Annotated in this window: 56 protein-coding genes; 34 read left to right on the plus strand and 22 right to left on the minus strand. The window is 73.4% G+C overall.

The genetic code is table 11. The features are described 5' to 3' along the window. Positions 1–170 precede the first annotated feature (170 nt). On the minus strand, positions 171–3,044 hold the full coding sequence (locus HCN51_RS35255) for an NACHT domain-containing protein (protein ID WP_168015699.1): 2,874 nt from the start codon (positions 3,042–3,044) through the stop codon (positions 171–173). Between the two features lie 96 nt (positions 3,045–3,140). Beyond that, on the minus strand, positions 3,141–5,006 hold the full coding sequence (locus HCN51_RS35260) for an AMP-binding protein (RefSeq protein ID WP_168015701.1): 1,866 nt from the start codon (positions 5,004–5,006) through the stop codon (positions 3,141–3,143). A 45-nt stretch (positions 5,007–5,051) separates the two neighbouring features. Between HCN51_RS35260 and HCN51_RS35265 the strand changes: the two genes are divergently transcribed. After that, positions 5,052–5,705 carry a nucleotidyltransferase domain-containing protein gene (locus tag HCN51_RS35265; protein WP_346433901.1) on the plus strand — a complete coding sequence of 218 codons (654 nt, stop codon included), beginning with the start codon at positions 5,052–5,054 and terminating at the stop codon, positions 5,703–5,705. Between the two features lie 240 nt (positions 5,706–5,945). Next, positions 5,946–6,137 carry a response regulator transcription factor gene (locus HCN51_RS58360; RefSeq protein WP_206068260.1) on the plus strand — a complete coding sequence of 64 codons (192 nt, stop codon included), beginning with the start codon at positions 5,946–5,948 and terminating at the stop codon, positions 6,135–6,137. A 6-nt stretch (positions 6,138–6,143) separates the two neighbouring features. On the opposite strand, the gene HCN51_RS35275 is transcribed toward HCN51_RS58360, so the two are convergent. Next, positions 6,144–6,908: an arylamine N-acetyltransferase family protein gene (locus HCN51_RS35275; RefSeq protein WP_168015707.1), complete on the minus strand. Its 765-nt coding sequence runs from the start codon at positions 6,906–6,908 to the stop codon at positions 6,144–6,146. 36 nt (positions 6,909–6,944) lie between these two features. Then, a complete protein-coding gene (locus HCN51_RS35280; RefSeq protein WP_168015708.1) occupies positions 6,945–7,889 on the minus strand; it encodes a GNAT family N-acetyltransferase in 945 nt (314 codons plus the stop codon). A gap of 132 nt (positions 7,890–8,021) precedes the next feature. Here HCN51_RS35280 and HCN51_RS35285 point away from each other — a divergent pair, with 132 nt between their 5' ends. Beyond that, positions 8,022–8,954, plus strand: coding sequence for a hypothetical protein (locus HCN51_RS35285; RefSeq protein ID WP_168015710.1), 933 nt, complete (start codon positions 8,022–8,024; stop codon positions 8,952–8,954). 173 nt (positions 8,955–9,127) lie between these two features. After that, positions 9,128–9,643, plus strand: a complete 516-nt coding sequence (locus HCN51_RS35290) for a hypothetical protein (protein WP_168015712.1) — start codon at positions 9,128–9,130, stop codon at positions 9,641–9,643. 195 nt (positions 9,644–9,838) lie between these two features. On the opposite strand, the gene HCN51_RS35295 is transcribed toward HCN51_RS35290, so the two are convergent. Then, entirely contained in the window at positions 9,839–10,654 is an 816-nt protein-coding gene (locus HCN51_RS35295; RefSeq protein WP_206068261.1) for a methyltransferase domain-containing protein, read from the minus strand. Between the two features lie 140 nt (positions 10,655–10,794). Between HCN51_RS35295 and def the strand changes: the two genes are divergently transcribed. The 5 genes from def (at position 10,795) to HCN51_RS35320 (ending at position 14,230) form a co-directional block, all read left to right on the plus strand. Further along, positions 10,795–11,331 carry a peptide deformylase gene (gene def / locus HCN51_RS35300; RefSeq protein WP_346433902.1) on the plus strand — a complete coding sequence of 179 codons (537 nt, stop codon included), beginning with the start codon at positions 10,795–10,797 and terminating at the stop codon, positions 11,329–11,331. A 7-nt stretch (positions 11,332–11,338) separates the two neighbouring features. Then, positions 11,339–11,959 carry a helix-turn-helix domain-containing protein gene (locus HCN51_RS35305; RefSeq protein ID WP_206068262.1) on the plus strand — a complete coding sequence of 207 codons (621 nt, stop codon included), beginning with the start codon at positions 11,339–11,341 and terminating at the stop codon, positions 11,957–11,959. After that, positions 11,952–13,367, plus strand: a complete 1,416-nt coding sequence (locus HCN51_RS35310; RefSeq protein WP_080040369.1) for a pyridoxal phosphate-dependent decarboxylase family protein — start codon at positions 11,952–11,954, stop codon at positions 13,365–13,367. The genes HCN51_RS35305 and HCN51_RS35310 overlap by 8 nt, the downstream gene beginning before the upstream one ends. 80 nt (positions 13,368–13,447) lie before the next feature. Continuing rightward, a complete protein-coding gene (locus HCN51_RS35315; RefSeq protein WP_080040370.1) occupies positions 13,448–13,864 on the plus strand; it encodes a CBS domain-containing protein in 417 nt (138 codons plus the stop codon). 12 nt (positions 13,865–13,876) lie between these two features. Next, entirely contained in the window at positions 13,877–14,230 is a 354-nt protein-coding gene (locus HCN51_RS35320) for an MmcQ/YjbR family DNA-binding protein (RefSeq protein ID WP_168015716.1), read from the plus strand. Here HCN51_RS35320 and HCN51_RS35325 read toward each other — a convergent pair. Genes HCN51_RS35325 through legP form a run of 4 tightly spaced genes read right to left on the minus strand, consistent with a single transcriptional unit; the run spans position 14,227 to position 16,241 of the window. Next, entirely contained in the window at positions 14,227–14,571 is a 345-nt protein-coding gene (locus HCN51_RS35325) for a hypothetical protein (RefSeq protein ID WP_168015718.1), read from the minus strand. The two genes, HCN51_RS35320 and HCN51_RS35325, sit on opposite strands and share 4 nt — an antisense overlap. 19 nt (positions 14,572–14,590) lie before the next feature. Then, a complete protein-coding gene (locus HCN51_RS35330) occupies positions 14,591–14,839 on the minus strand; it encodes a hypothetical protein (protein WP_206068263.1) in 249 nt (82 codons plus the stop codon). 8 nt (positions 14,840–14,847) lie between these two features. After that, on the minus strand, positions 14,848–15,132 hold the full coding sequence (locus HCN51_RS35335) for a hypothetical protein (RefSeq protein WP_168015720.1): 285 nt from the start codon (positions 15,130–15,132) through the stop codon (positions 14,848–14,850). Positions 15,133–15,158: 26 nt separating this feature from the next. Continuing rightward, entirely contained in the window at positions 15,159–16,241 is a 1,083-nt protein-coding gene (gene legP / locus HCN51_RS35340) for a Dot/Icm T4SS effector Zinc-dependent metalloprotease LegP (RefSeq protein WP_206068264.1), read from the minus strand. A 307-nt stretch (positions 16,242–16,548) separates the two neighbouring features. Between legP and HCN51_RS35345 the strand changes: the two genes are divergently transcribed. Further along, positions 16,549–17,160, plus strand: a complete 612-nt coding sequence (locus HCN51_RS35345) for a class I SAM-dependent methyltransferase (protein ID WP_168015722.1) — start codon at positions 16,549–16,551, stop codon at positions 17,158–17,160. An 18-nt stretch (positions 17,161–17,178) separates the two neighbouring features. On the opposite strand, the gene HCN51_RS35350 is transcribed toward HCN51_RS35345, so the two are convergent. After that, on the minus strand, positions 17,179–18,096 hold the full coding sequence (locus HCN51_RS35350) for a D-alanyl-D-alanine carboxypeptidase family protein (protein ID WP_168015838.1): 918 nt from the start codon (positions 18,094–18,096) through the stop codon (positions 17,179–17,181). A gap of 110 nt (positions 18,097–18,206) precedes the next feature. Here HCN51_RS35350 and HCN51_RS35355 point away from each other — a divergent pair, with 110 nt between their 5' ends. The 8 genes from HCN51_RS35355 to ptsP all read left to right on the plus strand — a co-directional run bounded on the left by HCN51_RS35355 (position 18,207) and on the right by ptsP (position 24,807). Then, a complete protein-coding gene (locus HCN51_RS35355; protein ID WP_168015724.1) occupies positions 18,207–18,968 on the plus strand; it encodes a DeoR/GlpR family DNA-binding transcription regulator in 762 nt (253 codons plus the stop codon). Continuing rightward, positions 18,965–19,933 carry a 1-phosphofructokinase gene (gene pfkB, locus HCN51_RS35360; protein ID WP_168015726.1) on the plus strand — a complete coding sequence of 323 codons (969 nt, stop codon included), beginning with the start codon at positions 18,965–18,967 and terminating at the stop codon, positions 19,931–19,933. The genes HCN51_RS35355 and pfkB overlap by 4 nt, the downstream gene beginning before the upstream one ends. Positions 19,934–19,997: 64 nt before the next feature. Further along, complete coding sequence (mtlA, locus tag HCN51_RS35365; protein ID WP_080040378.1) at positions 19,998–21,098, plus strand: mannitol-specific PTS transporter subunit IIC; 1,101 nt, start codon at positions 19,998–20,000, stop codon at positions 21,096–21,098. 3 nt (positions 21,099–21,101) lie between these two features. Continuing rightward, positions 21,102–21,410, plus strand: a complete 309-nt coding sequence (locus tag HCN51_RS35370) for a PTS sugar transporter subunit IIBC family protein (RefSeq protein ID WP_168015728.1) — start codon at positions 21,102–21,104, stop codon at positions 21,408–21,410. Then, positions 21,403–21,831, plus strand: coding sequence for a PTS mannitol transporter subunit IIA (locus tag HCN51_RS35375; protein WP_168015730.1), 429 nt, complete (start codon positions 21,403–21,405; stop codon positions 21,829–21,831). The genes HCN51_RS35370 and HCN51_RS35375 overlap by 8 nt, the downstream gene beginning before the upstream one ends. Next, entirely contained in the window at positions 21,828–22,832 is a 1,005-nt protein-coding gene (locus tag HCN51_RS35380) for a zinc-dependent dehydrogenase (RefSeq protein WP_168015732.1), read from the plus strand. Before HCN51_RS35375 ends, HCN51_RS35380 begins: the two co-directional genes overlap by 4 nt. Before the next feature lie 12 nt (positions 22,833–22,844). Beyond that, on the plus strand, positions 22,845–23,129 hold the full coding sequence (locus tag HCN51_RS35385; protein WP_168015734.1) for an HPr family phosphocarrier protein: 285 nt from the start codon (positions 22,845–22,847) through the stop codon (positions 23,127–23,129). 91 nt (positions 23,130–23,220) lie between these two features. Beyond that, positions 23,221–24,807, plus strand: coding sequence for a phosphoenolpyruvate--protein phosphotransferase (ptsP, locus tag HCN51_RS35390; RefSeq protein ID WP_240973579.1), 1,587 nt, complete (start codon positions 23,221–23,223; stop codon positions 24,805–24,807). Between the two features lie 24 nt (positions 24,808–24,831). Here the strand turns inward: ptsP and HCN51_RS35395 are convergent, their stop codons facing one another. Then, complete coding sequence (locus HCN51_RS35395) at positions 24,832–27,321, minus strand: ATP-dependent Clp protease ATP-binding subunit (RefSeq protein ID WP_168015737.1); 2,490 nt, start codon at positions 27,319–27,321, stop codon at positions 24,832–24,834. Between the two features lie 84 nt (positions 27,322–27,405). Further along, entirely contained in the window at positions 27,406–28,047 is a 642-nt protein-coding gene (locus HCN51_RS35400) for an SDR family oxidoreductase (protein WP_168015739.1), read from the minus strand. Positions 28,048–28,070: 23 nt separating this feature from the next. On the opposite strand from HCN51_RS35400, the gene HCN51_RS35405 reads away from it, so the two are divergent. Both HCN51_RS35405 and gndA read left to right on the plus strand, forming a co-directional pair. Then, a complete protein-coding gene (locus HCN51_RS35405) occupies positions 28,071–28,763 on the plus strand; it encodes an HAD family hydrolase (RefSeq protein WP_080040386.1) in 693 nt (230 codons plus the stop codon). A gap of 101 nt (positions 28,764–28,864) precedes the next feature. Continuing rightward, positions 28,865–30,289, plus strand: coding sequence for an NADP-dependent phosphogluconate dehydrogenase (gndA, locus tag HCN51_RS35410; RefSeq protein ID WP_206068265.1), 1,425 nt, complete (start codon positions 28,865–28,867; stop codon positions 30,287–30,289). 31 nt (positions 30,290–30,320) lie between these two features. On the opposite strand, the gene HCN51_RS35415 is transcribed toward gndA, so the two are convergent. Continuing rightward, positions 30,321–31,085 (minus strand): acyl-CoA thioesterase domain-containing protein, encoded by a 765-nt coding sequence (locus HCN51_RS35415; protein WP_346433903.1) that lies wholly within the window; start codon positions 31,083–31,085, stop codon positions 30,321–30,323. A 144-nt stretch (positions 31,086–31,229) separates the two neighbouring features. Next, complete coding sequence (locus tag HCN51_RS35420) at positions 31,230–32,168, minus strand: WYL domain-containing protein (RefSeq protein ID WP_168015743.1); 939 nt, start codon at positions 32,166–32,168, stop codon at positions 31,230–31,232. A gap of 51 nt (positions 32,169–32,219) precedes the next feature. Here HCN51_RS35420 and HCN51_RS35425 point away from each other — a divergent pair, with 51 nt between their 5' ends. The 4 genes from HCN51_RS35425 (at position 32,220) to HCN51_RS35440 (ending at position 35,155) form a co-directional block, all read left to right on the plus strand. Then, positions 32,220–33,299 (plus strand): epoxide hydrolase family protein, encoded by a 1,080-nt coding sequence (locus tag HCN51_RS35425; RefSeq protein WP_168015745.1) that lies wholly within the window; start codon positions 32,220–32,222, stop codon positions 33,297–33,299. A gap of 80 nt (positions 33,300–33,379) precedes the next feature. Continuing rightward, positions 33,380–33,811, plus strand: coding sequence for a type II toxin-antitoxin system PemK/MazF family toxin (locus HCN51_RS35430; protein WP_080040390.1), 432 nt, complete (start codon positions 33,380–33,382; stop codon positions 33,809–33,811). After that, positions 33,808–34,128: a hypothetical protein gene (locus tag HCN51_RS35435; RefSeq protein ID WP_168015747.1), complete on the plus strand. Its 321-nt coding sequence runs from the start codon at positions 33,808–33,810 to the stop codon at positions 34,126–34,128. The genes HCN51_RS35430 and HCN51_RS35435 overlap by 4 nt, the downstream gene beginning before the upstream one ends. A 52-nt stretch (positions 34,129–34,180) precedes the next feature. Further along, positions 34,181–35,155, plus strand: a complete 975-nt coding sequence (locus HCN51_RS35440) for an aminoglycoside phosphotransferase family protein (protein ID WP_168015749.1) — start codon at positions 34,181–34,183, stop codon at positions 35,153–35,155. Here HCN51_RS35440 and HCN51_RS35445 read toward each other — a convergent pair. After that, positions 35,073–36,140, minus strand: coding sequence for a hypothetical protein (locus HCN51_RS35445; protein WP_240973580.1), 1,068 nt, complete (start codon positions 36,138–36,140; stop codon positions 35,073–35,075). The two genes, HCN51_RS35440 and HCN51_RS35445, sit on opposite strands and share 83 nt — an antisense overlap. A 60-nt stretch (positions 36,141–36,200) precedes the next feature. On the opposite strand from HCN51_RS35445, the gene HCN51_RS35450 reads away from it, so the two are divergent. Further along, the gene (locus HCN51_RS35450) at positions 36,201–36,677 is read left to right on the plus strand and encodes a MarR family winged helix-turn-helix transcriptional regulator (RefSeq protein WP_168015751.1); all 477 of its coding nucleotides are present in this window, start codon (positions 36,201–36,203) and stop codon (positions 36,675–36,677) included. A gap of 55 nt (positions 36,678–36,732) precedes the next feature. Here the strand turns inward: HCN51_RS35450 and HCN51_RS35455 are convergent, their stop codons facing one another. After that, positions 36,733–38,073: a 6-phospho-beta-glucosidase gene (locus HCN51_RS35455; protein WP_168015753.1), complete on the minus strand. Its 1,341-nt coding sequence runs from the start codon at positions 38,071–38,073 to the stop codon at positions 36,733–36,735. Between the two features lie 23 nt (positions 38,074–38,096). Then, positions 38,097–38,855: a DeoR family transcriptional regulator gene (locus HCN51_RS35460; RefSeq protein ID WP_168015755.1), complete on the minus strand. Its 759-nt coding sequence runs from the start codon at positions 38,853–38,855 to the stop codon at positions 38,097–38,099. Positions 38,856–38,966: 111 nt separating this feature from the next. Between HCN51_RS35460 and HCN51_RS35465 the strand changes: the two genes are divergently transcribed. Genes HCN51_RS35465 through HCN51_RS35485 form a run of 5 tightly spaced genes read left to right on the plus strand, consistent with a single transcriptional unit; the run spans position 38,967 to position 46,218 of the window. Then, positions 38,967–40,202, plus strand: a complete 1,236-nt coding sequence (locus tag HCN51_RS35465; protein WP_080040395.1) for a carbohydrate kinase family protein — start codon at positions 38,967–38,969, stop codon at positions 40,200–40,202. A 4-nt stretch (positions 40,203–40,206) separates the two neighbouring features. Then, complete coding sequence (locus HCN51_RS35470; RefSeq protein ID WP_240973581.1) at positions 40,207–41,595, plus strand: extracellular solute-binding protein; 1,389 nt, start codon at positions 40,207–40,209, stop codon at positions 41,593–41,595. Positions 41,596–41,597: 2 nt separating this feature from the next. Then, entirely contained in the window at positions 41,598–42,476 is an 879-nt protein-coding gene (locus tag HCN51_RS35475; RefSeq protein WP_168015759.1) for a carbohydrate ABC transporter permease, read from the plus strand. A 13-nt stretch (positions 42,477–42,489) separates the two neighbouring features. Continuing rightward, entirely contained in the window at positions 42,490–43,290 is an 801-nt protein-coding gene (locus tag HCN51_RS35480; RefSeq protein ID WP_168015761.1) for an ABC transporter permease subunit, read from the plus strand. A gap of 15 nt (positions 43,291–43,305) precedes the next feature. Continuing rightward, positions 43,306–46,218 carry a sugar-binding protein gene (locus HCN51_RS35485; RefSeq protein ID WP_240973582.1) on the plus strand — a complete coding sequence of 971 codons (2,913 nt, stop codon included), beginning with the start codon at positions 43,306–43,308 and terminating at the stop codon, positions 46,216–46,218. A 435-nt stretch (positions 46,219–46,653) separates the two neighbouring features. On the opposite strand, the gene HCN51_RS35490 is transcribed toward HCN51_RS35485, so the two are convergent. From HCN51_RS35490 to HCN51_RS35505, 4 genes are all read right to left on the minus strand, one after another. Continuing rightward, positions 46,654–46,932 (minus strand): hypothetical protein, encoded by a 279-nt coding sequence (locus tag HCN51_RS35490; RefSeq protein ID WP_168015763.1) that lies wholly within the window; start codon positions 46,930–46,932, stop codon positions 46,654–46,656. A gap of 78 nt (positions 46,933–47,010) precedes the next feature. After that, a complete protein-coding gene (locus HCN51_RS35495; protein WP_168015765.1) occupies positions 47,011–47,295 on the minus strand; it encodes a hypothetical protein in 285 nt (94 codons plus the stop codon). Positions 47,296–47,640: 345 nt separating this feature from the next. Then, the gene (locus tag HCN51_RS35500; RefSeq protein WP_168015767.1) at positions 47,641–49,782 is read right to left on the minus strand and encodes a prolyl oligopeptidase family serine peptidase; all 2,142 of its coding nucleotides are present in this window, start codon (positions 49,780–49,782) and stop codon (positions 47,641–47,643) included. Positions 49,783–49,822: 40 nt separating this feature from the next. Then, positions 49,823–50,623, minus strand: a complete 801-nt coding sequence (locus HCN51_RS35505; RefSeq protein ID WP_168015769.1) for a MerR family transcriptional regulator — start codon at positions 50,621–50,623, stop codon at positions 49,823–49,825. A 167-nt stretch (positions 50,624–50,790) separates the two neighbouring features. Here HCN51_RS35505 and HCN51_RS35510 point away from each other — a divergent pair, with 167 nt between their 5' ends. From HCN51_RS35510 to HCN51_RS35520, 3 genes are all read left to right on the plus strand, one after another. Continuing rightward, a complete protein-coding gene (locus HCN51_RS35510) occupies positions 50,791–51,723 on the plus strand; it encodes a M43 family zinc metalloprotease (protein WP_206068267.1) in 933 nt (310 codons plus the stop codon). Between the two features lie 121 nt (positions 51,724–51,844). Further along, positions 51,845–52,732, plus strand: a complete 888-nt coding sequence (locus HCN51_RS35515) for an AfsR/SARP family transcriptional regulator (protein WP_168015771.1) — start codon at positions 51,845–51,847, stop codon at positions 52,730–52,732. A 101-nt stretch (positions 52,733–52,833) separates the two neighbouring features. Further along, complete coding sequence (locus HCN51_RS35520; RefSeq protein WP_168015773.1) at positions 52,834–53,259, plus strand: hypothetical protein; 426 nt, start codon at positions 52,834–52,836, stop codon at positions 53,257–53,259. A 13-nt stretch (positions 53,260–53,272) separates the two neighbouring features. Here the strand turns inward: HCN51_RS35520 and HCN51_RS35525 are convergent, their stop codons facing one another. Further along, entirely contained in the window at positions 53,273–54,184 is a 912-nt protein-coding gene (locus HCN51_RS35525) for a hypothetical protein (RefSeq protein WP_168015775.1), read from the minus strand. 148 nt (positions 54,185–54,332) lie between these two features. Here HCN51_RS35525 and HCN51_RS35530 point away from each other — a divergent pair, with 148 nt between their 5' ends. Further along, positions 54,333–55,577 carry an NAD(P)/FAD-dependent oxidoreductase gene (locus HCN51_RS35530; RefSeq protein ID WP_168015777.1) on the plus strand — a complete coding sequence of 415 codons (1,245 nt, stop codon included), beginning with the start codon at positions 54,333–54,335 and terminating at the stop codon, positions 55,575–55,577. The last annotated feature ends 36 nt before the right edge of the window (positions 55,578–55,613 follow it).

The raw sequence follows: 55,613 nt of genomic DNA on the forward strand, positions 1-55,613 counted from the left end.
CTGGCCAACGAAGAGGCGATCCGAGGCAGGCGGCTCGGTGAAGCTGGCCGACGAAGAGGCGATCCGAGGCAGGCGGCTCGGTGAAGCTGGCGACGAAGAGGCGATCCGAGGCAGGCGGCTCGGTGAAGCTGGCGACGAAGAGGTGATCGGGGGCGGGCGGCTCGGTGGAGTTAGCCGCTGCCGAGCCCAGGCCCTGAGCCGGGCGAGGGCAGGGGTGGGGGCGGAGGTGGGGTGTTCTGGTGGATTTCCCAGAGGGCCGTTTCGGGGATGCCGGATTTGACGAGTTGTTCCCACGTCGTCATCCGGTCCACCGGATCGGCGAGCATCGCCCGGAGGAGGCGTCGTAGCGCGGCGCGGTCGGCGCCGTCCTCGTGCCACATCGTGCCCAGCGCCTGGTGCATGGCGGGCGAGCGGACGGCCACTGTGCGCAGCAGCTCCTCCAGGATGCTGACGCGGTCGCGGAACGGCAGCGTGCCCCCCTCTCCCAGCGCCCGCAGCAGCAGGTCGAGGAGCCGGCGGTGGCGGGGGGCGTGGCCGGTGGCGACGGCGACGACGACGTCGCCCATGCCGCTGGGTTCGGCGCCGCCGCCGAGCAGGACGTCCTCCACGCCGTCGGTGACGACGCGGTGCGCGGACAGGGCCGTGACGAGCCCGGACCAGCCGTCGGTGCCGAGCTGCCCTTTCCAGAGGTGGGTGAGGGCGGACCAGCGTTCCAGGTGGTCGGGGCCGGGCAGGAGGGACGAGACCGCGACGGGCTGCTCGGAGGCGGCGACGATGAGCAGGGTGAGGTTGGCGGAGTAGGCGGCCAGGCGGCGGGTCACGGTGTGGCGTACGGGGCGGAAGCCGGTGAAGTGGCGGCGCGTGCGTTCGTAGAGGGCGCGCCGCAGGAGGCCGGTGAGCTGGTCGGCGCAGCGGGCGCGCACCGCCGCGGGCACCTCGTCGAGCAGCTCCAGGAGGAAGCCGACGGTGGGAGCGCGTTCGGCCAGGCAGGAGTGGGAGGTGACGGCGTAGAGCAGGTCGTCGTCGACGGCCTGGACGACGGCGAGGGGTTCGTCGCCGGCCAGGCGGCGGCGCCGGTCGAGGTCGCGCAGCGCGTACAGGGTCAGCCAGGCGACCAGGAACTCGCCGAACGTGGAGTGCAGGAACGCGTGCCCGCGCCTGCGGACGAAGAAGAAGCGTTCGGTGGCTTTGCGGGCCCAGTCGACGGGTTCGTCCTCGTCGTCCTGGTCGTCCTCGCCGCCGTGGCAGAGGGCGGGCAGGTCGCGGTCGAGCTGCTCGTCGGTGACGACCTGGCTGCCGCGGGCGAGCATGGACAGGGCGACGGCGCCGAGCAGCACCAGCTCCTGGTCGATGGCGACGCGGCGGGCGCCGCCCGTCTCGCGTTCGGTGTAGTCGCGCAGCAGCACCTCGTACAGGCGGGCCCGGCCGAGCGGGCCGTGGTCGTGCTGGAGGGCGTTGCCGCCGGCGTCGTAGAGGGCGAGCAGCAGCAGGAGCAGCGGCTGCCTGGCCATCTCGCCGTGGACGAGCGCCGCCTCGGCGGGCAGCGGCTTGAGGTCGCGCCTGGCCAGCAGTGCCCGGTTGGCCTGGTCCCAGACGTCGAGCCACTGGCGTACCTGGTCGTCGTCGAACGGCAGGAGCTGCAGCGCGAGCAGCCCGTCGGGGAAGCGGACGCGGTCGGCCACGGCGGTGCGGGCGGTCACGATGACGGCGACGGGCCGCCCGAGCCCGGCCTCCCTGGCCTGGAACTCGCGTACCCGCTCCAGGTAGTCGTAGCGGTTGAGCCCGCCCTGCACCAGCTCGTCGAACCCGTCGAGCAGGATCACCGGCATGGCGCCGTCGCCGGCGGCGACCAGGTCGGGGTAGGTCACCTCCTCCCCCAGCACCTCGCTGACGGCCTGCTCGATCTGCCCGGCCACGTCGGCGCGGCCGCGTACGGCACGCAGCTCCACCCGGAACGGCAGGAACTCCGAGCGGGCCAGCCGGGCGGCCAGCACCTCGGTCAGCTTCGTCTTGCCCGAGCCGGGCTCGCCGAGGACGAGCAGCGGTGCGCGGGTGGCGCGCAGCGAGGTGAGGTGCCCGGCGAGGAACGCCTCGGGGTCGGGCAGCAGCCGCTGCCGCTCCCACCAGCCGCGCTCGGCCGGTGAGGATTCGCGGGTCGGCTCGGCCACCCGGCAGCGCGGGGTGAGGTAGCCCTCGCCGAGCAGCGGCAGGTAGACGTCCTCGGGCAGCTTGCCGGCCAGCAGGAGGGGCTGGTCGAGGGCGTTCGCGGCCATGCGGAGCCGGTGGATCATGGGGCGGTCGCCGACGCGGGGCGGGGCCAGCTCGGCCAGCAGCCACGCCACCCGCGACAGCGCCGTGGCGGGCGGCGGCCGCTCGGTGACGAGGCTGCGCACCCCGAACTCGTGGCTGTCGAGCGCCAGCGACCGGTAGTCCTCGTCGTAGATGCGCAGCGCGTGCGCGGTGGGGCCCTCCGCGAGCAGGCGGGGCAGGACGAGCTGGTCCTCGACGGCCAGCTCGTCCCACAGGGACAGGCCGCCGACGTAGCCGGTCATGGCTTCGGCCATGCGGGCGTAGGCACGTTCCACGGCGGCGCGCGTCTCGGCGTAGGGGACGTGCGGCTCGGGTGTGGGCAGCCGCTCCAGCAGCAGCCCGGCGACCAGCCGGGCGTAGCGTTCGGCGGTGGGCACGCCGTGCGAGATGCGCTCGCCGCGGTCGAGCTGGTCGAGCGTGAACGGCAGCTTCGCCTCGCCGAGCGCCTCGAACCAGGCGGCGACGACGATCGCGGCGTGCGCGGCGGCGAGCCGTTCGGTGCGGGTGAAGCGGTTGGCGCCGCTCTTCAGCTCGGGCAGGCGGCGGGCGACGTCCTCGCCGTAGGCGATGACGGCGTCGCGCAGGTCGCGCAGGTTCGTGCTGAGGCGGGTGCCGCCGGCCAGCGCCCAGCCGGTACGCTCGGCCTCCGCGGCGAACCCGATCACCTTGACCAGCCGGCCGTCCTTGCATCCGAGAATCCTCAGGGCGTCGGCGTAGCTCGGTGCGTCGATCATGGCCTTCTCCCGGGGGATTGGGATGTCCCATCATGCGGTGTACGCCCCGTCCGGCGCAGGCTTGTTCGCCAGGACGACCGAGACGTCACCGGCGCGTCACGTTCCTTTCAGTGCCTGGGCGATCTCGGGCAGCGAGCCCGGGTCCTCGATGGTGGAGGGGATGTCGTACGGGTTTCCATCGGCGATGTCGCGCATGGTGGCGCGCAGGATCTTGCCGGAGCGGGTCTTCGGCAGCCGGGTCACGACGACGGCGCGGCGGAAGGCGGCGACGGGGCCGATGCGCTCGCGTACCAGCGCGGCCAGCTCTCGCTCGACGTCCTCGGGGTCGCGCCGCGCGCCGGCCTTCAGCACCACGAACCCCATGGGGAGCTGGCCCTTCAGCTCGTCGGCCACGCCGATCACCGCGCACTCGGCCACGTCGGGATGAGAGGCGATGACCTCCTCCATGGCGCCGGTGGACAGGCGGTGCCCGGCGACGTTGATCACGTCGTCGATGCGGCCCATGACGTAGAGGTAGCCGTCCTCGTCGAGGTGGCCGCCGTCGCCCGTCAGGTAGTGCCCGGGATACCGTTCGAGGTAGGAGCGGGTGAAGCGGGCCTCGTCGCGGTAGAGGGTGGGCAGCGCGCCGGGCGGGAGCGGCAGCTTCACGGTGACCGCCCCCTCGACGCCGGGCGGGCAGTCGTTGCCGTCACCGTCGAGCACGTGCACGTCCCAGCCGGGCACGGCCTTCGTCGGGGAGCCCGGCTTGATGGGCAGCGGCTCGATGCCGACGCAGTTGGCGGCGATCGGCCAGCCGGTCTCGGTCTGCCACCAGTGGTCGATGACGGGGACGCCGAGCAGATCGGCGGCCCAGTGGTAGGTGTCGGGGTCGAGCCGCTCGCCGGCCAGGAAGAGGTGCCGCAGGCCCGACAGGTCCCACTTCTTCGCGAAAGCGCCGGATGGGTCCTCCTTCTTGATGGCGCGGATCGCGGTCGGGGCGGTGAACAGCGTCCGCACGCCGTGCGTGGCCACCACCCGCCAGAACGCGCCCGGGTCGGGGGTGCCGACGGGCTTGCCCTCGTACAGGACCGTGGTGCAGCCCGCCAGCAGCGGCGCGTACACGATGTAGGAGTGGCCCACCACCCAGCCCACGTCGGAGGCGGCCCAGTAGACCTCGCCGGGGGCGGCGCCGTACACGTGGGACATGCTCCAGTGCAGCGCCACCGCGTGGCCGCCGTTGTCGCGCACGACGCCCTTGGGGGAGCCGGTCGTGCCCGAGGTGTAGAGGATGTAGAGCGGGTCGGTGGCGGCCACGCTCACGCACGGCGCCGGCTCCGCGCCGCGCACCGCCTGCGCCCAGTCGAGGTCGCGGCCCTCGCGCAGCTCCGCCGCGCACTGCGGGCGCTGCAGGATCACGCACCGGTCCGGCTGGTGCTCCGCCTGCTCCAGCGCGTCGTCCAGCAGCGGTTTGTACGCCACCACGCGCGCCGGCTCGATGCCGCACGACGCCGACAGCACCACCTTCGGCCGGGCGTGATCGATGCGCACCGCCAGCTCCCTGGCCGCGAACCCGCCGAACACCACCGAGTGCACCGCCCCCAGCCGGGCGCAGGCCAGCATCGCGACCACCGCCTCCGGCACCATCGGCAGGTAGATCACCACGGTGTCGCCCGCGGTCACGCCGAGATCGCGCAGCATGCCGGCCGTCCTCGCCACCTCGTCCCGCAGCTCGGCGTAGGTCAGGACGCGGGTGGTGCCGGTGACGGGGCTGTCGTGGATCAGCGCCGGCTGCGCGCCGCGGCCCCGCTCGACGTGCCGGTCCACGGCGTTGTGGCAGGTGTTGAGCCGGCCGTCGGGGAACCAGCGGCCCCGGTCGTACACGGTGGCGGGCGGCACGTCCCAGTCGATCCCGCGGGCGGCCTCCCCCCAGAACTGCTCGGGTTGCTCGATGCTGCGCCGGTAGACCTCGTCGAAACCGCTCACCCGTCGATCAGAACAGCCTGCGGCCCCATGGCGCAAGATATCGGGGTGGACGATGACGTGATCCTTTCCGTGGTGGTGGGGTCGAGGGCGTACGGGCTGGACACCGACGACTCCGACACCGACCGGCGCGGCGTGTTCGTGGCGCCGACCTCGGCGTTCTGGCGGCTGGACAAACCGGCCACCCACCGGGACGGGCCGCTGCCCGAGCAGTTCTCCTGGGAGGTGGAGCGCTTCTGCGCGCTGGCCCTGGACGCCAACCCCACCGTCCTGGAGTGCCTGTGGTCCCCGATCGTGGAGGTGATCACACCCACCGGTCAGCGGCTGCGGGACCTGCGCGAGGCGTTCCTGTCCGAACGGGCGCAGCGCTCCTTCGCCGGGTACGCCGAGGCGCAGCTGCGCCGGCTCGACCCCGAACGGCCCAACTGGAAGCAGGCCATGCACATGATCCGGCTGCTGCTCAGCGGGCTGCACCTGGTCCGGCACGGCGAACCGCTCGTCGGCATGCGGGCCCACCGGGAGCGGCTGCTGGCGGTGCGGCGCGGGCAGGTGCCGTGGGACTCCCTGATCGCCTGGCGGGCCGCCCTGTCCGCCGAGCTGGCCGCCGAGACGAGCGTCTTACCGCAGCGGCCGGATCGGGAGCGGGTGGAGGAGTTCCTGGTGCGGGTGCGGGAGGAGAACCTGCCGCTGTGTCCTCCGTGAGCCTGGTGGGCGGGACGACGCGCTGCGGGCCGTCTCGGAGGTGCTGCTGAGCGGGGGCGGCCGGTGCGTGGTGGTCGAAGGGCCCGCCGGGAGCGGCGCGATCCAGGGCGCCGCACCCCTGAACACCGTGCCTCTGGACACAGCAGCCCAGAGCGCCACACCTCAAAGCGCCACACCTCCAGGGGCCTCGCCTCAGGGCGCCGCGGATCCGGGTGGGCGGCCCGGCGTGGGGTGGCGGCGTTGACCGGGGCTGAGTTGCGGGTGGTGCGGCTGGTCGCGCAAGGGTTGGCGAACAGGGAGACCGCGGCCGCCCTGTTCCTGTCGCCGCACACCGTCGACACCCACCTGCGCCACGCCTGCGCCAAGCTGGGCGTGAACAGCCGGGTGGAGCTGACCCGCCAGGTGCTAGCGCACGAGCCGCCCGCCCCTTGACGGCCCTCAGTCCGGGAGTAGGGGGAGCAGGGTCTCGGCGTCGTGGGGCGTGATGTCGATCCCGAGCTCCGCGCGCAGCCACCCCGCCAGCTCCGCCGCCGTCGCGAAGCTCCGCCCTTCCAGCCGTACGCGCTCGTCGGCGGTGGTGCGCTGGGCGAGGACGTGGCGGGTGAAGGGGGACTGCGGGTGGTGGGACACGTAGTAGTTGGCCACCTCGAAGTCGCTGGGGAGCTGCGGCTCGTCGGGCCGGAAGGCGTAAAGTTGCTCCTCCCCCGCGTACAGGACCCAGAAGTCGTCCTCGCGCGCCAGCCGCCATCGCCACGGCCCCGACCGCACCGACGCCCCCTCCTCGAACGGCATCGGCTCCACCAGGCCCTCGCCGCCGAAGCCGACGTCCGCCAGCCACGTGCGGCCCTCCGCCACGACGGTGAGCATGGCGTGGGAGCGGGGCAGGTGGCGGCGGCCGCCGAGGCGGATCCTGGCCAGGTGGCGGGTGACGGTGAAGCCGAGGCGTTCGAGGGCGGCGGCGAACAGCAGGTTGTGCTCGTGGCAGTAGCCGCCGCGCCCGCCGGTGACCATCTTGTCCTGGAGGCTGCCGAGGTCGAGGGAGATGTCCCGGCCGAGCAGCACGTCAAGGTTCTCGAAGGGGATGGTGCGCACGTGTGCCAGGTGCACGGCGCGCAGGGTGCCCGCCGCCGGGGTGTGCGGCCCGTCGTACCCGATCCGCCTGAGGTAGGCGTCGATGTCGAGCTTCTCGATATCCCAAGTCATGTGATCAACGATGCCGGGTACGGGGGCCGCCGCGCATCACGCGTTCACGGGATCCGCCGACAGCACCAGCCTTATGGCGAAATTTCGGTATCCGGCCCGTTCGAAGGCCCGCGCCATCGGCACGTTGCCCGCGTCCGTGTCGGCCGCGATGCGCTGCACCCCGCGTTCGGCGTGGAAGCGGGTGATCTCGGCGAGCAGGTCGTTCACGTAGCCGTGCCCGCGCTGCTCCGGCACCACCCCGAGGTAGCCGACGACGGGCCCGCCGTTGTTGGCCGACGGCAGCGCGACCCCCACCAGCTCCCCGGCCTTGTCGTAGGCCAGCCGCCACCACGCCCGCTCCCCCGGCATCTGCTTGTAGTCGGAGACGTCCTCGCGTGCCTGCGCCTGCGCTCCCATGGAGGCCACGGCCTGGCGGGTGTGGTGGTCGAGCGTCCCGGCCGCCACCCGCATGAACGCGGCCACGAACGCCTCGTCGTCGTCATCCCCGCGGAAGACCAGCCGGTCGGACGGCTCGGGCACCTCCGCCTCGTCCGCCGTCCACTCGTAACGCAGGCGTTCGAGCTCGTCGGTCAGCCCGGCGCGGCCGGCGGCCGCCCACCTCCAGGCGATGGCCGCGCTCGCCTTCGGGTCGTCGCGCCAGCCGCCCGAGACGAAGACGTGGTACGCGGGCGCCTCTCCGAAGGCGTCGTGGGCCGGGGTCAGCAGCTCGGCGGCCAGGCCCACCCGGTCGGTGACCGAAGGGGCGACGTACAGGCAGTCGAGGGCGAGCGGCCGGTCGTTGCCGGGGAAGCTCCACCACACGGCGCGGGCCTTGATCTCACCGCCCCGCTCGTCCTCGGCGAGCCAGATGCGGTCGTAGCCGTAGGCGCCGTCCTCCAGGAACGACAGCAGCCGGTCGGGGTGGGACCAGCTGATGGACTCGTCGACGACGCAGCCGAGCAGGCGGTCTAGATCGTCCTCGACGGCGGGACGGAAACGCATGAATCCTCCGAGAAGCAGAAGTGGGCGCGGCGAACGCCGGTGAACATGCCGAACATCTTCTCGCGCCTCCTTTCTTCTGACTTTTCGGCCTCAGCGCGTACCTTAGCGGAAATCTCACGACAGGATGGGCGGGTGAGCTCCTACCACGACGACGACACACTGCCCCTCCAGCCCCCGATCCGGCTGCCCGCCAAGGCCACGCTCGCCGCCGCCGTGCGCGCCGCGCCCCTGGCGGAGGAGCTGAAGCCGGAGGGCGACGACACCGAGGTGCTGGCCTTCTGGGCGGCGCGCTGCCGAGAGCGGCTGGCCGAGGACGAAGGGCTGCTGCTGGAGCTGGTACGGCTCTTCCTGTCGAGGGAGCCGCTCAGGGGCGAGGCGTCCGAGACGCTGACGGGGCTCGGCCTGGTACGGCAGGCGGAGCCGTACACGCTGAGCTGGCTCGGCCTGTGGGTGGCGCGGCAGATCATCGCCGAGACGACCGGGCAGGACATCCCCGTCATGGGGACGCTCGCGGACGCCGACGCGGCGACGCTGCTGCACGGGCTGCGCTCCTACCCGGAGAGCGAGCGCGGCGAGGAGCTGGCCGGCTGGCTGAAGGGCCGCGACGAGCGGCAGGCGGTGGACGAGATCGCCTCGGTGCTCGGCACCGTGAGCCCGCTCAGCCGGGCCGTCGGCGTGGAGCTGCTGTGGACGGCGTTCGGCGAGGAGGGGCGGCAGGCGCTGACCCGGCTGCTGGAGGAGCCCAAGCTCGGCGCCGTGATCGCGGCCAGGATCGGCAAGGAGGAGCGGCAGCCGTCGCCCGAGGAGATCGCGTGGGTGCTGGTGGACATGGCGGCGGCGCTGCTGGAGTTCGGCGGCGAGACCGGCGAGGTGATCGAGTCGATCGCGATGGGGATGCGGGCCGAGGAGCAGGCGGGCACGATCGCGATCCTCGCGTTCGGGGACCATCCGTGGACGGGGCAGGTGCTGCGCGTGCTCATCGAGCACCATCCGGACGAGCGGGTGGCCGCCGCGGCCCGCAAGGCGCTGCGCCGGTTGCGCGGCCTGGCCGACCTGCGCGGATGAGGCCCGTGGAGGCGCCCATGATCGCGGCGGCTCCGGCCTGCGGTGGTGACCCCGGTCGAGGCGGCTCCGGCCTGCGGAGGTGACCCCGATCGCGGCGGCTCCGACCTGCGGGGATGGACCGGTCGTGACGGTCGCGGCACGCGGCGGCGGGCCGCGGCGGTAGAGTCGGCTCGGTGACTGAGCATGCGATCTCCCCTCAGACCGGCATCCTGGGTGACGCGTTCGCCTGCGGCTGCGGCGTGATCCTCGGCGGCCGGATGTCCGCCGAGCTGCACGCCGCCGAGAACGGCCTGTGCTCGGCCTGCCTCGGCTCGACCGAGGAGGAGGTGGCGCCCGGCCTGAACCGCCCCTGCGCCTCCTGCGCGGGCAGCGGCCGGCGCCGGGAGCAGGTCAACTGGCAGCTCGCGCACGCCGAGGCCGAGCACCTGATCACGATGACGGTCGTGCGCGGCGTCGTGGCGGGCTTCGACGGCCCGTTCCGCCTGTCGGAGGTGGCCGACACCGTGCGCAACGGGCTGGGGCTGCCCGCGGGGCGGCTGCCGGTCGGGCCGCGGGTGCGCGACCTGCTGCTGCAGCTGCAGGCGGCGGGCGAGATCACCATGTTGTCGGCGCCCGACGAGATGGTGGGCACGGACATGGTGCTCTACCGCGACCCGCAGTGGCAGCGCGTCCGCACCCTCGGCCTCTGATGCTCCGCCGATCGGCCTCTGACGCTCCTCCGATCGTCGGCGGCTCAGCTCGTCGGCGTCGCGCATGAGCTCCTCGACGATCCCGAAGCACTCGGCGGCCGGCAGCGGCCGCGCCTCGGGGAGCCGTCGCCGCAGGTATGCGCGGAGATCGTCGTATCGCACGGCCGGCACGAGCGACACCACAAGGCGCGCCGGTCAGGTCGCGGCTTCGGGGACGCGGCAGAGGATCTCGCCGTGCAGGATCGACAGCCAGCCGTCCTCGGCCGCCGCCCACTCCCGCCACCCGTCGGAGATGCGCCGCAGGTCGGCCTCGGTGGCGGCGCCGGTGGCGAGGGCCTGCTCGGCCATGGCCGACGACAGGACGCGCTCGGCCCACATGCCGCCCCACCAGGCGCGGTCCTCGGGGGTGGCGAAGCACCAGGTGCTGGAGGTGGCGGTGACGTCCTCGAAGCCCGCCTGCCGCGCCCACGACAGCAGCCGCCGCCCGGCGTCGGGCTCGCCGCCGTTGCCGCGCGCGACCCGCTGGTAGAGGGCGAGCCATTCGTCCAGCGCCGGGATGCGCGGCCACCAGGTGAAGGCCGAGTAGTCGCTGTCGCGGGCGGCGACGAACCCGCGCGGCTTGGTGACCCGCCCCATCTCGCGCAGCGCCCGCACGGGGTCGCCGACGTGCTGGAGCACCTGGTGGGCGTGCACGACGCAGAAGGTGTCGTCGGGGTAGGCCAGCGCGTGCACGTCGGCGACGGCGAAGTCCACGTTCGGCAGCCCTCTGGCCGTCACCTCGGCTTTGGCCAGGTCGAGGGCGTCGGCGGTGACCTCGGAGGCCGTCACGTGCCCGTCGGGGACGAGCGCCGCCAGGTCGGCGGTGATCGTGCCGGGGCCGCTGCCCACGTCGAGGATCTTCATGTGCGGCTTGAGGTGGGGCAGCAGGTACGCGGCCGAGTTCGCGGCGGTGCGCCAGCGGTGCGAGCGCAGCACGGACTCGTGGTGGCCATGCGTGTACACGGCGTCCATCGGCGAAACTCCCTCGTTTTCGATGACGTTGCCGACCACCCTAGCGCTGGTCTCACTATTCAAGAGAGAACGTCTTGCATGTCGAGACACGGCGCGGATTGCGTACACTTTGCCGGGAATCTTCCGAGGAAGGAGCACAGGTGGCAGGACAGGCCAGGCCGATCGTGACCGTGGGCGACCCGGTGCTGCACCGCCCGTGCGAGCCGGTCACCCGGTTCGACGGCGAGCTGGCGGCGCTCGTGGACGACATGTTCGCCAGCATGTACGCGGCCGAGGGCGTGGGCCTGGCGGCCAACCAGGTCGGCGTGCCGCTGCGCGTGTTCGTCTACGACTGCCCCGACGCCGAGGGCGTGCGCCACAAGGGCGTCGTCGTCAACCCGGAGCTGGAGGTGCCCGGCCTCGGCGAGCGGCGTCTCGACGCGGGCGACGAGGGCTGCCTGTCGGTGCCCGGCCAGTACGCGCCGCTCCCCCGCCCCGACCGCGCGACCGTGCGCGGATCCGACGTGAACGGCGAGCCGGTGACGGTCGAGGGCAGCGGCCTGCTGGCCCGCTGCCTGCAGCACGAGTGCGACCACCTCGACGGCTACCTCTACATCGACCGCCTGCCGGCCAAGCGCCGCAAGCAGGTGCTGGCGGCGTACCAGGAATCCACTAAAGCGGACAAAGCACCGCTATAGTGGAGGAATGAACGGCGAAGGGGTCCTGTCCAGCGGCCTGTCCATGGGCGAGCTGGGGCAGCGCATCCGGGGCGAGCGGCAGGCGCGCGGGCTGTCCATCGAGCGGCTGGCCGAGCTGAGCGGCATCAGCAGGAGCATGGTCTCCGAGGTCGAGCGGGGCACGAAGACGCCGACCGTCCTGGTGCTCGACCGGCTGGCCACGGCGCTGGGCACGTCCATCGCGCGGCTGCTCGACGAGCCCGCGCACAGCGCGATGCGGGTGCTGCGGCACACCGAGCAGCGGGTGCTGCGCGACCCGTCCGGGTGGGAGCGGCGGGTGCTGTCGCCGGTGCTCGGCGACGTGGAGTTCGAGTTCATGCGCACCACCATCGGGCCCGGCGTGGACGCGGGCGAGTTCAGCCCGCACGCGCCCGGCTCGCGCGAGTACCTCGCCGTCGAGCACGGCAGCCTGCGGCTGACGATCAACGGCAGGCCGTACGAGCTGGCGGCCGGCGACTCGGCCTACTACCCGGGCGACTGCCGCCACGCCTACGCCAACGACGGCACCACCGACTGCGTCTTCTACCTCGCCATGGAGGTGAGTGGAGTCGGGCAGCACGAACCACGGAGGGAATCCCCCGATGCATGACCTGCGCGAGGCGGGCGCCAAGGCGGCCCGGATCATGGCCGACCACCTGGAGGGCGTCGCGGAGCGGCCGGTGTGGCGGCCGGTGCCCGACGGCGAGCTGGCCTGGCTCACCGGCCAGGAGCTGCCGGAGACCGGGCGCGCGCTGGACGACCTGCTGGAGGACGCGCGCGAGCACGTGCTGCCGTACCCGATGGGCAACGGGCACCCGCGCTTCTTCGGCTGGGTGAACTCGCCGCCCAACCCGGCGGGCGTTCTCGTCGAGCCGCTGGCCGCCGCGCTCAACCCGAGCTGCGCCGGCGGCGACCACGCGGGCCCGCACCTGGAGCGCACGGTGGTGCGCTGGCTGGCCGGCCTCGTCGGCTTCCCGCACCCGCCCGGCGGCGGCCTGCTGACCAGCGGCGCGTCCATGGCGACCGTGATCTGCCTGGCCACCGCCCGCCAGCAGGCGGCGCTCGCCGACGGCTGGGACGCCCGCGAGGAGGGCCTGTCCGGGCGGCCTCCCCTGGTCATGTACGTCACCGAGGAGGGCCACAGCTGCCTGCACAAGGCGGCCCAGCTGCTCGGCCTCGGCTCGCGCAACGTCCGCCTCGTGCCGGTGGACGGCGCGTACCGGATGGACGTGCGCGCGCTGCGCGCCATGATCGCCGAGGACCTCGACGCCGGGCTGCGGCCGTTCTGCGTGGCGGGCAGCGCGGGCACGGTGAACTCCGGCGCGGTGGACCCGCTCGACGACATCGCGGACGTGGCCGCGTCGTACGGGCTGTGGTTCCACGTGGACGGCGCGTACGGCGCGCTCGGTGTCCTGGCCGGCGGGGCGGCGCCGCACTACGCCGGGATGGAGCGGGCCGACTCGCTGGCCCTCGACCCGCACAAGTGGCTCGGCGTTCCGGTCGGCTGCGGCTGCGCGCTGCTGCGCGACCCGGCCGCCGCGCGGGCCGCGTTCAGCCTGGTGCCGTCGTACCTGGTGGACGAGAACGCGGGCGACCTCGGCTGGTTCGCCGAGTACGGGCCGGAGCAGACCCGGCCGTTCCGTGCGCTGAAGACGTGGGCGACGCTGTCGTACCTCGGCAGGTCGGGTGTCAAGGGCCTGGTGGAGCACACGACGGGGCTGGCCCGCACGCTCGGCGAGATGATCGAGGCGGCTCCCGACTTCGAGCTGCTCGCCCCGGTCACCACCTCGATCACCGCCTTCCGCCACACGCCGCGCGCCGGCGCGCTCCCCCGCGAGGTGGACGCGCTCAACCGCGCCCTGCCCGTCGCGGTGCAGGCGCGCGGCAACGCGTTCCTGACGGGCACCCGGCTCGGCGGGCGCGACGCGCTGCGGACCTGCATCCTGCACCCCGGCACCACCGAGCAGGACCTGGTGGTGCTCCTGGAGGAGATCCGGCTGGCCGCCAAGGCGCTCTGAGCGCGCCGCGGGACGTCGCGCCGGTGAGAGGCGCATCCGCCCGGGTAGGGGGTCGCCGAACCGACCTACAGGAGGATCCCATGGCGAGAACCGTGGCAGACGTGATGACCTCTCACCCCGCGACGGTCGAGGCCGACCAGCCGGTGTCCGTCGCGGCGAGCCTGATGCGCGACAACGACACCGGCGCGGTCATCGTCAACGACAACGGCCGCATCAAGGGCATCGTCACCGACCGCGACATCACCGTGCGGGTGACCGCCGACGAGCGCGGCCCCGACACGCCCGTCCGCGACGCGTGCAGCCCGTCCGTGGAGGCCGTCGGCCCCGACACCAGCATCGACCAGGCCGTCCAGCTCATGCGCACGCACGCCGTGCGCCGCCTGCCCGTGGTCGAGGACGGCCGCGCCGTCGGCGTCGTCAGCCTCGGCGACCTGGCGATGGAGCGGGACCCGAACTCGGCGCTCGCGGACATCTCGGCGGCGGAGGGCAACCGGTAGTACCGTCGGCGTGTGATCACCGTCGATGACGTACGGCAGTTCGCGCGCACGCTCCCGCGCTCGTCGGAGCACCTCATCAGAGACCGCGTGAAGTTCCGCGTGGGCAGGATCGTCTACGTGGCGTTCTCGCGTGACGAGAGCCTGATGGGGTTCGGGTTCCCGAAGGAGGAACGCGCCGCGCTGGTCGCGGCCGAGCCCGCGAAGTTCCTCCTGCCGAGGGAGTCGGACCTGCGCTTCCACTGGGTGGAGGCGCGCACCGCCGCCCTCGACGTCGCGGAGATGCGGGAGCTGGTGCTGGAGGCGTGGCGGATGTGCGTGCCGAAGAAGGTGCGGCTGGAGCAGGAGCTCGCCGCCCGGCGCCGTTAACCGCCGGTCACCGGGGTCAGGGCGAGGGTGAGGCGCTTCTGCGAGGCCGGCTCGGCGCTGGTGGTGAGCGCGTCGCCCGCCTCGACCGCGCCGCTGCCCGACCGGTCCAGGTGCGCCGTGACGATGACCGTGCGGCGCGGGTCCCAGGCCGGGCTGGGCAGCGAGAACGGGACGCGCCGCTCGGCGTTCCCGTCGTAGGAGAGCGCGGGCAGCGTCAGCTCGGCCAGCGTGCCGGCCGGCGCGTCGGCCTCGGTCACGTCCAGGACGCGGACGCGCAGCGTCGCGTCCTGGAACGAGCCGAGCACGGGGGTGAGGACGACCTCTCCCTGCAGTTCGGGCATGCCGGTCGGCTGATCGCGGCTAGGAGTTCAGCACCGCGTAGCGGGCCTCGATGTCGACCGGCCCGCCGGTGAGGTTGCGGATCTCGATGAAGTACTTCAGAAGCGACGCGGCCTGCCGGTCGACCTGGACGCGCCACTCGATCTGCGCGTCACCGTCGACCATCGGCCACGTCGGGGCCACCATCCACGCCACCCGCCAGGCCTCCGGCCAGCTGTGGGTGAACCAGCGGCGGGTCGAGTTGGCGGGCACCTGTCCCTGGAACTGCACACCTAGGATCATGGCCGGGCCTCACTGTCGTCACGGTCTCTGGGGGCCTCCGGCGCGGCGCCCGCGTCGTTGACCTGCGTATCGAAGACGATCTCCCCTGAGTACGGGTCGCCGCCCTGGCGCGGGGCGGCGCCGCCGTCGATGGTGGGGTTCGTCATGGTGGGAGTCATGGCGGGCATGGCAGGGGTCATGGCAGGCACGGGGCCCTGCGGGCCGTCGAGCTGGACGGGCGCGGGCCCCGCGTCGATGGCGTCGGCCCATTCGGTCGTCCCTGCCTGATCGGTGGGGATCACGGAACGTCCTCCTCTCTCAAGTGCCCTCAGGTGGCGCTGAGGCTCCAGCCGAGCACGTCGTAACGCGCCTCGATCTCGATCTGCCCCGATGTCAGGTTGGTGATCGCCAGGAAGTACTTGAGCAGCCCGCCGGACTGCCGGGTGACCTGGACGTTCCACGAGACCTGCGCGGGGCCGTCGACGATCGGGGCCGTCGGGGCGACGGTCCAGATGACGTACCACTGCGCCGGCCAGCTGTGGGTGAACCACCGGCTGGTCGCGAACGCCTCGATCTTGGCGGAGAACTGCGTGCCGGAGAAGCGGGCCGCCGGCTCGAGGTTGCTGTACATGGTGCGCACGGCCCGGCAGTCGCCCGGGCTCAGGCCCTGCCGCTGCCCGATCTCGACGTTCTGCAGCGGCACGATCGTGTCCTGGCCGTTGCTGGAGAACGCCCAGCGCGGGTAGTGCATGATCGAGTGGTAGTCGTAGGGGCCGACGTCGTCGCCGTCGGTGATGTGCTGGTTGAAGTTGTGCGCCTGAGCTTGCAGGATGTTCTGCCAGTTGATGCGGACGAACTGGTCGCGGTCCTCGCGGCTCTGCTCGTGCCACAGGCCCGTCGCGTGCCCGATCTCGTGGATGGTGGAGCCGGTGTCGCAGCCGCCCTCGAGGGTGATGTTCTGCTGCCCGGTGGTCCGGCCGACCGCGGAGCTGCAGCCGGTGCCCGGCCGGAACATCACGAAGTCGGGGAACTGCGCCTGGTTGGCGGCGGTCCGGCGGACGAACCGGATCCGGGTGTTGCGCTCCCAGTGCGCGATGGCGTCGGTGACCCGGCCCTGGTTCGGCAGGGCGGGGTCGATGTCGTACGGCACCGTGCCGTTCGGCCAGCGGAACTGCGTGCCGGGGATGATGACCCCCGCTTGCTCCTCGGCCACCGCGGCGTTCTCCACGTCGCCCGGGCCGATCAGCGCGAGCTCGATGTCCCCCTCGAAGAGCGGGCGCCCGTCGACCATCGTGTACTGGACGGCTTTCGGCCCTTTCGTGGCCAGCCGCACCAGCCCCGTCTCGACCGTCGGACCGACATGGAATTGACCGAACCCCATCGTTTGCTGTGCGCCATTGTTTTCTGGCATGCGGCCTCCTTGTGATGGCGCGGTGCACGTGCGACGCGAAAAGAGACCAGGCCGTTCCGGAATGGCCGCGCGGAATGCCCGGGACCGTTGCCTCAATTTCCCCGCCGCAGCTCTGACCTGCCCCGCCATGATGTACCCGGGCTGATAGGCGGTCAAGGGGCCGCGTGCCGTCCCCATAATGATTTTTCCCGGACGAGCGGCGAGAATGATCGCCGCCCACCGCACACGACATATTGAGCGGGCGGCGAAATGTTCATGGTGCCGGAATACTTGCTCTTTTCTCCGATCTTCGCGAGGATCGGTGATCATGACGCGACAGGACTGGATGCGGTGGCACGACGCCTACGACGAGCCGGGCTCCTCGCTGAAGGATCGCCTCGACGTCGTCCGCGCGTGGGTGGGCAGGGCGCTCGACGAGGGCGCGTCGCGCGTGGTCAGCATGTGCGCCGGGCAGGGGCGCGACCTGCTGCCGGTGCTGGCCGCGCACCCCAGGCGCGGTCAGGTGCGGGCCCGGCTGGTCGAGCTGGACGAGCGCATCGCCGCCACCGCCAGGGCCGCCGCCCCCGAGGGGGTCGAGGTGGTGTGCGGGGACGCGTCCGTCACCGACGCGTACGCCGGCGCCGTGCCGGCGGATCTCGTGCTGGCCTGCGGCATCTTCGGGAACATCACCGACGACGACATCCGCCGCACGGCCGCCACCCTGCCGCGGCTCTGCGCCCCCGGGGCGATGGTGATCTGGACCAGGGGCCGGCACGCGCCCGACCTGGTGCCGGCGATCTGCGAGTGGTTCGAGGAGTGCGGGTTCGAGCGGGTGGCCGTCGAGGGCGAGGGCACGAAGTACGGGATCGGCGTGCACCGCTACACCGGGCCGCCGGTGGCGCTGGAGCCCGGCACGCGGATGTTCACTTTCGTCCGTTAGCCGCCGCGGTGGTCGCGGTCAGCGGGTGACGGCGCGGTACAGGTCGCGGGTGAGCGTGGTGGTGCGCTTGACCGAGGAGCTCCACGTGCCGCCCGCCGGGTGTGCCGTGAGCACCGCCATGATGTAGCGGTCGCCCTGCCCCACGAGGCCGGTCGTGTGCAGGACGGGGCGGCCGTAGTCGGGGACGCCCGAGCCGGTGGCGTGCTGGGCGATCCACGAGATGGGGGCCCCGATCGCCTTGGCGTCGCGCGCGTAGGAGAACACCGCCGGGCTCGTGTTCCGGGACGCGGCCGTCGCCGTTCTGGCGTCGCACCTGACCGGCGGCGTCGTGCCGAAGCCCGACCAGCCCTGCTTGACCGCCCACGGCCGGGGCACCCCATCAGGGATGCCGAAGGTCTGGTCGAAGCCGTCGGTGCCGCACGGCGTGGAGCGGCGCAGGTGGCCGAGGATGGTGTCGCGGACCCGGGGCTCGGCGCGGTCGAGCAGGTAGCGGTAGGTGCGCACGATGTCGTACGCGCTCAGCGAGGTGTAGCCCCAGAACCCGGGCTTGGAGGCGGGCGGCGGCGCGGTGTCGGACAGGCCGAGCCTGCGGGCCTGCCGCACGATGATCTGCCCCTTGCCGAGGCGGTCCCAGAAGGCGGAGGCGGCGTCGTCGTCGCTGGAGCGCAGCATGACCTTCAGCAGCCTGGCGTCGGCGGCGGGCACGCTCGTGCGCCCTTCCAGGTAGTCGATCGCGATGAGGATCTTGACGACGGAGGCGGAGCGGTACTTCCGGTGCGCGTTGCGGGTGGCGACGATCTTGCCGGCCTGCCGGTCGAAGACCACCCAGGCCGCGGTCGTGCCGGCGGGGACCCGAGGGGGCGCGCCGGCATGGGTGGCGGCGTGGGCGGGGGCCGCCAGGGCGGCCACGGCGAGGGGGACGACGGCCAGGGGCATGATTCGCACCCGCTATAACTACCAGATTTCGCCGGCCCACCCTTGACCGACCAACGAAAACGGGTATAAACACAGAAGAAACCAACCCGAAACGGCGGTGAACCAACATCATGTACGCCGAGGAGCGGCAGCAGGAGATCCTGCGGAGAGCGCGGGCCTCGGGCCGCGTCGACGTGGTGACGCTGGCCGCCGAGCTCGACGTGACCACCGAGACGATTCGCCGCGACCTGACGGCGCTGGAGCGGGCGGGAGTGCTGCGCCGCGTGCACGGGGGCGCGATCCCCGTGGAGCGGCTGGGGTTCGAGCCCGCGCTGGCCACCCGCGACGAGGTCATGACGGCCGAGAAGGAGCGCATCGCGAAGGCGGCGCTGGCCGAGCTGCCCGAGGACGGGTCCGTGATCATCGACGCGGGCACCACGACGGGCCGCCTGGTGCAGGTGCTGCCCGCCGACCGGGAGCTGACCGTCGTGGTCAACTCCCCGCCGCTGGCCACCGTGCTGGCCGCCCGCCCCAACCTGCACGTGATCATGCTGGGCGGCCGGGTGCGCGGCAAGACCCTCGCCACGGTCGACGACTGGGCGCTGCGCCCGCTGGCCTACCTCAACGTGGACGTGGCGTTCATGGCCACCAACGGCTGCTCGGCGGCGCGCGGCCTGACCACGCCCGACCCGGCCGAGGCGGCGATCAAGCGGGCCATGGTCAAGGCGGCGCAGCGCAGCGTGCTGCTGGCCGACCACACGAAGTTCGGCGACACGTACCTGTCCACGTTCGCCGAGCTGAGCGAGATCGACGTGGTGATCACCGACACCGGGCTGGACGTGTCGCTGGCCGCCGACCTGGCGGCGGCCGGGCCGGAGGTGATCAGGGCGTGATCCTCACCCTGACGCTCAACCCGAGCCTCGATCGCACGATCGAGATCGCCTCCCTCGACCGGGGCGCGGTGATCCGCGCCGCCGCCGCGCACCTCGACCCCGGCGGCAAGGGGGTGAACGTCTCGCGCGCCCTGCTGGCCAACGCCGTCACCAGCCGCGCCGTGGTCCCGTACGGCGGCGACGAGGGCAGGCAGCTCATCGGCCTGCTGGCCGCCGAGGGCCTCGACATGGTGACCGTCCCGGTGACGGGCCGCACCCGCTCGAACGTGACGCTCGCCGAGCCCGACGGCACCATCACCAAGATCAACGAGCCGGGCACCGCGCTGTCGCCCGCCGAGCTCGACACGGTCGCCGAGGCCGTGCTGGCCGCCGCCCACTCCGGCGGGCACGAGGCCGACTGGGTGGTGGCGTCCGGGAGCCTGCCACCCGAGGTGCCCTCCGACGTGTACGCGCGGCTGTGCCGCAGGTTCGCCGGCGCGGGCATCCACGTGGCCGTCGACACCAGCGGCCCCGCGCTGTCCTGCGCGCTCGGCGCCGCGCCCGCCCTGGTCAAGCCGAACCTGGAGGAGCTGTCGGCGGCGACCGGCATGCCGATCCGCTGCCTGGGCGACGTGGCGGGCGCGGCGGCCAAGCTGCGGGCGGCCGGGGCGCGTACCGTGCTGGCCAGCCTCGGCGCCGACGGCGCGGTGCTCGTCGAGGACGGCGGCAGCTGGTACGGCGAGGCGGCCGTGACCGAGCCGCGCAGCTCCGTCGGCGCGGGCGACGCCATGCTGGCCGGCTTCCTCGCCGCGGGCGGCCACGGCCCCGACGCTCTCCGGCAGGCGCTGGCCTGGGGCGCCGCCGCCGTCCGCCTGCCCGGCAGCCGCATGCCGGGGCCGGGCGACATCGACCTCGACGCCGTCACCGTCGGCCTGCCCGACCCCGCCCGCCCGCTCTCGACCGCCCTGCCCGCCCCCCTCACCTGACCCTCCCGACCTCGGCGTTTCCCCACAGAAAGCGGCTGCTCGACCCCCCAGAAGGAGCACGTCCATGGCCGACACCTACACCCCTCCGGTCACCGGGACCGGAGTCAAGGCCACCATCCAGCGCATCGGCGGTCATCTGGCCGGCATGATCATGCCGAACATCGGCGCGTTCATCGCCTGGGGCCTGATCACCGCCCTGTTCATCCCGACCGGCTGGTTGCCCAACGAGTCGCTGGCGAAGATGGTCGGCCCGATCATCGGCACCCTGCTCCCGGTCCTCATCGCCTATACCGGCGGCCGGATGGTGCACGGGCAGCGCGGGGCGGTCGTCGGCGCGGTGGCGGTGATGGGCGTCGTGGTGGGCACCGAGTCCCCGATGTTCCTCGGCGCCATGATCATCGGCCCGCTCACCGCCCTGATCCTGAAATATGTGGACAGGTTCACGGAGGAGCGGACCAAGGCCGGCTTCGAGATGCTGGTGGACAACTTCTCCGCCGGCATCGTGGGCGGCGCGATGGCCGTCGTCGGCTTCTACGGCATCGGCCCGATCGTCCAGGCCGTCACCACCGCCGCCGGCAACGCCGTCGAATGGCTGATCACCAACAACCTGCTGCCGATCGCCTCCGTGCTGATCGAGCCGGCCAAGGTGCTGTTCCTCAACAACGCCATCAACCACGGCGTGCTGAGCCCGCTCGGCGTGGCCGAGGCCGCCGAGTCGGGCAAGTCGATCCTGTTCATGCTGGAGTCGAACCCGGGGCCGGGCCTCGGGCTGCTGCTGGCGTTCCTGCTGTTCGGCCCGCGCGCGATGCGGCCGAGCACGCCCGCCGCGATGATCATCCACTTCTTCGGCGGCATCCACGAGATCTACTTCCCGTACGTCCTCATGAAGCCCCGCCTCATCCTGGCCGTGATCGCGGGCGGCGCCGCCGGCGTGTTCACGTTCATGGTCACCGGCGCCGGGCTGGTCGCCACGCCCTCGCCCGGCAGCATCTTCGCCTACCTCGCGGTCACCCCGAAGGGCGGCTGGCTCGGCTCCAGCCTGGGGATCCTCGTGGCGACCGGCGTGAGCTTCGCCGTCGCCGCCGTCCTGCTGGGCTTCGGCAGGGGCGAGAAGGCCGAAGCGGCCGAGACGGAACCCATCGCTGAAACCACCAAGGAGAGCTGAGCCATGGCAGGCATCGACAGCAAGGACATCCACAAGGTCATCGTGGCCTGCGACGCGGGCATGGGCAGCAGCGTCATGCTCGCCTCCACGCTCAAGAAGCAGCTCAAGGGCACCGGCGTGACCGTCGAGCACACCCCGGTCAACTCCATCCCGGACGACGCCGACGTGATCGTCTGCCACGCGGGCCTGGCCGCACGTGCGAAGGCGGCCGCTCCGGGGAAGGTACTGGTGTCGTTCCAGATCTTCCTCGGCGACCCGGCGGTGACCCGGCTGGTGAACACCATCAAGAACGGCGGCACGGTCGATGCGTGACGACCTGCTCGACCCGCGCGCCGTGCTGCTGCACGAGAGCGCCCCCGACCGCGAGGCGGCCGTGCGCCGCTGCGGCCGGGCGCTGGCCGACGTGGGCGCGGTCGCCGAGCCGTACGTCGAGGCGATGCTGGAGCGCGAGCGCTCCCTGTCCACGTACGTCGGCGAGGGCGTCGCCATCCCGCACGGCACGAACGCCTCCAAAGGGGACGTCCTGCGCGACGCGATCTGCGTGGTGCGCTTCCCCGGCGGAATCGACTGGGACGGCGAGCACGTCACGCTGTGCGTCGGCATCGCCGCCAAAGACAACGGTCACGTGCCGCTGCTCGCGGCGCTGGCCGAGATCCTGCTCGACCCCGACCGGGCGCGGGCACTGCGCGAGGCCACCGAGGTCTCTGACGTGATCAAGGAGTTGACGGCATGAAGGTCGCGCGTTTCCACGCGCCCGGCGACATCAGGATCGAGGACGCCCCCGAGCCGGTCGCCGGCCCCGGCGAGCTGAAGATCCGCGTACGCAACTGCTCCACCTGCGGCACCGACGCGAAGATCTACAAGTTCGGCCACCACCACATCGTGCCGCCGCGCGTGATGGGCCACGAGATCGCCGGCGAGGTGGTGGACACGGGCGCCCGGGTGCAGGTGATCGCCGCGATCCCGTGCGGCACCTGCCCCGACTGCGTGGCCGGCCGCCGCACGGTGTGCCCGAACCAGGAGTCGATGGGCTACCACTACGACGGCGGGTTCGCCGAATACATGATCATCCCGGCGAAGGTGCTGGCCGTGGACGGCGTCAACGCCATCCCCGACGGCGTCGGCTTCGCGGAGGCGTCGGTGGCCGAGCCGCTGGCGTGCGTGCTCAACGGCCAGACGCTGGCCCGCGTCGGCCCCGGCGACGACGTCGTCGTGATGGGCGCCGGCCCGATCGGCTGCCTGCACGTCCGGCTGGCGCGGGCGCGCGGCGCCCACCGGGTCTTCCTCGTGGACGTCAACGCCGAACGCCTGGCGATGGCCGCCGAGCTCGTCCGTCCCGACGCGGCCATCGACGCCGACCCCGTCGAGCAGGTGCTGAAGCTGACCGGCGGCCGGGGCGCCGACGTGGTGATCACGGCGGCGGCGTCGGGCGCGGCGCAGGAGCAGGCGGTGCGCATGGCCGCCCGCCAGGGGCGCGTCAGCTTCTTCGGCGGGCTGCCCAAGGACGACCCGATCATCTCGCTCGACTCGAACCTCGTGCACTACCGGGAGCTGACCATCGTCGGCGCGAACGGCTCCAGCCCCGCCCACAACGCCGAGGCGCTGCGGCTTGTGGCCGAGGGCGCCGTACCGGTGTCGGACCTGATCACCCACCGGCTGCCGCTGCCGCGCGTGCTGGACGGGATCGACCTGGTCAGCCGGGGCGCGGCCATCAAGGTCACCATCGAACCCTAGGAGGAGGGCGTCATGGCGCAGCGAACGGTGGTCGTGGCCTCGGCCAGCGGCCTGCACGCGCGGCCGGCGAAGCTGTTCGTGCAGGCGGCGGTGAAGGCGGGGGTTCCGGTGACGATCCGGGCCGGGGAAAAGAAGGCGGTGCCGGCCAAGAGCATGCTCGGGGTGCTGTCGCTCGGCGTCGTCCAGGGCACGGAGGTCACGCTGGAGGCGGACGGGCCGGGGGCGGAGGAGGCGCTGGACGCGCTGGCCGCGCTGCTGTCCCGCGACCTGGACGCGGAAGAGGCCCTCGATGCCTGACCGCAGCCCGGGGGAAAGGCCGCCGACGCCTGACCGCGGCCCGAGGCCCCCGGCGTCTGACGGCGGGCCCTGGGAGGGGGCCGCCGGGCGGTTGAGCGGGCTCGGGGTCAGTCAGGGGCGGGCGGCCGGGCCGATGATCCGGCTGGCCGACCCGCCCGAGCTGCCCGCCCCGCGCCCCGTCGCCGACCCGGGCGCGGAGGCGGCCACGGTGGCGAAGGCGCTGGCGGCGGTGGCCGCCGAGCTGAACCGGCGGGCGCTGGCGGCCGGCGGCGAGGCGGCCGAGATCCTGGAGGCCCTCGCCATGATCGCCGAGGACCCGATGCTGCTGGAGGAGGCCGAGCGGCTCACCGGCGACGGCCACGACGCCGCCCACGCCCTCGACGCCGCCTTCGCCAAGCACCGCGAGGCCCTGGCCGCGCTCGGCGGCTACCTGGGCGAGCGGGCCGCCGACCTCGACGACCTCAGGCACCGCGCGATCGCCGCCGCGCTCGGCCTGCCCATGCCGGGCCTGCCCTCCCCCGGCCATCCGTACGTGCTGGTCGCCACCGACCTCTCCCCCGCCGACACGGCCGGCCTCGGCCCCGACGTGCTGGCCCTGGTCACCGAGCACGGCGGCCCCACCAGCCACACGGCGATCCTGGCCAGAGGCAGAGGGCTGCCCGCCGTCGTGGCCTGCGCGGGCGTCATGGACCTGGCCGACGGCACGGTGATCGGCGTGGACGGCGGCACCGGCGAGATCGCCATCGGCCTCACCGAGAGCGAGACGGCCGAGGTCGGCCAGGCGGAGGACGCCCGCAGGGCCCGCCTCAGGACGAGCCGCGGCCCGGGCCGGACCGCCGACGGGCACCCGGTGCGGCTGCTGCTCAACATCGGCTCGGCCGCCGACCTGGAGCGGGACGCGGCGCAGGCCGACGCCGAGGGGGTGGGGCTGTTCAGGACCGAGTTCCTGTTCCTCGACCGCAAGCAGGCGCCGTCGTTCGAGGAGCAGGTGGCGGCGTACGCCGACGTGTTCTCCGGCACTGAGCAGGTGGTGGTGCGCACGCTCGACGCCGGCACTGACAAGCCGCTGCCCTTCCTCGGCCTGCCGCAGGAGCAGAACCCGGCGCTGGGCGTGCGCGGCCTGCGCGTGGACCGGCTGCTGCCCGGCGTCCTCGACACCCAGCTCGACGCGATCGCCGAGGCGGCCCGCAGCACCGGCGCCGAGCCGTGGGTGATGGCCCCCATGGTCACCACCGTCGGCGAGGCGAGCGACTTCGCCCGCCGCGCCCGCGCCAGGGGCATCGGGCGGGTGGGCGTGATGGTGGAGGTGCCGGCGGCGGCGCTGCGCGCGGGCCGGCTGCTGCAGGAGGTCGACTTCCTCAGCATCGGCACGAACGACCTGGCCCAGTACACCTTCGCCGCCGACCGCCAGCACTCCGCCCTCGCCGACCTCCTGGACCCGCGCCAGCCCGCCCTGCTGGAGCTGATCGCGCTGTGCGCGGAGGCGGGCCGGCGGGCGGGCAAGCCGGTCGGGGTGTGCGGCGAGGCGGCGGGCGACCCGCTGCTCGCGCCGCTGCTGGTGGGGCTGGGCGTGACGAGCCTGTCCATGGCGCCGGTGTGCGTGCCGGCGGTCAGGGAGGCGCTGGCGGGCCTCACGCTGGACGAGTGCCGCGACCGCGCCCAGGCCGCCCTCGACTGACGACGGCGGCGCGCAGCGGGCGGGTCAGGTGGCGGGTTCGGGGTTGTGGGCGCGCAGGCGGAGCCGGTCGTCCTCCACGTCCACCGTCACCTTCCCGTGCTCGGCCACCTCCCCGGTGAGCAGCATCGTGGACAGCCGGTTGTCCAGCTCCCGCTGCACCGTCCGCCGCAGCGGCCGGGCGCCGAACTCGGGCTGGTAGCCGCGCCCGGCCAGCCAGTCCTTGGCCGCGTCGGTGACCTCCAGCGTCACGTCCTGGCCGCGCAGCCGCTGCCGGGTGCGCTCCAGCAGCAGGTCCACGATCTGGCGGAGCTGGTCGCGTTCGAGCCGCTTGAAGACGATCGTCTCGTCGATGCGGTTGAGCAGCTCGGGCCGCAGGGAGCGCCGCAGCAGGTCCATGACCTGCCGCTCGATGTCGCCGGTGGCCTCCAGGATGAGCTGGGCGCCGATGTTGCTGGTCATGATGACGATGGTGTTGGTGAAGTCGACGGTGCGGCCCTGCCCGTCGGTGAGGCGGCCGTCGTCGAGCATCTGCAGCAGGATGTTCATGACGTCGGGGTGGGCCTTCTCGATCTCGTCGAGCAGGATCACGCCGTGCGGGCGGCGCCGCACGGCCTCGGTGAGCTGCCCGGCCTCCTCGTAGCCGACGTATCCGGGCGGCGCGCCGATGAGCCGGGAGACGGTGTGCCGCTCCTGGAACTCGCTCATGTCGATGCGCACCATGTGGTCCTCGCCGCCGAACAGCGCCGCCGCGAGGGCCCTGGCCAGCTCGGTCTTGCCGACCCCGGTGGGCCCGAGGAACAGGAGGCTGCCGATCGGGCGGTTCGGGTCGGACAGGCCCGCCCGGGCGCGGCGGACGGCCTCCGCGATGGCGGTGACGGCCTCGCCCTGGCCGATGACGCGCTCGTGCAGGTGCTCCTCCAGCCGCATGAGGCGGTCGCGCTCCTGCTCGGTGAGCTGGGTGACGGGGATGCCGGTGCGCCGGGAGACGACCTCGGCGATGTCCTCCACCATCACCTGGGGTGCCTCGTCGGTGCCGTGCCTGGCCCGCTCCAGCTCGGGGCGGAGCTTGTCGATCTGGGTGGTCAGCTCCTTGGCGCGGTCGAAGTCGTCGCGGGAGACGGCCTGGTCCTTGTCGCGGCGCAGCGCGTCGAGGCGTTCCTCCAGCTCCCGTACGTCGCTGCCGGGCGTGCGGGAGCGCAGCCGGACCCGGGCCGATGCCTGGTCGACGAGGTCGATGGCCTTGTCGGGCAGGAACCGGTCGGAGATGTAGCGGTCCGACAGGGCGGCCGCGGCGTGCAGCGCCTCGTCGGTGATGCGGACCTGGTGGTGCGCCTCGTACGCGTCGCGCAGCCCGGCCAGGATCTCGACCGTCTGCTCCACGGTGGGCTCGGGGACGAGGATCGGCTGGAAGCGGCGTTCGAGTGCGGCGTCCTTCTCGATGTTCTTGCGGTACTCGTCAATGGTGGTGGCGGCCACGACGTGCAGTTCGCCGCGGGCGAGGGCGGGCTTGAGGATGTTGGCGGCGTCCATGCCGCCCTCGGCGGAGCCGGCGCCGACCAGGGTGTGGACCTCGTCGATGAAGACGACGATCTCGTCGGCGTGCGCCCGCACCTCGTCGATGACCTTCTTGATGCGTTCCTCGAACTCGCCGCGGTACTTGGAGCCGGCGACCATGCCGGTCAGGTCGAGCGCGACGACGCGGCGGTCCTTGAGCGTGTCGGGGACGCTGCCGTTCACGATGCGCTGGGCGATGCCCTCGACGATCGCGGTCTTGCCGACGCCGGGCTCGCCGATCAGGCACGGGTTGTTCTTGGTGCGCCGCGACAGCACCTCGATGCACTGCTCGATCTCGTCCTCGCGGCCCACGACCGGGTCGATGCGGCCCTGCCGGGCCTCCTCGGTGAGGTCGCGGCCGTACTCGTCGAGCGAGGGGGTGTCGGTGGCGCGGCGGCCGTCGCCGCTCCCGGCGGGTCCGGACATCAGGGCCTGTTGCAGCTCGTTCGCCGAGACGCCCTGCTCGCGCAGGAGGCGGGCGGCGGTGGAGTCGGGGTTGGCGGCCAGCGCGAGCAGCAGGTGCTCGGGGCCGATGTACGACGACCGCAGGGCGCGCGAGATGCGCTGGGCGTCGAGGATGGCCCGTTTGGTGGCCGGCGACAGCGTGGCCGGCGGCTCCGTGGCCTCGCCGGGCCCGGCGGTGGCGTCGATGCGGTCGCGCAGCCGCCCCGTGTCCACGCCCGCGGTGCGCAGCAGCGCCTGCCCGGAGCCGGTGTCGATCAGCGCGTCGAGCAGGTCGAGCACGTCGAGATCGGCGGCGCCGCGCTGCCCGGCGCCCTCCACGGCCCGGCTCAGCACCTCTCGCGCCTCGGCGCTGAGCAGCTTGCCCACATCGACCCGCTGGATGCCGGGCCGGGCCGGCGGCCAGCCCTCCATCCCGCCGAACACCCGGCCGGTGAGCTCCTCGAACCCGCGGAACGGGTCCCCGCCGAAGAACGATCTGAACGGCATGTCCGACATAACGTGTCCCCCTCGTGCTCAGGGGACATCTAGCCGCCGCCACCGCCCGTCATTGCCAGCAATCGGCAAAGCCTTGCGCGGGCCTCACTCCGTCGCGACGAGGTCGATGACCGGCGTGTCGCCGGAGACGAGCTCCAGCGTGCGCCGCGCCGTTCCGGGGTTCTCCAGCAGCGCCATGATGACGGCCGCCACGTCGTCGCGCGGCACCGCGCCCGGCGGCACCTCGGGGGCCAGCCGCACCAGCCCGGTGCCCGGCTCGTCGGTCAGGCGGCCCGGCCGCAGGATCGTCCAGGCCAGGTCGCGGGCGCGCAGGTCGTCCTCGGCCTCGGTCTTCGCCTTGATATAGGCGGCCCACACCTCGTCACGGCCGGGCGCGGGCGGCTTGCCGGCCCCCATCGAGGAGATCTGGATGAAGCGCCGCACGCCGGCCCGCTCGGCCGCGTCGGCGAGCAGCACGGACGCGCCCCGGTCGACGGTGTCCTTGCGTGCCGCGCCGCTGCCGGGGCCCGCGCCGGCGGCGAAGACGACCGCGTCGGCGCCCTCGACGATCCGGGTGACCTCCTCGACGCTCGCCCGCTCCAGGTCGCACAGCACGGCCTCGGCCCCGGTCGCCTCGACGTCGGCGACGTGCGCCGGATTGCGTACGATGCCGACCGCCCCCGACTTGAGCCGGGCGGCCAGCCGCAGCGCGATCTTGCCGTGTCCCCCCGCGATGATGATCCGCATGGGGGCCATGGTGTCATGGACGCATGCACGACTTCCCGGAGGCACCCACGCCCGCGTTCCTGTTCGACCTCGACGGCACCCTGATCGACAGCGTCTACCAGCACGTGGTGGCCTGGCGGCAGGCGCTGTCCGGGATGGGCATCGACCTGTCGGTGTGGCGCATCCACCGCCGCATCGGCATGAGCGGCGGGCTGTTCGTCAGCGCGCTGCTGCGCGAGACCGGGCTCAAGCTGACCCGGGAGCAGATCGACGAGCTGCAGACCCACCACGCCGACGCCTACGAGCAGCAGGTCCACTCGGTCAAGCCGCTGCCCGGCGCGACGGAGCTGCTGGGCGAGCTGACCGCGCGCGGCGTTCCGTGGGCGATCTGCACCAGCGGGTACGCCCGCACCGCCCGCCTCGCGCTCGGCATGCTGGACCTGCCGGAGGACACCCCGATGGTGACGCGTGACCTGGTGCGGCGGGCCAAGCCGGACCCCGACCTGTTCCTCGCCGGAGCGGCGCTGGTGCGGGTGGACCCGGCGCACGCCATGGTGGTGGGCGACAGCGTGTGGGACCTGCTGGCCGCCCGCCGGGCCGGCGCGCTCGGCATCGGGCTGCTGTCCGGCGGGTATGGCAGGGACGAGCTGGAGCGGGCGGGCGCGTTCCGCGTGTACGCCGACCCGGCGGACATGCTGGACCGCCTCGACGAGCTCGGCGTCCGCCAGAGCGACTGAGCAGGACGACTGAGCAGGGCGACTGAGCAGGGTCACCGTCACGGGAATATCCCCGCGAACCCCCGAGCTGGATCATGCGTATTCCCCGAAGAGGAGCTGAGATGGACTTGGCAGACATCGGCGTCACCGGTCTGGCGACCATGGGGCGCAACCTGGCCAGGAACCTGGCCAGGCACGGCTACTCGGTGGCCGTGCACAACCGCTCGCACGGCCGTACCGAGCAGCTGGTGAAGGAGTTCGGCGGCGAGGGCACGTTCATCCCGTCGGAGGACCTCGCCGCGTTCGTGGCGTCGCTGAAGCGGCCGCGGCGCGCGATCATCATGGTGAAGGCGGGCGCCGGCACCGACGCGGTGATCGACCAGCTCGCCGACCTGATGGAGCCCGGCGACATGATCGTCGACGGCGGCAACGCGCACTTCGAGGACACGCGGCGGCGCGAGGCGGCGCTGCGCGAGCGCGGCCTGCACTTCGTCGGCACCGGCATCTCCGGCGGCGAGGAGGGCGCGCTGAACGGCCCGAGCATCATGCCGGGCGGCTCGAAGGAGTCGTGGGAGGCGCTGGGCCCGATCCTCCAGGACATCGCGGCCAAGGTGGACGGCGTGCCGTGTTCGGTGCACGTGGGCCCCGACGGCGCCGGGCACTTCGTGAAGATGGTGCACAACGGCATCGAGTACTCCGACATGCAGCTCATCGCGGAGTCGTACGACCTGCTGCGGCAGGCTCTGGGCGCGACGCCGGCGGAGCTGGCCGAGGTGTTCAGGGAGTGGAACCGCGGCGAGCTCGACTCCTACCTGATCGAGATCACCGCCGAGGTGCTCGACCAGGTGGACGCCGAGACGGGCAAGCCGTTCGTGGACCTCGTGGTGGACCAGGCGGAGCAGAAGGGCACCGGCCGCTGGACCGTGCAGAGCGCCCTCGACCTGGGCGTGCCGGTGACGGGCATCGCGGAGGCCACGTTCGCGCGGGCGCTGTCGGGCCACCCGGAGCAGCGGGCCGCGGCGCGCTCGCTGGCCGGCCCCGACCTGTCCGGGGTCGGCGGGCGCGAGCTGATCGAGGACGTGCGGCAGGCCCTGTACGCCTCCAAGATCGTCGCCTACGCGCAGGGCTTCGACCAGATGGCGGCGGCCTCGAAGGAGTACGGCTGGGACCTCGACCTGGGCGCCATGGCCACGATCTGGCGGGGCGGGTGCATCATCAGGGCCAAGTTCCTCGACCGGATCAGGGCGGCCTACGACGCGAACCCGAACCTGCCGACGCTGCTGGCCGACCCGACGTTCGCGGGCGCGCTGGAGGCGGCGCAGGAGTCGTGGCGGCGCGTGGTGACGACGGCGGTGCAGATCGGCGTGCCGACGCCCGGCTTCTCCTCGGCCCTGGCCTACTACGACGGGCTGCGCCGCGACCGCCTCCCGGCGGCGCTGGTGCAGGGACTGCGCGACTTCTTCGGCGCGCACACCTACCGGCGGGTGGACAAGGAGGGCACCTTCCACACCGACTGGTCCGGCGACCGTACGGAGCGGCCGGCGTAGCCCCCGTCCGTCAGCAGGTCCGTCTGAAGGGTCAGCGCCCGCCGATCACCGGGTTGGCGAGCGCGGTGACCACGCAGAAGCCGAGCGGTCCGGCGGTGTCGTGCATGGTCACCTGGCCGGTCGCGACGCCGCCGGCGCTCACGTGCCCGGTGGCCTCGACCCCGATCAGGTCGCTCTCGGGGAGCCTGGCCAGCGTCAGCGTGTAGTCGGCGTTGATGAAGCGCAGGCCGCCGGGCTGGGTGTTGGCGAGCGGGCTGGCGAAGTCGGCGGCCAGCGCGGCGCGGACGAACGGGGTCAGCGGCTCGTCGTCCACCAGCGGGTGCCGCTCGCGCATCCACGCCCGCCCCTGCGCGTCGAAGGGCGTCACCCACCACAGGTCGAACGGCGGGCGCCAGCCGTCGCCCTCGACCGGCGGCGCGGCGGGCGGCGCCTGGTCCCAGGCGGGCGTGACGAGCGAGCGCTCGCCGTCGGGCTGCTCGCTCTCGCGCAGCAGCACCGCGCTCGCCCGCGCGATCACGCCCTGCTCGGTGGAGAGCACGGCGTCGGCCACCCGGATCCGGCGGCCGTTCCTGACCAGCGTGGTCTCGACGGTGACGGGCAGCATCGGGCTGTTGCGGAACAGGTCGACGGTCAGGCGGGCGAAGCGCAGGCCGGGCTCGGCGTGGTGCTCTTCGAGGCTGCGGGCGGCCAGCCCGCCGAGCAGGCGGCCGTGGAGCATGTCGGGGGACCAGGGGCCTCGGGCGTGCGGAGCGGGGACGAGCTCGTCCCGCTTGCGCGTGAAGAACGCTGACGTCACAGAACGATATTCTAGTCAGAGATCGGCGCTCCCGTCAGCGGCCGGCAGTCCAGGCAGCGGCCGGCAATTCGGACAGCGGTCGGCAGTCCGGGCAGCGGCCGGCAGTTCGGGCAGCGGTCGGCTCTTCAGACGGTGATCGGCTTTCTAGACGGCGCTCAGGCGGTTGCCGAGCGCGCGCAGCCGTTCCTTCAGCTCGACCGGCTCCAGCACCTCGAAGTCCACGTCGAGGAAGGCCACGACGACGGCCATCATGTGCGGGTCGTCGCCGCGCAGGCTCAGCAGGCACCGCTCGCCGTCCAGCGGCTCGACGGTGCCGGAGACCCGGCCCGCCACCCGCTCGGCGGGCGCGTGCAGCAGGAAACGGGCCTCGATCGGCCACATCTCGTGCGCCAGCCGGCGCCGCACCCACGCGGCCACGTCGGGCTCGGGCGGCTCGCGCGGCGCGAAGCGGGGGCCGTTGGGGGTGCGCAGCCGCATCCGGTCGGCACGGAAGGTGCGCCAGTCGCGGCGGTCGGTGTCCCACGCGACGAGGTACCAGCGGTTGCCCTTGCTGACCAGCCCGTACGGCTCCACCCTGCGGCAGGCGGCCGCGCCGTCGTGGCCGGTGTAGTCGAAGCGCAGCTGCTCGCGGTCGCGGCAGGCGGCGGCGACGCGGGTCAGCACGTCGGCGTCCACCGTGGGGCCTGCGCGGTTGATCCGCACCGTGTGGGTCTGCAGCGTGTTGACCCGGTGGCGCAGGCGGGCCGGCAGCACCTGCTCCAGCTTGGCCAGCGCGCGCAGCGAGGTCTCCTCGATGCCGGTCACGGTGCCGTTCGCCGCCGTCCGCAGCCCCACCGCGACCGCCACGGCCTCCTCGTCGTCGAGCAGCAGCGGCGGCAGGTCGGCGCCCGCGGCCAGCCGGTAACCGCCCGCCACGCCCGGCGCCGAGTGCACCGGGTAGCCGAGGGCGCGCAGCCGCTCCACGTCGCGGCGCACCGTCCTCGGGGCCACGCCCAGCCGCTCCGCCAGGTCGGCGCTCGACCAGTCGCGCCGGGTCTGCAGGAGGGACAGCAGGCGCAGGAGTCGCGCGGACGTGTGCAGCACGCCGTCCATTGTGGCCCGTAACTGGCCGCGATGCCGCCTACCGTGCTGCGCATGAACCCCTTCGTCATCGACATTCCCCAGGACCGGCTCGACGACCTGCGCGAGCGCCTGGAGCGCACCATCTGGCCCCACGCGATCGAGGAGAGCGCCTGGTCGTACGGGGTGCCGCCACGGGCGGTGCGCGAGCTGGCCGCGTACTGGCTGGACGGCTACGACTGGCGCGCCCACGAGGCGCGGCTGAACGCGCTGCCGCAGTACACGACCGAGATCGACGGGCAGCCCGTGCACTTCGCGCACGTCCGCTCGGCCCGCCCCGGCGCGCTGCCGCTGCTGCTCACGCACGGCTGGCCCAGCACGTTCGCCGACTTCGCGCGGGTGGCCGGGCCGCTCAGCGCGGACTTCCACCTCGTCATCCCGTCCATCCCCGGCTTCGCCTTCTCCGGGCCCACCCGCACCCCCGGCTGGGGCGTGCGGCGGGTGGCCGCCGCGTGGATCACGCTGATGGACCGGCTCGGGTACGACCGGTTCGGCGTGCAGGGCGGCGACTTCGGCTCGCTCATCTCGGCCGCCGTCGCCAGGGCCGCCCCCGGCCGGGTCGCCGGGGTGCACCTGAACGCCTCGGTGACCGCGTTCCCCACCGACGACCTGTCCGGGCTGACGGAGGAGGAGCGGGCGCGCGCCGACGGCGTCGCCGAGTGGCAGGAGCACTCCGGGTACGCCGTCATCCAGGGCACCCGGCCGCAGACCCTCGCCTACGCCCTCACCGACTCCCCCGCCGGGCTGCTCGCCTGGAACCTCGACGCGTTCGCCTCCTGGGGCCAGGACGACGGCGGGCTCGCCCCCGACGACATCCTCACCAACGTGACCATCTACTGGTTCACCGGCACCGCGGGCACCGCCGGCCGCCTCTACAAGGAGAGCGCCCCCGACTGGGCGCCGCCCCCCGCACCCGACCCGACGCCCACCGGCATCGCCGTCTTCCCCGGCGACACCACCGTGCGGCGCTACGCCGAGCAGGTGCACAACGTGGTGCACTGGTCGGAGCCGCCGCGTGGCGGCCACTACGCCGCGCTCCAGGCGCCCGACCTGCTCGCCGCGGACGTGCGGACGTTCTTCACCGGGCTGGCCTGACGGGCCTGCCTCATGGGCCGGCCTGACGCGCTTTCCGGTCCGGCTTTCCTGCCGGGCGGCGGGTCCGTATGCTCCGGTGGATGCGCGATCTAGGAGAGGACCCCCGGCCGGTCCGGGGAGCGGTACGCGAGATCCACTCACTGCGGGAGGCCGTCACCCTGGCCTACTCCCCCGACCTCGACGGCCTGGCCGACCCCGGGGAGATCGTCTGGGCGTGGGTCCCGTACGAGGAGGACCCGTCCCGGGGCAAGGACCGGCCGCTGCTGGTCGTGGGCCGCACGGGCCGCCGGCTGCTCGCCATGATGCTCTCCAGCAAGGGCGACGACGGGCCCGACTGGCTGGAGCTGGGCGCGTGGGGCCGCGACGGGCGGGTGTCGTACCTGCGGCTGGACCGGGTGTTCGTGCTGGACGAGGACGACATCAGGCGCGAGGGCGCGGTGCTCGACGGCGACCGGTTCGCCCGGGTCGCGGCCCGGCTCATGAAGACGCACGGATGGGGTGCGGACCGGTGAGGCTCACGCCGCGGGCGCGCTCGTTCGTGGCGGGGCTGCTGGTGGCCAACAGCGCCCCGCACCTGGCCACCGCCGTCACCGGGCACCGCCACCTGACACCGCTGGCCGGGCGCGGCTCAGGGCCGGCGGTCAACCTGCTGTGGGGCGCGGCCAACCTGGCCGGCGGGCTGGCGCTGCTGCGCTCGGCGGCCCGGGCCGAACGGCCCGGCGACACGTGGGACTCCCGGCTGGTCGCCTTCGAGAGCGGCTGCGTCACGTTCGCCGCGTGGATGGCGCTCACGGAACGGCTCTTCCCGATGAACCACGGCGAGTCTTGACCGGGACGGCTCTTCCCCACGCCTCACGGCGGGTCGTGAGAGGTCCCCGCCGGTGATCCGGGTGCCGGAGGCGTTCGCGCGGGCGACGGTCGAGCGGGAGGGCCAGGCCGGTGCGGGCTGGGTGGCCGAGCTGCCCGGGATCGTGGCGGAGCTGCTGGAGCGGTGGGCGTGCGTGCCCGGCGGCGAGGTGCGGCACGGCGGCGTCGGCGTGATCGTGCCCGTGCGGCGGGCGGGCGGCGACGCCGTGGTCAAGGCCGTGATCAAGGTGTCGTTCCCGCACCCGGGCAACGTGCACGAGCCGGACGCCTTCGCCGCCTGGCGCGGGCGCGGCGCCGTCCGGCTGTTCGAGCGCGCCGACGAGCGCTACGCCATGCTGCTGGAGCGGGCGCGCCCGGCCACGCTGGCGGAGTGCGGCGACGTGGAGGAGATGGTGACGGTGGCGGGGCGGCTCAGCCGCCGGCTGGCGATCCCCGCGCCGCCCGGCCTGCCCCGGCTGCGCGAGCAGGCCGGCGAGTGGGAGGAGGAGCTGCTCAAGGACGCCGCGGAGCTGCCGCACGCGCTGCCCGCCCGTGTGGTCGGGGCCGCCGTGGCCACCGCCCGCGAGCTGGGCCCCGCGCAGCCGGACCTCCTCGTACACGGCGACCTGCACCCCAGGAACATCCTGCGGGCGAGCCGCGAGCCGTGGCTGGCCGTCGATCCCAAGGGGTACGTGGGGGATCCCGCCTACGACGGCGGCACGCTGCTGAAGGCGCTCGGGCTCAAGCTCGTGGAGACCGGCGACCTGCCCGCGGCCGTGCGCCGCGCTCTCGACGGCTTCGCGGAGGCGGCCGGGCTCGATCGCGGGCGGGTGGGGCGGTGGGCGCAGTTCCACGCCGTGCGGGCCGGGTTCTGGGGCCGGCGCCACGGGTTCCGCCTCGCGCGCGGCGGCCCCGGCCTGGACCGGCTCACCCGCCTCGCGGACCGCCTGGCCGAGCTGCTGACGGAGCCCCTGTCGACGCCTCCGGCGAAGCGGCCGCGGGCGTCCTGAAGAACGCGGCGACGCGCAGGCCGAGCCAGATCAGCAGGGCGAGCACGCCCACCAGCAGGTACTCGATGACGGGGATCCTGACGATCTCGCCCGCCGCGCCGGCGAGGTCGCCGCGCAGCCCGTACACGAGCACGACGGCGCCGGCGTAGCAGGCGGCCAGCACCCACCGGACGGCGGCCGGCAGGCCGAGCCCGTGCATCTGCGTGACGACGAACACCCCCAGGAAGCCGAACAGGAACATCGGCCAGATCCCGCCGGGGCCCGAGGTCATGACGGCCACGAGCGTGCCGTGCACGGCGACGGTGGCCTCCAGCGTGAACGTCCACCAGCGGTTGGTGTGCGCCCTGGTCAGGAAGAGCGAGCCCTGGAGGAGCAGCAGGAACATGTAGAAGAAGCCGATCAGGTGGCCGGAGGTGGCCTCGGCCGGGTGGTACCAGAAGGTGTAGACGGCGGCCCAGCTGAACAGGTAGCCGTGGTAGCGGCGGGCGAGGTCCACGACGGCCCGGCCGAGCGGCACGGGCCTGCCGAGGAAGAGGCCGCGCCGCCGGTTCTCCATGAGCAGCACGACGACGAGCAGCAGGATCACCGAGCCCTGCGAGCTGTAGATCGACACGTCCTGCGCCAGCCCGTCGTAGAACAGGTGGGTCTGCAGGACGTGCAGGGCGACGAAGCCGGTGTTCACGGCCAGGGCGGCGACGTTGACCGGGTGCAGGCCGTTGGTGTAGCGGCGGACCCTGGTCTGGGCGTAGTGGATGAGCCACCAGAAGGCGAGCTGGTGGGCCGCGTAGCCGAGCCAGGCCGACAGGCGGGTCCACAGGGTGGGGTGCGGGAGCTTCCAGTAGTACCAGGACGCGCCCTGGTCGGGCAGCAGCTCGATGCCCTGCAGCCGTCCGCCGAGCAGCCAGATCAGGCCCGTCATGGCCGCGCTTGCCGCCACGCCGATGAGCAGGGCGCGGCCCGCGCCGACGTTCCGCAGCGCCGTCATGGGGGGCTCCGTTCAGGTATTTCCATCATGGAATGTTTCTGTCATGGAATGATAATCGGCATGACGGACGAAGGGGACGCGCCCGGCGCGTTCGAGCTGATGGTGATGATGCGGGCGCTGAACGTGGAGAGCGACCGGTTCGCCGAGCGCTTCGCCGCGCGGCACGGGCTGCACCGCACGGACCTCAACGCCCTCGTCGTCATCCTCGACGCGGCCCGCGCCGGCACGCCGCTCACCCCGGGCGGCCTCGGCGCCGCGCTCAACCTCAGCCCGCCCGCCACGACCGCCCTGATCGACCGGCTGGAGCAGGCCGGGCACGTCGAGCGGCGGCGCAGCGCCACCGACCGGCGCAAGGTCGAGGTCACGCTGAACGAGCAGGCGGCCCGGCTGGCCCGCCGCTTCTTCGCCCCGCTCGGACGCCACCTGACGGAGGCGATCGAGACGTTCACGGACGAGGAGCGGCAGGTCATCGGGCGCTTCCTCGACCTCGGCATCAAGGCGACGGCGGCGGCCAGGGCGGAGACGGCTTCCCGATGAGCACGATCGTCGTCACGGGCGGCACGCGGGGCCTCGGCCTCGGCCCCTGTCGCGGTCAGGACGGGAAGACGGCCGCCAGCTCGGGGATGCGGGCGCGGTAGCCGTCGAGGAGCCGCTGCCCCGTGCTGACGGAGTCCACCAGCGGGTGCAGCGCGAACGCCGCCACCGCCAGCCGCGACGACCCCGTCAGCGCCGCCTCGACGGCGGTCTGCTCCACGGCCTTGACCTGCTGCATCAGCCCCAGGAAGCGCCCGGGCGGAGCGCCGGCGGCCAGGGGCCGCACGCCGGAGCCGTCCACGACGCAGGGGATCTCCACGACGGCGTCCGGCGGCAGCCCGGCCACGGCCGTGCCGTTGCGCACGTTGAGGATCATGGTGGCGGGCTCGCCGCGCGCGATCGCGGCCATGAGGGCCAGCGCGATCCCTTCGTACCCGCCCGCCTCCAGGTCGGCCGCCGACCGCTCGCCGGCGCCGGTGGCGTCGCGCTCCTCGGCCATGTACGAGGTGTCGCGCTCCTTGCGGGCCCGCGCCCACGCGTCCGGGGCCTCGGCGGGCCGGGCGAGGGCGGCGGCGTAGAAGCGGTCCTGCTGCTCGACCAGCGACTCCCCCCGGGTGCGCCCGGAGGTCGACGCCACCGCTTCCCGGGTGAAGTAGTAGTAGTACAGGTACTCGTTCGGCAGCGCCCCCAGCGTCCGCACCCAGTCGGGCCCGAGCAGGCGGGCCTCCTCGACCTGCCGCAGCAGGGCGTCGTCGGCGAGCAGCCGGGGCAGCACGTCGCGTCCCTCGTACGTCAGGCCGCGCAGCCAGCCGAGGTGGTTGAGCCCCACGTAGTCGGGCGAGACGCGGGCGGGGTCGAGCCCGAGCGCGGCGGCGGCCCGCCGGACCAGCCCGATGGGCGAGTCGCAGATGCCGACGACGCGGTCGCCGAGCACCCGCTGCATCGCCTCGGTGATCATGCCGGCGGGGTTGGTGAAGTTGATCACCCAGGCGCCGGGGGCGAGCGCGGCGACGCGTTCGGCGACGTGGACCGCGACCGGCACCGTGCGCAGCCCGAACGCGACGCCTCCGGGCCCGGTGGTCTCCTGGCCGAGCAGGCCCAGCTCCAGCGCCACCCGCTCGTCGGCGACGCGGCCCGCCAGCCCGCCGACGCGGATGGCGGAGAAGACGAAGGCCGCCTCGCGCAGCGCGGAGTCGAGGTCGGTCGTGGTGCGGACGAGGGGCGGGTCGTCGTGGCCGGCGGCCAGGCCGCGCAGCACGTGGGAGACGGCCTCCAGCCGCTCGGGCGAGACGTCGTACAGCACCACCTCCCGCACCCGCGGCTCGGCGGTGTCGCGCAGCAGCGCGCCGTACACCAGCGGGACGCGGAACCCTCCGCCGCCGAGAACGGCCAGCCTCATCCTCTCCCCTTACGTCCGAACCTTCACGCGAGCAGCACCTCGACGCCGGCGGCGGCGCAGGCGCGCAGCGTGGCCTCGTCGGCGCCGTCGTTGGTGACGAGCACGTCGATGTCCTCGGGCCCGCACACCCGCAGCGCGCCGGTGCCGGGGAACTTGTGCCGGTCGACGAGCAGCACGACCTGCCCGGCGGCGGCCAGCATCGCGCGCTTGAGCGGCACCTCGGCCAGCGTCGTGTCGACGAGCTGCCCGTCGGGGCGCACCCCGCTGGCGCCCAGGAACACGCGGTCGGCCACCACCTGCCCGAGCGCGGCCTCGGTCAGCACCCCGACCAGCGAGTGGTACGGCCGCCGCACCATGCCGCCGAGCAGCAGCAGCTCCACCTCGGGGTCGGTGCGCAGCACGTCGAGGACGGCGAGGCTGGAGGTGACGACGGTGACGCGGCGCCCGCGCAGCCGCCGGGCCAGCCGCATCGTGGTGGTGCCGATGTCGAGCAGGACCACGTCGCCGTCGGCGACGAGCCGGGCGGCGCGGGCGGCGACCGCCTCCTTGTCCGGCCCGTCGGCGCCGGCCACCTCCGCGAACGGCCGGTCGGTGTCGGCGTCGGCGCAGGGCAGTGCGCCGCCGCGCACCCGGCGCAGCGTGCCGTCGCGGTCGAGCACCTCGAGGTCCCTGCGGATGGTGGACGGGCTCACGCCGAGCTGACTGGCCAGATCACGCACGCTCGTGGCGCCCGACGTGCGGACGCGGCGCATGATCTCGGCATGCCGGAGGCGCTGGAGCACAGCGGGATCCTATCAGTCAAATTCGCGCAGAAGTGAGCATCGCGCCCTTGAAGTGTTCGAGCAAACGTGCAAGATTGCGCACAACCGGTGTGTCGAGGAGGTCTTGCTCTCGTGTCTGCCCAGGCGTACGACCCTCTCGCCGGCGAGCGCACCCCGGAGGGTCCGCAGTTCGACGTGTTCCTGGCCGGGACTGTCTTCCTGGACATCATCTTCACCGGCCTGCCGGCGATGCCCGCGGCCGGCACGGAGATCTGGGCGGAGGGCATGGGCTCCTGCCCGGGCGGCATCGCGAACCTGGCCATCGCGACCAGCAGGCTGGGGCTGCGCACGTCGCTGGCGGCCGCGTTCGGCGACGACGACTACGGCGACTTCTGCTGGCGCACGCTGGAGCAGCAGGAGGCGGTGGACCTGTCGAGGTCCAGGCGGTTCGAGCACTGGCACTCGCCGGTGACGGTGTCCATGGCGGTCGACCGCGACCGCAGCATGGTCACGCACGGCCATCCCGCCCCGATGCCGGCCTCCGAGATGATCGGCAAGCCGCCCCGCTCCCGCGCGGTGATCGTGAGCCTGTCGGCGGAGGAGCCGCTGGGCGAGCCCGGCAGCGCGTGCAACTGGGCGGAGCTGGCGCACCGCGAGGGCTCGCTCATCTTCGCCGACGTCGGCTGGGACCCGTCGGGCGTCTGGTCCCGCTCCGTGCTCGACCAGCTGGAGGTCTGCCACGCGTTCATGCCGAACGCGACCGAGGCCATGGCCTACACCGGCACCGAGACGCCGAGAGACGCGCTGTACGCGATCGCCGACAAGGTGCCGCTGGCCGTGGTGACCGACGGCGCCAACGGCGCCATGGCGATCGACTCGACGACGGGCGAGGAGGCGTTCGTGCCGGCGCCCCGGGTGACGGCGCTCGACCCGACGGGCGCGGGCGACGTGTTCGGCGCCGGCATCGTGCTCGGCACGCTGTGCCACTGGCCGCTGACCGACCGGCTGGCGTTCGCCGGGGTGTGCGCGGCACTTGCGGTGCAGCAGTTCGGCGGCTCGCTGGCCGCGCCCGGCTGGGGCGACATCGCCGACTGGTGGCACGAGGTGCGGGCCGCCGCCGACCACAGCGGCGCCTACGGCACCGCGCTGGCCCGCCGCTACGCCTTCCTCGACCGGCTGGTGCCGTCGGTGCCGGTGGGGGCCGTGCGCCGCGCCGCCGCCACCATCGCCCGGTACGCCGACGTGGGCATGGCGCCGCCCGTACCGGGTAAGCGGCCGGACCGGACCGTGACCCACCCCGCCGCCGAGGCGCCCGCCCTGGAGGACGGGGGCCCGGATGCGCCGCGCGCGCCCGTGCAGAAGGAGTAAGCCGTTGACCGTACAGAAGCGTCAGCCGCGCGGTGTCAGGGCGCTGGCCCTGCTCGCCGCGAGCGCCGTGGCCGCCTGCGCGGCCGGGTGCGCGCCCGGCTCCTCCGCCCCTCCCGCCGCCTCCTCCCCGCAGGCGAGCGCCACGGCCGTACGCACCGACGCCGCCGGGCTCGGCAACGTCACCCTGACGGTCTGGGACCAGGAGGTGCGCGGCGGCCAGGCCGCCCAGATGGAGAAGCTGAACGCCGCCTTCCAGGCCAAGTACCCCAACATCAAGCTCAACCGGGTCTCCCGCTCCTTCGACGACCTGAACACGACGCTGCGCCTGGCCCTGAGCGGCAACGAGCCGCCGGACGTGGTGGAGGCCAACAACGGCCGCTCCTCCATGGGGGCCTTCGTCAAGGCCGGCCAGTTGCGTCCCCTCGACGCCTACGCGCAGGCGTACGGATGGAAGAGCCGCTACCCGGAGTCGGTGCTGCGGTACTCGCGCTACAGCGCCGACGGCAAGCTCTTCGGCGAGGGCAACCTGTACGGCCTGCCGCAGGTCGGCGAGGTCGTCGGCATCTTCTACAACGCCGCCAAGCTGAAAAAGCTCGGGCTGCAGCCGCCCCGGACGTGGGCCGAGTTCGAGACCGCCCTCGACCGGGCCAAGACGGGCGGCGAAGTGCCCCTGCAGTTCGGCAACCTCGACAAGTGGCCGGCCGTGCACGTGTTCGGCACCGTGCAGGGCCGCACCGTGCCGCCCGCCCAGATCGGCACGCTCGCCTTCGGCCGCAAGGGCGCCTCCTGGACCACGCCCGAGAACGTCAAGGCCGCCGAGCAGCTCGTGAGCTGGGTGGACAAGGGCTACTTCGCCAAGGGCTTCAACGGGCAGGGGTACGACGCGGCGTGGCAGGCGTTCGGCAAGGGCCAGGGCGTCTTCCTCATCGCGGGCACGTGGCTGCTGGCCGACCTGCGGAAGGCGCTCGGCGCGGACCTCGGGTTCATGCTGCCGCCCGGTGCCACGGCCGACGCCGCGCCGGTGGCGACCGGGGGCACGGGGCTGCCGTTCGCGATCACGGCCAAGAGCCCGCACCCTGACGCGGCGGCCGCGTACATCGACTTCATCACCAGCAAGGACGCGATGAAGGTGCTGACCGAGACCGGCAACCTGCCCGTCGCCGACACCGGCGAGCAGACGGTCGCCGACGGGCCGCAGCGGGAGGTGTTCACCGCGTTCGGGACGGTGACCGCCAAGGACGGGCTGGTGCCGTACCTCGACTACGCCACCCCCACCTTCGCCGACACGCTCGGCGCGGCCCTGCAGGACCTGCTCGCCAAGAAGGCGGCGCCGCGCGACTTCCTCGCCACGCTGGAGAAGGACTACAAGACCTTCGCCGAGAGCAACGGCTGAGGATGGCGGCACCCCCCGGCGAGCCCCGTCGCGTCGCCTACCTGTACCTGCTGCCCGCCTTCGCCGTCTACGCCGTCTTCCTGCTGTATCCGATCGGCCGGGCCGTGCAGATCTCCCTGTACGACTGGGACGGCCTGTCCCTCGGCACCTGGGCCGGCCTCGACAACTACGTGGCCATCGTCGCCGACGAGGGCCTGCGGGCCGCCTTCGCGCACGCCCTCGTCCTCATCGTCTTCTACGCCGCCGCGCCGCTGGTCATCGGGCTGGCGCTGGCCGCGATACTCAACCACGCCAAGGTGCGCGGGCTCGGCTTCTTCCGCACCGTCGTGTTCCTGCCGCAGGTCATCGCCATGGTCGTGGTGGCGGTCGCGTGGCGGCGCGTCTACGCCCCCGACGGCTCGCTCAACGCGCTGCTCGGCGCGCTCGGCCTCGACGCGCTGACGCGCGGCTGGCTGGGCGACTACACCTTCGCGCTGCCGGCGGTGGGCGTGGTCGGCACCTGGTTCGAGACGGGGCTGGTGACCGTGCTGCTGCTGGCCGGGATGAGCCGCATCCCCCTGTCGCTGTACGAGGCGGCGCGCCTCGACGGGGCCGGGGCCGTGCGCGAGTTCTTCGCCGTCACGCTGCCGTCGGTGCGCGCCGAGATCGCGGTCGCGCTGACGCTGACGGTGATCGCCGCGCTGCGCACCTTCGACCTCGTGTACGTCACCACGCGCGGCGGCCCCGGCGACTCCACGTCCGTGCCGTCGTACGAGGTCTACCACCGGGCCTTCGGGCTGGGCCAGGTCGGCTCGGCGGCGGCCATCGGCGTCACGCTCACCGTCGTGATCTTCGTGATCTCGTTCGGGATCAACCGCTTCGCCGACAGGAGGACCTCGTGAACGGGAGGATCTGGTGATCTCGCGCGGGGAGCGGGCGGCCAACTACATCATCCTGTCCCTCTTCGCCGCCTTCGCCCTCTACCCCGTCGTCGTCATCCTGTCGGCCGCGCTCGGCCCGGCCGACAGCGGCGGCACCGCCGGGCTCGCCAACTTCGCCGCCGCCTGGGAGATCGGCCGGTTCGGCTCCTACCTGCGCACCAGCCTCGCCGTGTCGGTGTTCGTCGTGGTCGTCAGCGTCGTGCTGTCCATCATGAGCGGGTACGCGTTCGGCACCATGCGCTTCCGCGGCCGGTCCCTGCTGTTCTACCTGTTCATGCTCGGGATCATGATGCCGAGCGAGGCCGTCGCCGTGCCGCTCTACTTCGACCTGCGCTCCCTCGGGCTGATCGACACGTTCTGGTCGATCTCGCTGCCGCAGGTGGCGCTGTCCGTCGCGTTCGGCACGTTCTGGATGCGGGCCTACTTCCTCGCCTCGAACCGCGCGATCGTCGAGGCGGCCCGCATCGACGGCGCGTCGAGCTGGCGCATCCTCTGGCAGGTCCTGCTGCCCGCCGCCCGCCCGGCCGTGGTCACGCTGACCGTCCTCGTGTTCATGTGGACGTGGAACGAGTTCCTCATCCCGCTGATCATGGTGACCAGCGAGTCGCTGCGGACCGCGCCCTTGGGACTGGCCTTCTTCCAGGGGCAGTACACCTCCGGGTTCACGCTGCTGGCGGCCGGCTCGGTCATCGTGGCCACACCCGTCGTGATCTTCTACCTGTTCCTCCAGCGCCACTTCGTCCGCGGGCTGCTCCAGGGGGCGGTCCGCGAGTAAACCACCGGAGGTTCGATGCGTACCAGACCCGCCAGACCGGCGGCCGGACCCACGGCCACCACCCGCTCTCCGCTCGCGGCCCGGGCGCTCGCCGCCGCGTCCGCACTCACGCTCACCCTCGCCCTCGCCCTCGCCCCCACCACTCCCGCCGCCGGGGCCGCCGCGGCCGTGGACCTCGACGCCCTGTTCATCGGCGCCCACCCCGACGACGAGGCGTTCACCCTGTCCACGCTCGGCCAGTGGAACGAGGACCACGACGTCCGCACCGGCGTCGTCACCGTCACCAGGGGCGAGGGTGGCGGCAACGCCGTCGGCCCCGAGGAGGGCCCGGCGCTCGGGCTGCTGCGCGAGGCCGAGGAACGCTCGGCGGTCGGCAAGGCGGGCATCGGGGAGGTGTTCAACCTCGACGACGTCGACTTCTACTACACGGTCAGCGCCCCGCTGACCGACCAGGTGTGGGGCGGCGACACCCTGGAGAAGGTGGTCCGGCTCGTCCGCACGACCCGGCCCGAGATCCTGCTCACCATGGACCCGGCCCCCACCCCGGGCAACCACGGCAACCACCAGGAGGCCGCCCGGCTGGCCGTGGAGGCGTTCTACGCGGCGGCCGACCCGAAGAGGTTCCCCGAGCAGATCAGCCGGGAGGGCCTGCGCCCGTTCGCGCCCGCCCGCCTGCTCACCGGCGGCGCCCGCGGCACCTCCCAGCCCGGCCCAGGCTGCGCTTCGACCTTCCGCCCCACGAACCCCGCACAGAACGTCTTCGGCGTGTGGAGCGGCCGCCCCTCGCCGAGCCGCGGCAAGACGTGGGCGGCCGTGGAACGCGACGCACAACGCGTCTACGCCTCCCAGGGCTGGGCCGGCTTCCCCGACGTACCGACCGACCCGGCCCAGCTCACCTGCGACTTCTTCACCCAGGTGGACGCGCGCGTCCCCTTCCCCGAGCCGGGCACCCCAGCCGCCGCCGCCCCGACGGCCATCCTCGACGGCGCACTGACCAGGCCGAACGGCAGCGCCCCGCTCGGCACCCGGCTCAGCCTGCGCACCAGCACGTTCGACGTCCGCCCCGGCACGCCGTTCACCGTCGAGGTCACCGCCCAGGCACCACCCCGCGAACCCCTCGGCCGCTCCTCCATCGCCCTCCGCCTCCCCGAGGGCTGGAAGGCCGGCCCGGCCAACGCGAACGACACCCAGGCCACCGGTCCCGCGAGCACACCTGGCGCGCAAGCCGATACCACGAACACACCTGACGCACCGGCCGGCACCCCGGCCTCAGCCGCCGGCTCCCCAGCTCCAGCGGACTCCTCAAGCCCCGGCTCCTCGCGCTCGGTCACCGCGCCGGGCACCATCGACCTGGGCAAGCTGTCGGCGGGGCGCAGCGGCACGGCGACGTTCACCGTGACGCCACCCTCCCAGGCGCCCCTGGGCCGCGCCCGCATCGGGGCCGTGCTGACGACGGAGCGCGGCGGCGGCTACACGGACCGGCAGGTCGAGGTCGGCCGCTCCGTACGGGCCGCACAACAACCCCTCCCCCAGGTCGCCCAGTACGAGAAGTGGACCGGCGAGGTGGGCGTGCCGCAACTCCGCGGCCTCGTCACCCCCGTGCTCACCCTCCCGTCCGGCGGCACCCGGCAGGTCGGCGTCGTGGTCACGAATGTGAGCGACACGCCCCGCTCCGGCACCGTGCGCATGGACCTCCCACCGGGCTTCACCGCCGATCGCACCGAAGCCCCGTACACGAACCTGGCGGCGGGAGCCTCGACGACGCTGCCGTTCACCGTCACCAACGCCGACCCCACCCTGAAGACCTCGAACGAGGGCGGCGACTACACCTACACCCTCACCACCACCGCCGAGGACGGCACCACCACCAGCCGCCCCGCCCTGGAGCTGGTGCCCGCCACCTCGGTGCCGCGGGCGTCCGCCGCGCCCACCGTGGACGGCGCCGAGTCCGCCGGCGAGTACGGCGGCACCGCCCTGGACATCTCCCGCCTCTGGGAGGGCACCGCGTGCTCCTCGGCGGCCGACTGCTCCGGCTCGGCCAAGCTGACCTGGCACGACGACACCCTGTACGTGCTGGTGCACGTGCGTGACGACGTGCTCGGCACCCGCCTGGCCGCCTCCGACTGCAAGCGCCACTGGCGTACGGACTCGGTGGAGGTCACCCTCGACCCGCGCGGCACCTCCGAGAACACCTCAACCACCTTCAAAACGGCCGTGCTCCCGGTGACCGCCGAGGGCCCGCCCTGCCACCTCCGCGACGCCGACAACCGCCAGGGCCCCGGCGAGGAGACGGCCCCGGGGATGCGGGTCGCCTCGAAGGTCTCGACCGGCGAGTACACGGGGGAGCTGTCCATCCCCATGGAGGTCCTGCCCGGCGCGGTCGACCCCGCCCACCTGGGCCTGAACATCCTCGTCTACGACTCCGACACCCAGGACAGAACCGGCCAGACCCGCATCGGCTGGTCGACGTGGGGCGGCGTCCAAGGAGACCCGTACCGCTGGGGCGTGGCCACCCTTCCCGGCTACCAGCCCCCACCCGGCCGCCCCACCACCCCGCCGGCCCCGATCATCCCGAACACGGCCCTGTCCAGCCTCGACTCACCCCAGTCCCTGGAACAGTCGGTCCGCGTCCACGTCCCGCCCTCCGGCCCCGCCGCCCCACCCACCCAAACCGCCCACGCCGTCTCCGCCTCCGCCACCCGCGACGCGGTCCGGGTCACCCTCCGCACCACCTCACGCGGCGAGGCCCACCTGTTCGTCCGAGACACGCGGGGAACGGCAGGCAGCCGCGTCATCACAATTCCCACCAGGGGCACCACCACCGTCACAATCCCCCTGTCCCGCACCCTGGCCACCCGCCCCACGGTGGTGACCGGCTGGCAGGCCCCCAACGGCGGAACAGCCGCCTCCCAGGTAGCAGTGCGATGACCTCGGACTAGCCGCACCCAGGGCCGGGCAGCCCCAACCGCAAGCCACTCGAACGAGGCTGCCCGCCCACAAGCCGCTCGAACGAGGCTGCCCGCCCACAAGCCGCTCGAACGGGGCTGGCCGCCCCCAAGCTGCCCAGCCTCACGCCCACGCCCTCGCCTCGCAGCCCAGGCCCCCACGCCTCGCCTCACCCGGTCCAACGCCCTCGCCCACGCCGGGATCGAACGGGACCGCCCTGCCACCGAGGCACCCACCCCAACCCCCGGTCCACCTACGACGTAACCGGACGGACAGCACGGCTGGGGCACGCACTCCAGGCAGACCCTCGTGACATGAGCAGGCCCTCGTGACATGAGCAGGCCCTTGAGAGATGAATCAGGTGGACCCGCCGCACCAACCACCTGGGACGTCTGGCGCCGTTCCTGCGGTGCGTCCTCAGATCCGGCACACGTTGCCGGCCAGCGTGCCGTTCCACGAGAAGACGTACCCGCACACGTAGGTGCCGGCCACGGGGCCCAGCCGGAGGATGACCGTCACCTGGGCGTACCCGGCCCCGACGCAGTCCCAGCCGGTCAGCGAGTACGCGTCCCCGGCCGGGCTGCGCTCCCCGGAGAAGCACTCGTAGGAGCCGTCAGCCCGGGCGGGGGCGGTGAGGGCGGTCAAGGCCAGAACGGCGATCCCTGCCACGCGGGCGGCACGTCGTTTGAAGGTCATGCCCCGACCGTAGAAGCCACCGGCGAGCGCTCCCAGATGCGATTCGTCACCTCAGGGTGTGCGTTTCTCACCACGCGCTCAGTCGTCGTTGTCGGACCGGTACGCGAGGATCAGGGCGACCAGGATGACGCCGGCCACCGCGATGCTGAACGCCTCCATCGAGATGACCGCCGCCCCCAGGCACACCGCCCCCGCGGCAACGGATAGCACGACCACGAGCGTGTTGCGGCTCATCCGGGCTCGTTCCGGCTCGGGAGGCGGGGCGACCGCGGCCAGCGGCAGCGGCTCCCACAAGCTGCCGCATTCCGGGCACTGCCACGGCTGGTGGCTCATGGAGTCGGGACGCATGCACTGGTGCTTCACTCGGCGCTTCCTTCGCGGTCTCGTCACTGCCCGGGCCCCGCCGCCCAACCGCAGGCGCCCTCGGCCCGTACGGCAGGCCCTCTCGGCCGTACGGTAGAGCATCGGAACGACAGGACGATCACCATCGAACCGCCTCGCCGAGCCCACGCGCCCACCGGACCAGCTCGCCAAGCCACGCGAGCAGCCATGCTCCTCCCTCGCGCGACCCGCCGCGGTCTCTCCGTGCGATCAGCCGCGATCCTCTCCTCGCCCGCGCCGTGGTCCTCCCTCGTGCGACCTGCCGCGGTCCTTCCCGTGCCTTCGGTGGGGTCCTCCATGCGTCGCGCCGGGGCCCTTCCAGCCCGGTCAGCCTGCTACCGGAACCAGGCCCAGTTCGCGCATGACGAACGCCAACCAGTACGTCTGCTGCTCCACGATCGTGCTCCAGTTCGCCCCGCCGTGCCCCGCCCCCTCCCACACCCGCAGCAGCACCGGATGGGAGGAGGTCGTGGCGGCCTGGGCGCGGGCGGCGAACTTGCGGGCGTGCCAGGCGGGGCAGCGGGGGTCGTTGGCGCCGGCGTCGAGGAGGATCGCCGGATAGGGGGTGCCGGGCTCGATGTGGTGGTAGGGGGAGTAGGACATGAGGACGGGGGCGTCGGCGGGGTCGTTCGGGTTGCCGTATTCGGGGAGGGTCGCGGCGGTGCCGAGCGGGTCGCGGGCGACGCGCATCAGGTCGAGTTTCGGCGCCTGGCACACCGCCACCCGCCACAGCGCCGGCCGTTGGGTGGCGGCGACGGCGGCGAGCAGGCCCCCGTTGGAGGCGCCCTGCACGGCCAGCCGGTCGGGGGTGGTGATGCCGTCGGCGATGAGCTGGTGGGCGATGGCGTAGAGGTCGTCGAAGCTGTTCTGTTTGGCGTGCAGGCGGCCGGCCTCCCACCATTGCAGCCCGAACTCGCCGCCGCCGCGCACGTGGGCGTGTGCGTACACGCCGCCCGCCTCGACGAACGCCGCCACCGGGCCCAGGTAGGAGGCCAGCTCGGCGATGTTGAAGCCGCCGTAGGCGTGGATGAGGGTGGGGTGCGGGCGGGAGCGGTCGAGGTCGGCGCGGTGGACCAGGGTGCAGGGCACGGGGGTGCCGTCGGCGGAGGTGGCCAGGATGCGGGTGGTGGCCAGCCCGGGCAGGGTGTGGCCGGCTCCTTGCAGCTTGGTGAGCGTGCCGGTGCGGAGGGCGTAGTGGTGGACCGTCGGGGACTGGGTGTAGGAGGTGTGGCCGAAGGTGATGGCGTCGTCGCAGCCGATGACCTGGTCCATCACGCCGAGGGCGACGACGCCCTGCGCGACCGAGCTGACCGTGCCGGGGCCCGGCAGCGGCACCTCGCCGAGATCGTCGCCGTCGAGGGTGAGGACGCGGATGCGGGAGACGATGCCGGACGGGGTGTCGGCCAGCTCGCCGAGCACCAGCCGGTCGCCCGCCTGCGTCACGCCGGTGAGCACGGAGTCGCTGCCGGGGATCAGCTCCGTCCAGGTGGCCTGGTCGCCGGGGGTGTCGAGCGGGATGCGGACGAGCCTGCCGCGCGGGGCGCCGGCCGTGGTGACGGCGAGGTAGGAGTCGCCGACGAGCACGCCCTTGTAGAGGTGCTCGGTGTCGGTGATGAACTCGCGCCACTGCCACGACGGCTCGCCCTCGCCCTGCGGCTCGTCGAGGCGGGCCAGGAAGTGGGGGCGGGGGCGCAGGTGGTCGACCTGGAGGAGGGCCCAGCGGCCGTCGCGGGAGATCTTGGGGATGGCGTACATGTGCGGGATGTCGAGCGGCTCGGGCTCGGTGGGCGGGGGCTGGCCGATGCGGTGGAAGAACAACCGCCAGCGCAGCGGCGACGGTGGCACGGGCTTCGCACCCGCACCGGGCGCGTTAGCAGCGGTGGCGGGCGGGGTGTGGTTGGCCATGTAGAAGAAGCCGGTGCAGTCGGGGAGCCAGGCGACCAGGCCGGGGCGTTGCTGGGGGACGCCGTCCAGGAGGACCTTGCCCGTGTCGATCTCGATGACCTTGAGCTCGGGCAGCTCCCGCCCCGACGCGTCGAGCGAGTACGCCAGCAGCCGCCCGTCAGGCGACGGCTGCGGGCTCATGCGCAGCGGGGTGCCGTCGGTGGACAGCTCGTTGAGGTCGAGGGCGGGCCGCCAGGGGCCGGTGACGTCGTCGGCCGTCTCGAGCACCATGAGGTCGCGCCCGTCGGGGACGCGGGCGCGGAACCAGCGGGGGCCGTGGCGGACCGGGACCACGAGGTTGCGGGCGTCCATCTGCTCGACGAGCTCGCCGACGCGGGCGGCGAGGCGGTCGTAGTGGGGCCAGGCGTGCACGTAGGAGCGGGCCAGGTCGTCCTGGGCGCGCTGCCAGGCGGCCACGCCGTCGCCGGCGTCGTCCTCCAGCCATTGGTAGGGGTCGTCGAACACCAGCCCGCCGACCTCGTTGCGCTCCGGCCGTCGGGGGGCGGCGGGATACGTGATGCTCATGGGGGTCCTTTCGGAGAAGAGGGGATGAGGCCGGGCGCGGTCAGCCGCTCTCCAGCACCTTCCTGGCGCGCTGGAGGTAGTCGATGACGGCGGGCAGGTCGTCGGCCTCCAGCCACTCGATCTGGCGGCTGATCTCGGCGCTGAGCTGGGGGCCGGCTCTGCGCCACAGCGCCATGCCGGCGTTGGTGAGCTGCTCGTTGACCTCCTGGTCGCCCACCTGGAGGCCGGCCGCGAGGTCTGCCCAGCGCTGGGTCACCTCCTGCACGAGGGGGTCGTCGACGGGGGTGCCGGCCAGCATGAGCCGCCGGGCCTCGCGCAGCAGGGCGAGCCATTCGGTGCGGTAGTCGTCCATGCGGGCCTGGCCGAGCTCGGCCCTGCGCCGCGCCAGGTGGTCGCGCAGCTCCTGGTCGAAGTAGGACTCGTAGACGGAGTGCAGCTCCAGCGCGGCCATGACGCGTTCGGGGTCGGGCATGACGGCCTGGTCGAGCAGCTCCACCAGGCCGCCGATCCGCTCCCTGAGCTGCCCGATGCGGGCGGCCTGGAGGTCGAGCTCGGCGAGCTGGGCGCCGAGCAGCGCGCGCAGCGCCGTGACGTCGTCGGCCGAGCGGCCGAGGATGCGGCCGATCTCCTCCAGCGTCAGGCCGAGGCCGCGCAGCGCTCGCACGCGGTAGAGCCGGCGCAGGTCGGCCCCGGTGTAGCGGCGGTGGCCCGACGCGGTGCGCTCGCTCGCCGGGACCAGGCCGATCTCCTCGTAGTGGTAGAGCGTGCGGATGGTCACGCCGGTGGCCTTGGCCAGCTCACCGATGCTCCAGCGGCGCTCGCCGTCGTCGTTGCGGGTCACGGGTACGACGGTAGGACCTCCCGTGGCGGGAGGTTCAAGTCCTGACTCTGCGTGATTGAACGACTACGCAACGGGTAGGGGTGCAGAAAGCCAACACCCCAGCGGGGTGGTGCGGCGCCCCCGATCCCCTGCCCCGACGCCCCCCGCGCCATCGAAAGGGAGCCCCCGTGCCCAGAGCCGATCGTTGCGCGACCATGCCCGTCCACCACCAGCTCATCGCCTCCTCCCCCCGCTACGCGGTCGCGCTGGCCGCCATCGAGAACGAGACGTTCGCCAGGAAGAACGCCAGGACGGCGGCCCGTGAGGAGGTGGTGACGATCCCCGTCGTGGTCCACGTCGTCCACCACACCCCCGAGCAGAACATCGGCCAGGACCAGATCGACAGCCAGTTCAAGGTGCTCAACGAGGACTTCAGGCGGGCCAACCCCGACGTGGACAAGGTGCCCGAGGTGTGGAAGGACCTCGTGGCCGACGCGCGGCTGGAGTTCAAGCTCGCCGACACCGACCCGAACGGCAAGCCCACCTCGGGCGTCGTACGCGTGGAGACCTCGGTCGAGTCGTTCGAGCCGGACCACGGCGTCAAGTACGGCGACCGGGGCGGCTCCGACGCCTGGCCCGCCGACCGCTACCTCAACCTGTGGGTGTGCGAGCTCAAGGGCGCGCTCGGGTATTCCACGTTCCCCGGCGGGCCCGCCGAGATCGACGGGGTGGTGATCCTGCACAGCGCGTTCGGCACCACCGGCACGGCCGCGGCCCCGTACGACGGCGGGCGTACCGCCACCCACGAGATCGGGCACTGGTTCAACCTGCGCCACATCTGGGGCGACGACGGCGACGGCTGCTCCGGCACCGACTTCGTCGACGACACCCCCAACCAGGGCGGCAACAACCGCGGCACCCCCGACTTCCCCAAGGTGAGCTGCGACAACGGGCCCAACGGCGACATGTTCATGAACTACATGGACTACGTGGACGACGCCGCCATGTTCATGTTCACGAAGGGGCAGTCGGAGCGCATGGACGCGGCGCTGGCCGGGCCGCGCTCGTCGTTCCTGTCGCCGCGGGTCAGGGAGAGCATGCGGCTCGGGACGTCCGTCTGAAGGCGGCCTGACCCACACCCTGAGGCGGTCCCCGGAGTGCGGCCGCTACGGCGTGCGGCGTAGCGGCGCGCGCGCCGGGCGGCGGATGCCCCGGCCACGGGCGCGGCGCGACAGTGGACGCATGGACGGACGGACGCACCAGCCCACGGACCGGGACGAGCTGAGCATCGCGTTGCTCGGGCCGCTGGAGGTGCGGCGGGGCGGGGTGCCGGTCCGGATCACCGCCGGCAGGCTGCGGGCGTTGCTGGCCGTGCTGGCGGTGTGCGCGGGTGAGGCGGTGACCGTGGAACGGCTCGCGCTGGCCCTGTGGGGGGAGGAGCTGCCGGGGAACGCGCGGCGCAGCGTGCAGACGTACGTGACGCGCCTGCGCCGGGCGATCGGGCGGGCGGCGATCCGCACGACGCCGGACGGCTATCTGCTGGACGTCGATCCCGGGCAGGTGGACGTGCCGCGTTTCCGCGCGCTGGCGGCCGAGGCGGCCAGGGCGCGCGGGACGGCGGCGGAGCGGGCCCTGATGGAGGAGGCGGGCCGGCTGTGGCGCGGCACGCCGTTCGAGGGCGTCGGCTCCGACTGGCTGCGCGCGGCCGTCACGCCGGCGTTGCAGGAGCTGCACCTGAGCGCGGTGGAGCGGCGGGTCGATCTGGGGCTGGCCGAGGGCCGGCACGGCGAGCTGGTCGCCGAGCTGCTGGCGCTGGCGGCCCGGCATCCGCTGCGGGAGTCGTTGTGGGGGCGGCTGCTCGTGGTCTTGGGGGCGTGCGGGCGGCAGGCCGAGGCACTGGCCCTGTACGAGCGGCTGCGCCGCCGCCTGGCCGACGAGCTGGGCACCGACCCTTCGCCGGAGCTGCGCCGCATCCACGCCTCCCTGCTGCGAGCCGGCCCGCGTCCTCGCGGGACGGCCGGCGTGGCGGTGTTCACGGGTGTGGTGGAGCCGCGCACCGAGCTGTTCGTGGTCTCCGGGACGGCCGGTGAGGGCCGCAGGTTCCTGGCGCTGGTGTGGAGCCCGGTGTAACGGCGGGCACAGGCAGGCGCGTGACCTCCGTTCAGGATGGGTGACCGGAATCCCCCTCACAACGGAAAGGTGATGTCGTGCGCCTGCTCGCAGGTTTGACGATGACTGCCGTGCTCGCCGCCGGGCTGCTGGCCGCCTCGCCCGCCTCCGCGGCCGAGTCCGTGCCGTTCGCGGCGGACTCGGGCGACACGTGCCGCCGCGGGGTCGCGGAGGGCACGCTCGAACGGTACGACGGCCCCGTCCTGCATCCCGCCGTCAACGTCGAAGGCATACTCTCCGACGAGGCACTGCCGACGATCTGCTTCCCCGACGACATGCACTCCACGGTCACGTTCAGCGGCTACCGGGGTGCCGATCTCCTGGACTCCGAGACGTACAAGGCGGACGACGAGCAGGTCAAGTTCGCCTTCGAGCTGTCGAACGGGCTGCTGAGCATCGACCGGGTGGTCGTGCAGGTGTGCCGGTTCAGCAACTCGCCCGTGGGGATCAGCTACTGCGGCAAGGCGCAGGAGTACAAGATCCCCTGAGCGTTCCCGAAGGTCAGGGTGCGGGCGTCACGATGAGGGCGCCGGGCGGCCCTTCAGGGAAGACCCAGACGTGCCGGCCCGCCGCGATCATCAGCGCGGGCGGCGCGTCCAGCCCCAGCCTGACCACGCGCAGCGCGGCGCCGGCGGCCGGGGCCAGGACGAACAGGTCACGGCCGCCGCCCGCCAGCACCCCGTTCGCGCACACCAGGAACGGCACCGGCCCCTCCGGCGCCCGCACGAGCCGGCCCGGCTCGCCCGACCACGCCGACACCCGCAGCAGCCCGCCCGTCACGCTGATCCACAGGGATCCTGCGCAGACGGTCATGGCGCCGCGCCGCCGCCGTCCGAGATCCACCTCCTGGGGCCCGCCGCGCAGCACGTCGTCGCGCTCGGACGTCCACCACAGGCGCTCACCCTCGACGGCGCACGCGTCGAGCGCGGGCAGCTCCAGCGGCTCCCCCAGCTCGCCCGGCCCGGTCAGGCGGCGGGCCACGCCGTCGCCGACGGCCCAGATCGCCCCGCCGCCCGCGACCACCCGGCCCTCGAACGGGGCGGCGGCGACGGGCCCGCCGGACGCGTCGAGCCAGTGGACGCGGTCATGCGCCGCGCCCGCGAGCGTGCCGCCGGCCAGCGGGCCGTCCCTGTGCATGGTCTGCCCCGGCGACCCCGCGAACGACCTGGGCACCACCACGGTCTCGGCGAGCGTGCCCGGCACCGCGCCGGTGGCGGGCACCGTGCCGGGCACCGCCGCCAGCGAGCGCAGCGCCGGCGGCTCCCGGCTCAGGAGCGTGCCGCCCTCCAGGGGACGGCCCGACGGCGTGTAGACGCGTACCCCGTCGTCCGCCGCGCACCAGACGGTCGAGCCGTCGGAGGCGGCCGCGCGGACCGGGCGCGGCAGCTCGATCCTGGTGACCGCGACGTCCATGCGCTGAGAGTAGACCCGCGCGGGACCGGCCGGACAGTCATGATCCGGATCCCGTCCCAGGCACGCGGAGGACGGCGGCGGGTAAACCGCACGGCAAGTGCAGGATCCGGTCGTCGGCGCAGGTCACCCCTGATGCGATCATTTGTCCATGCGTGCAGTGGTGATCGGGAGCGGCATCGTGGGGGCCGGCGCGGCCTACCACCTGAGCCGCCGGGGCGCGGCGGTGACGGTGGTGGACGCCTGCTGCCAGGGCGGGGCGACGCAGGCCGGCGCGGGCATCGTGTGCCCGTGGGTCGACCATCCGGAGGACGACGACTGGTACCGCCTGACCCGCGAGGGCGCCCGCGCCTACCCGGCGCTGGTCGAGGAGCTGGGCGAGGACATCGGGTACGCCAAGGTGGGCGCGCTGCTGGTGGCCGAGGACCCGGTGGACCTGGAGCCGGTACGCACGCTGCTGCGCCGCCGCCACGCCGAAGCCCCCGAGATGGGCGACGTGGTGGACGTGGACACGCCGACCGAGCTGTTCCCGCCGCTGTCCGACGGCCTGAGCGCGCTGCTCGTGCCGGGCGCGGCCCGGGTGGACGGCCGCTCGGTGCGCGACGCGCTGCTGCGGGCCGCCACGGCGCGGGGCGCGCGGCTCCGTACGGGCATCGCGACGCTCACGGGGGACGGCGAGGTGCTGGTGTACCAGGCGGACACCGAGAACGGCACCCGGTGGAGCCCGGCCGTCGCGGCCGCCTCGCCGGGCGAAACGGAGCCCGTACCGGCGGATGGGAGCGAGGCCACGTCGTGGCGGCAGTCCGCGCCGCTCGCCGCCGCTCCGGCGCCCGTCGCGCCCGCGAGCCCGGAGGCGTTGCGGCTGACGGGCGAGGGCGTCCCCGTCGAGGCGGACGTGGTCATCGTGGCCGCCGGCGCGTGGACCGGCGAGGTGTGCCGGCCGCTCGGCGTCGAGCTGCCGGTCTTCCCCCGGCGCGGCCAGATCCTGCACGCCACCATGGAGGGCGTGGACACGGCCTGGTGGCCGATCATCCTGCCCAGGATCGGCCCGTACCTGCTGGGGTTCCCCGACTCGCGCGTGGTGGTGGGCGCGACGGTCGAGGACGTCGGGTTCTCGCCGCGGATCACCATGGGCGGCCTGGACGAGGTGATCGAGGCGGGGTTGCGGGTGGCGCCCGGGCTGTTCAACGCGACGGTCACGGAGACCAGGGTCGGGCTGCGGCCTGTGTACGCCCCTGGGCGGGCGCTGATCGGGCCGCTGAGCGAGCGGGTCGTGGTCGCCACGGGGCTGAGCGCGTACGGGCTGACGGCGGGGCCGTTCACGGGCGAGATCGCGGCGGCGCTCGCGCTCGGCGAGACCCCACCCATCGACATCGCCCCTTACGCGCCCGCGTAAATCGGACTTTCAATACCCCCGGCCCCTTTAGCGGGG

This window comes from Nonomuraea composti, assembly GCF_012034275.1.
GTDB classification, from domain to species: Bacteria; Actinomycetota; Actinomycetes; order Streptosporangiales; family Streptosporangiaceae; genus Nonomuraea; species Nonomuraea composti.

What these genes read in the sequence shown, in the direction of transcription:
- HCN51_RS35255 (WP_168015699.1), bottom strand. Translation starts at nt 3,044, where the DNA reads ATGATCGACGCACCGAGCTACGCCGACGCCCTGAGGATTCTCGGATGC.
- HCN51_RS35275 (WP_168015707.1), bottom strand. Translation starts at nt 6,908, where the DNA reads ATGACTTGGGATATCGAGAAGCTCGACATCGACGCCTACCTCAGGCGG.
- HCN51_RS35280 (WP_168015708.1), bottom strand. Translation starts at nt 7,889, where the DNA reads ATGCGTTTCCGTCCCGCCGTCGAGGACGATCTAGACCGCCTGCTCGGC.
- HCN51_RS35295 (WP_206068261.1), bottom strand. Translation starts at nt 10,654, where the DNA reads ATGGACGCCGTGTACACGCATGGCCACCACGAGTCCGTGCTGCGCTCG.
- HCN51_RS35305 (WP_206068262.1), top strand. Translation starts at nt 11,339, where the DNA reads ATGAACGGCGAAGGGGTCCTGTCCAGCGGCCTGTCCATGGGCGAGCTG.
- HCN51_RS35310 (WP_080040369.1), top strand. Translation starts at nt 11,952, where the DNA reads ATGCATGACCTGCGCGAGGCGGGCGCCAAGGCGGCCCGGATCATGGCC.
- HCN51_RS35315 (WP_080040370.1), top strand. Translation starts at nt 13,448, where the DNA reads ATGGCGAGAACCGTGGCAGACGTGATGACCTCTCACCCCGCGACGGTC.
- HCN51_RS35325 (WP_168015718.1), bottom strand. Translation starts at nt 14,571, where the DNA reads ATGCCCGAACTGCAGGGAGAGGTCGTCCTCACCCCCGTGCTCGGCTCG.
- legP (WP_206068264.1), bottom strand. Translation starts at nt 16,241, where the DNA reads ATGCCAGAAAACAATGGCGCACAGCAAACGATGGGGTTCGGTCAATTC.
- HCN51_RS35345 (WP_168015722.1), top strand. Translation starts at nt 16,549, where the DNA reads ATGACGCGACAGGACTGGATGCGGTGGCACGACGCCTACGACGAGCCG.
- HCN51_RS35350 (WP_168015838.1), bottom strand. Translation starts at nt 18,096, where the DNA reads ATGCCCCTGGCCGTCGTCCCCCTCGCCGTGGCCGCCCTGGCGGCCCCC.
- HCN51_RS35355 (WP_168015724.1), top strand. Translation starts at nt 18,207, where the DNA reads ATGTACGCCGAGGAGCGGCAGCAGGAGATCCTGCGGAGAGCGCGGGCC.
- mtlA (WP_080040378.1), top strand. Translation starts at nt 19,998, where the DNA reads ATGGCCGACACCTACACCCCTCCGGTCACCGGGACCGGAGTCAAGGCC.
- HCN51_RS35370 (WP_168015728.1), top strand. Translation starts at nt 21,102, where the DNA reads ATGGCAGGCATCGACAGCAAGGACATCCACAAGGTCATCGTGGCCTGC.
- HCN51_RS35375 (WP_168015730.1), top strand. Translation starts at nt 21,403, where the DNA reads ATGCGTGACGACCTGCTCGACCCGCGCGCCGTGCTGCTGCACGAGAGC.
- HCN51_RS35380 (WP_168015732.1), top strand. Translation starts at nt 21,828, where the DNA reads ATGAAGGTCGCGCGTTTCCACGCGCCCGGCGACATCAGGATCGAGGAC.
- HCN51_RS35385 (WP_168015734.1), top strand. Translation starts at nt 22,845, where the DNA reads ATGGCGCAGCGAACGGTGGTCGTGGCCTCGGCCAGCGGCCTGCACGCG.
- HCN51_RS35395 (WP_168015737.1), bottom strand. Translation starts at nt 27,321, where the DNA reads ATGTCGGACATGCCGTTCAGATCGTTCTTCGGCGGGGACCCGTTCCGC.
- HCN51_RS35400 (WP_168015739.1), bottom strand. Translation starts at nt 28,047, where the DNA reads ATGCGGATCATCATCGCGGGGGGACACGGCAAGATCGCGCTGCGGCTG.
- HCN51_RS35405 (WP_080040386.1), top strand. Translation starts at nt 28,071, where the DNA reads ATGCACGACTTCCCGGAGGCACCCACGCCCGCGTTCCTGTTCGACCTC.
- gndA (WP_206068265.1), top strand. Translation starts at nt 28,865, where the DNA reads ATGGACTTGGCAGACATCGGCGTCACCGGTCTGGCGACCATGGGGCGC.
- HCN51_RS35425 (WP_168015745.1), top strand. Translation starts at nt 32,220, where the DNA reads ATGAACCCCTTCGTCATCGACATTCCCCAGGACCGGCTCGACGACCTG.
- HCN51_RS35430 (WP_080040390.1), top strand. Translation starts at nt 33,380, where the DNA reads ATGCGCGATCTAGGAGAGGACCCCCGGCCGGTCCGGGGAGCGGTACGC.
- HCN51_RS35445 (WP_240973580.1), bottom strand. Translation starts at nt 36,140, where the DNA reads ATGACGGCGCTGCGGAACGTCGGCGCGGGCCGCGCCCTGCTCATCGGC.
- HCN51_RS35450 (WP_168015751.1), top strand. Translation starts at nt 36,201, where the DNA reads ATGACGGACGAAGGGGACGCGCCCGGCGCGTTCGAGCTGATGGTGATG.
- HCN51_RS35455 (WP_168015753.1), bottom strand. Translation starts at nt 38,073, where the DNA reads ATGAGGCTGGCCGTTCTCGGCGGCGGAGGGTTCCGCGTCCCGCTGGTG.
- HCN51_RS35475 (WP_168015759.1), top strand. Translation starts at nt 41,598, where the DNA reads ATGGCGGCACCCCCCGGCGAGCCCCGTCGCGTCGCCTACCTGTACCTG.
- HCN51_RS35485 (WP_240973582.1), top strand. Translation starts at nt 43,306, where the DNA reads ATGCGTACCAGACCCGCCAGACCGGCGGCCGGACCCACGGCCACCACC.
- HCN51_RS35490 (WP_168015763.1), bottom strand. Translation starts at nt 46,932, where the DNA reads ATGACCTTCAAACGACGTGCCGCCCGCGTGGCAGGGATCGCCGTTCTG.
- HCN51_RS35500 (WP_168015767.1), bottom strand. Translation starts at nt 49,782, where the DNA reads ATGAGCATCACGTATCCCGCCGCCCCCCGACGGCCGGAGCGCAACGAG.
- HCN51_RS35515 (WP_168015771.1), top strand. Translation starts at nt 51,845, where the DNA reads ATGGACGGACGGACGCACCAGCCCACGGACCGGGACGAGCTGAGCATC.
- HCN51_RS35520 (WP_168015773.1), top strand. Translation starts at nt 52,834, where the DNA reads ATGACTGCCGTGCTCGCCGCCGGGCTGCTGGCCGCCTCGCCCGCCTCC.
- HCN51_RS35525 (WP_168015775.1), bottom strand. Translation starts at nt 54,184, where the DNA reads ATGGACGTCGCGGTCACCAGGATCGAGCTGCCGCGCCCGGTCCGCGCG.
- HCN51_RS35530 (WP_168015777.1), top strand. Translation starts at nt 54,333, where the DNA reads ATGCGTGCAGTGGTGATCGGGAGCGGCATCGTGGGGGCCGGCGCGGCC.